We start from the raw sequence: 41455 nt of genomic DNA, 5'->3' as shown, positions 1-41455 counted from the left end.
TCTTTGTTCGTTGTTGCTGCCGGGGCCGGTGTTCCTTCCCTCTCCGTGTCCCGTCTCTTGGCCGGGGGGCTCGCAGTTCTTTCCTTCTGCGGCGCCCCCCCCCCCCCCCCCCCCCACGGCCTGCGCATCGGGACCAGACCGAACCCGAACCCCGCCATGCGCGTCCGGGCGACGCCATCGATCATTGCCGGGGTAGCGGTCTCCGAAAACCCTCCGGGCGCCCCGCCAGGGGACGCCGATCGCGGGCCCGCGGACGTCCCGACCCAGCGGGAAATTTCGAAAACTTCCGGTACTTTCTGCCTACGGCATGCGGTCCGGCCTGCCGCGAGCCGTCCGGCCGGGGCAAAATGCGATGTACCGGAGTGGGCGACCCGGCCGCCGCCATCCGAACTTCCCAGAGGGAACCGTGCCGGCGGTGGAGGGACGCTCGTGAAAGTCGACGATCACCGCAGGGTCACGATCAGCGCGATCGCGCAGCAGGCCGGCGTCTCGGTGCCGACCGTGTCGCGGGTGCTCAACGGTCGTTCCGACGTCGCGCCGCACACCCGCGAGCGGGTGGAGGTGCTGCTGCGTGAGCACGGCTACCAGCGGCGGTTGACCCGTAACCGGACGTCGGCGAGCCTCATCGACCTCGTCTTCAACGACCTGGACAGCCCCTGGGCCGTCGAGATCATCCGGGGTGTCGAGGGGGTGGCGCACGCCACCGGGATCGGCACCGTGGTCTCGGCGATCCACGGCCAGTCCGCCTCGATCCGGCAGTGGCTGGAGAACCTGCACAACCGGGCGACCGACGGCGTGATCTTCGTGACCTCCGACGTCCCACTGACGCTGCACGCCGAGTTGCAGCGGCTCGACATCCCCCTGGCGGCCATCGACCCGACCGGCGGTCCGGCCATCGACGTACCGACCATCGGCGCCACCAACTGGGCCGGCGGGCTCAGTGCGACCGAGCACCTGCTGTCCCTCGGACACCGCAGGATCGGTCTCATCGCCGGGCCCAAGCGGCTGCTGTGCAGTCGCGCCCGGCTCGACGGCTACGGCGCGGCCCTGGCCGCCGCGGGTCTGGACCTCGACCCCGACCTGATCCAGCAGGGCGACTTCTATCACTCGTCCGGGTACGCCGGAACCGAGGCGCTGCTGAGTCTCGATCGGCCACCGACCGCCATCTTCGCCTCCAGCGACCAGATGGCGTTCGGCGTCTACGAGGCGGTGCGGCAACGCAACCTGCGCGTACCCGACGACATCTCCGTCGTCGGCTTCGACGACCTGCCAGAGAGCCGCTGGGCCTCGCCGCCACTGACCACCGTCCGGCAGCCCCTCGCCGACATGGGCCTGCTGGCCGCCCGTACCGTCCTGCGGCTGGCGCGGGGTGAGGAGATCGAGACCCGCCGGGTCGAACTCGCCACCGAACTCATCGTCCGCGACAGCACCGCCGCCCCCGGGTAGCCCTCCCAGCCTGTCCGAGAACCCGAAGCACGCGAACTGCCTGAAACAGGCGCCCTCTAAAAGTCCGCTGAGATTCGTCGCCCATTGTGGGAGGCAAGCAGGTTCACCATCTTCGATTTGGAGAGGGGATCCTGATGCCAGACCTGGACAAGTGGAGGCGGCAGCATGTCATCACCCCGGAAAATCGCTTCGCTGCTGGTGGCCGGTATCACGGCCGTCGTCGTCGGACTCACCTCGGCAGCTCCGGCTCAGGCCGGCACCGCCAATGACCTGCTGGGGGTGTACCGCAACGCGGGGACCGGGCTGTGTCTCGACTGGTCGGGGTCGGTCGGTCAGGGCACCACGTTCGTCGTCACGGCGACGTGTACCGGCTCGAAGACCCAGCAGTGGACGTACTCGGAGACCGATCACCTGATCCGGAACACCGGTACCGACTACTGCGCCATTACCAGCAACACGAACGCGGTCTTCATCGCCACCTGCGCCGACAGGTGGGGCGAGCACTGGGGATACACCAGCGACGGACGGTTCCACCAGCTCGACTGGACGGTCGGTTGCATGCAGGACGACAAGTCCTGGAGCTACGTCTCCTGGACCGGCGTCTGCCGGAACACCGACATCGAGGTCTGGCGGCACCCGATCGCCTGACGTACCCGGGTCTCCGGGCGTCCCGACCGGCTCACCCGTCGGGGACGTTCTGGGCGTACCGGGTCAACCAACCGCGCCGGATTCGACGCCCGCGCCGGATCGCCCGACGCTCTCGGGCGCCACGTCAACGGTGGGAACGGCGGTGCCGGGCGGGCTGAGGCCGGCGAGCAACGTCGCCGCGACGACCCGGGGGGCGAGGTCGGCGTCGAGCCGGCCGGCGGCGTTGTCCTCGGCTGCGGCGTGCATCAGGCTGAACGCGGTCGTGACGAGCCAGTTCCCGGGTAGGTCGGTACGGAAGACGCCGGCGCGTTGCCCGCGCTCGATGAGGGTACGGACGCGGAGCAGGACCCGGTCGTGGACGGCGCGGACCCGTTCGGCGGACAACTCGCGTTGGGCTGCGTCGAGCACGGACCGGAACTCGTGGACGATCTGCCACGAGGCGGCAACGAGCCGGATCAGTGCCTGCCGTGGGTCACCGGTCGTGTCGGTCGCGTCGAGGGCGGCGTCCGCCTGCTCGACGGTGCGCGTCAGGACCGAGTCGATGAGTTCGGCGCGGGTGCTGAAATGGCCGTAGAGCGTGACCCGACCCACGCCGGCGGTCTGGGCGATCTCGGCGACGCTGGCGTCGGGGTTCCGCACCAGGCACAGCACGGCCGCGTCCAGAATCGCCGCGATGTTGCGACGGGCGTCCGCTCGCCGTTCCGCGGGTGGCGTCGCCGGACGCCGTGCGGGACCCGGTCGGTCACCGGCGCCGCGCGGTGTGGCTGGCATGCCTGCTCCTCTGTCGCATGAGCCCGCCGACCAGACCCGTGGCCGTGGGCGGACCGCTGGCCGGGTTGCCCGGCGCCTGGCGCGGATCCTGGCGGAACACGGCGGGTTTGTTCCGGTCACGATAACCCACACTAACTTGAACATGGATGTTTGACTTAGTGTAGCCTTGAACTCGAACATGGTTGTTCGAGTTGGTTGCCGGTCGATCGCACCCGGCTGGGTGCCGGCCGCACCACCCGGGTCGGTCTGATCGAGCGGACGAGGAGGCCAGCGATGAGTTTTCACAGCTCCCCGGAGAGCGTCGCCAGGGTGATGACACCCGGCACCCTTCGCGAAGGCGATATCGAGGACAACACCCGGCGGGTACGGCGGATGGTGCGGGCAACGGCGCTGGTCGGGGGCCCACTGTTCCTGGCCACCGTCATACTGCACCCGGCACGCGACGGCCACAGCATCGCGGCCGGCGCCGGCTGGTACGCCTTCACACACACCATGGAGGCCATCAGCCTGCTGGTGCAGGCGACCTGCCTGGCCGGCGTCCTGGCCCTCGGCGTGCGTAGGTTCGCGCCGCGTGGACTGCCGGCGCTGTACACCGCGCTGGTCGGCACCATGCTGTGGTTCGGGCTCATCGTGTTCGACGGGGGCCACAACCCGGTGACCGCCCGGTACGCGCCCGACCTGGTACACACGTCCGCCGACCTCGACATCGAGGGCGGGGTCATCGTGCTGACCGCGAACGTTCTGTTCCCGCTCGGATACGTGCTGCTTGCCGTCCTGCTGAGCCGCTACGGACAGCGTTGGACGGGCCTGCTGCTGGCCTGCGGCGGTGTGGTGTATTCGATCGGCGGCACCGTGGCGTTGTTCGGCCTCGGGTCACATTCGATGATCACGTCGGTCATCGAGATCGCCGGTGCCGCACCGTACGCCCTCGGATATGTCCGACTCGGCCGCGCCTTCTCCGCCGCGACGGCGTGGTGAGAGCCAGTGGCTGCCCTGAATGGTCATCACGACCGACCCCGCCCCGGAAACCGGAGTTGAGATGTTCGTTCGCCACGTTGGTCACGTGTCAAGGAAGGCGGCCACCGGCCGGGTCGCCGACGTCTACGCCCAGTCGACCGCCGACTTCGGTCAGGCCGCCTTCATGATGTTGACCGCGGCGCCGGACCTGCACGCCGCGGCCTGGGCGGTCCTGCGCGAGTCAGAGTTGGTGGGGCAGGCGCCCCGGATGGACAAGGAAATCGTCGCGGTCGCCGTGTCGCGGGCCAACGGTTGCCGGTTCTGCGTGGACGCGCACACGATCATGATCCACGCCCTGGGCGAGCATCAACTCGCTGAGGACCTGCTGCACGGTCGCCCGCCGGCCGACCCGGAACACGCGAGGCTCGTCGCCTGGGCGAGTGCCACCCGCACCCCGGGGGCCACGGAGTTGCGGACACCCCCGTTTCCGACCGAACTCGCCACCGAGTACCTGGGTACGGCCCTGGCGACCCACTTCACGAACCGGATGTTCTCGACCCTCACCGACGAGAAGCTGTTACCGGGCAACCTGCAACGATCCCAGTCCGTCCGCCGGGTCGGTGCGATGGCGTACGCCCGCTCCGCCCGCCGCCGGCTCACCGCCGGCGAAAGCCTGCGCCTGTTGGCGGATATCCCGCTGGGGCCGGTTCCCGGCTGGGCCGTCGACACGCCGGTCGGGATCGCCTTCGCCGCCCTGCGCGGTGCGGCGGCGTCTGGCGGTGCGCTGTTGAGCGCGGCGGGTCGGGACCTGTTGCGGACGGCGGTCGCGGACTGGGCCGGCACCACTTCGCCGCCGGCCGACCGGTGGGAACGACGGCTGGCGAGCCTTCCCGAACTCGATCGTCCCGCGGCCAGGCTCGCGTTGCTCGTGGCGATGGCCCCGCACGGGATCACCGACGCGGATGTGGCCGCCTGGCGAGCGCCGGTCGACGCCACCGACGCCGACCTGGTGCGCCTGTTCAGCTTCGGCGCCGTCGCCGCGGTGGACCGGCTGGCGGACTCGATCACCGGTCGGGAGCCGGTCGCACCCGGAGACGTCCGGGCCGGTCAGGACCCGACCGGCGTGGTGTGACCTGCGCCACCAGATGCGCCCCGGCCAGGCCAAGCGCTGCCCCGCGACGCCCCGGTCCGGCCTTCCTGAGCGTCGAATCAAGATATCGACAAGCCTCCCGGCAGTAGCGTGACAACCAGATAGGAACCTGTCGACTACTCAGAGTTGAGGCTGTGTGTCGGTACGGGAGATGACGGACGGGCCGGAGGGAGATACCGGGTCGACGGTGTCCACGGCGTCGTCCCGGTCGCGCGGCTGGCGGGCCGCCGTCCAACGGTCGTTGCTGGTCCTGTTGATGATCGTGATCGTGGCCGCCGTCGGGCTGGCGCTGCGCGGTCAGGACTGGTCGGTGCTCAGGTCGGCGACCACGGACCGGTCGCCGGCCTCGTTCGCGCTGCTGGTCGGAGTCGCGTTCCTGTTCAACGCCGTGTCCGTGGTGCTGACCATGGTGTCGTGGCGGGAGATGATGTCCGGCCTCGGCGACCGGTTGAACCTGATGACGGCGACTCGGATCTTCTTCGTCGGCCAGTTCACGAAGTTCGTCCCGGGCAAGGTGCTGGGGCTCGTCGTGGCCATCCGGATGGGCAAGGCGGCCGGAGTGTCGGCCGGTCGGATGGCCTACGCGTGGCTGCTGGCGCTGGTGGTGGTCATGCTCACCGGCGCGACGGTCGGGTTGGCCGCCGGGCCTGACGTCTTCGGCTCGTCGGCCGGTTGGCTGGTGCTCGCGGCGGTGCCGATCGTGGTCGTACTGGTCCGCCCGGGGCTGGTCGGCTGGGCGGCGGTCCTGGCGGCCCGGCTGCTGCGCCGGCCGGCGCCGGCCGATGGTGTCTCGGACCGGGGCGTCCGGCGGGCGGTGCTCGTGCAGCTGCTGGCCTGGCTGCTGGGTGGACTGCACCTCTGGGTGCTCGCGGTGACGATGGGTGCCCCGCCGGCCCGTTCGTTCCTGCTCTGCGTCGGAGCGTTCGGCCTCGGCGCGGTGACCGGAATGGTGGCCGTGTTCGCCCCCGAGGGGATCGGGGTGCGCGAGGTGGTCCTGCTGGCCGCGCTCGGGGTGACACTGCCGCTGCCGGTGGCCGGAGTGGTGGTCCTGGTGAGTCGGCTGGTGGTCACGGTCAGCGAGTTGGTCACCGCCGGAGTGGCGCTGCTGCTGGCCGAGATCCAGCGCCGGAAGCGCTCCGTGGGCCGGGCGCCGGTGCTGGCGGGAGTACGGGCCGGGCATACCGAATTGGGTAATGAGGGGGAGGCGTAGTTTTGTCAAGATCGGGGAGTGGGTGACTACTCTCACAAGTGGTGGTTCGTCTCCGGTGGCGCCAAGGTACGACCGTTTCTAACGCTTAACGGGTCCGAAGGCGTAGCGAAATCGTTACCAGTTGGTCCGCAGATGTTGGCGTTACCGAAGTCGACCGAACAAAGATGGATTTCACCCCGGCTCGTCCGTTTCACCCGGACGGCTCGGGCATTCCTGTCGGTAAACCGCGATCCGGCCGTCGGCCGGGTCCCGTTGTGGTTCCGGAGCGTGGGAACCAGGTTGACCATGCCCCGGACGAGCAAGTTCCACGGAGGCATGTCGCATCGACGAACATCTTCCAACCTTTCGGTTGGTAAAACCGAAAAACCGAGCCTGACCAGGGATTTCGTTGTTCGGGATGGCCATCGGAACGTCGGCTGGAACGTACGGCGCTCTTGACAGTGTCGAAACCGGATGTTTACGTGCGCGCTTGTGAACGCCATTGCTGGTAACCGTATGGTTCGGTCGGCGGTACCAGTTCTTGACCAAACGTGTGTGTCATTCGCGTTGGTGGACGGGATCCGGGTTCACGGCTCAGGTAAGGGCTACCGTCGAGTATGGATCATGAATAATGTGACGGAAATTTCCCAGCAGACGGTGGTACTCAACTGCACCGACAGGCATACTGAATCGCGAAGATCGATGGACGTGACAGCGGGGGGTGTCCATGGGTAAGTCCGAGCCGGCGTTGGTCTCGGTAATTGTGCCCTGTCTCAACACTGCTAAGACCATCGGACTGTGCATCGAGGCGGTGCTGGCGCAGACCTATCCCTCGATCGAGATGATCGTGGTGGATGACGGCAGCACCGATGGCACGGCCAGCATCGCGCGCGGCTACGACTGCACCGTCCTGGAACTGCCGTCGAACGTGGGGACCGGCCCGGCCCGTAACCGTGGCATCGAGGCCAGTCGTGGGGACGTGCTGTTCTTCCTTGATTCCGACGTCGCGCTCGCCCCTGAGGCGGTGGCGAACGCGGTCCGGATCCTCGACGAGAACCCGAGCTACGGCGGCGTGTGGGGCGTCTACGCGGAGCGGCCGATGATCGATGACGGCGTGGTGGAGCAGGTCCAGGTGCTCCACGCCCGCTATCGGCAGCTCCGCAAGCTGGGCCCGGCCCGCACCGGGCACTTCGCCGGCGGCGCGATCCGTCGACGGGTCTACGACGAACTCGGCGGCTTCGACGAGACGCTGGGACCGATCAACGAGGACACCGAGTACAGCGTCCGGATCGCCCGGCACTTCCCGATGATCCGGACCAACGAGGTCGTCGGTTACCACGACGACGACGACCGGGTGTCGTCGGTGATGCGGAAGTGCTTCAAGCGGGCCGTCCGGCTGGTGCCGCTGCTGCTGAACAACCGCGGTTCCCGGTTCGAACGGGAGGCGACCTATCAGCCGCAGGAGGTCGCCGCGGTCTTCCTGGCCACCGCGACGATCCCACTCGGGATCATCTCGCCCTACCTGCTGGCCGTACCACTGGCCTTCCTGGCCCTGTTCATCCTCGCGGATCTCGGCCGGTTGGGTTTCATCCGCAGGGCCGCCGGCTGGCGACTGGTGTTTCCGGCCATGGCGCTCAACTACACCTACAGCTTGACCATCTCGATCGCCGCCCTCAGCGGTGGCCTGTGCTATCTCGTCGATCCGCGGTTCCGTCGGCGCTGGTCGGGGGCGATTGCCGATTGATCGTCTCGGCGGGGTCGTCTCACGGGGGGGAGGTTACAGGTGAGAATTCGACTACTGGGTCCAATAGAGGTGGAGGTCGACGGGCGCTCGTTGGACGTGGGCCCGCGGCAGCGACGCATGGTGCTGGCCGCCCTGGCGGTGGACGCCGGTCTGCCGGTGTCGAGCGACACCCTGGCCGATCGGGTCTGGGGACTGGCCGCACCGGAGGCTTCGCGCAGCTCGCTCTACGCCCATGTGGCCCGGCTGCGCCGGGCCCTCGGGGAGGCACGCGACGAGGAGGGCTCGGTCAGCCTCAGCCGCCACGAGGACGGATACACCCTCAACATCGATCGGCGACTGGTCGACCTGCACCGGTTCCAGGAGCTGGTGGAGGCGAGCCGGGCGGCGCCGCCGTCCAGTGACGAGCGGATCGAGCTGCTGCGCGAGGCGATGAACCTGTGGCGAGGTGCGCCCCTGGCCACCTCGACCAGCGACTGGGCGCTGCGGATCCGCCGGAGCGCCGAATACCAGTTCATCGGGTTGGCCGGATCCTGGGGCGCCGAGGAACTGCGGCGCGGAAACGCCGAGGGGGTCGCCGACCGGTTGGCCCAGCTCGTGGGGGCCTATCCGCTCGCGGAACCACTGGTCACGCTGCTGATGCGGGCCCTGTGCGCGATGGGCCGGGTCTCGGAGGCGTTGCAGTGTTACGCCGACGCACGCGCCCAGATCGTCGAGCAGCTCGGTGCCGAGCCGGGACCGGAGCTGCGGCGTACCCATCTGGCGGTGCTGCGGGGTGAGCTGGACAGCGACCACCGCCCGGACGGCGCCGCCGGCGTCGCCACGGCCAGCGTCGCCACTCGGGCCCGGGACGTGCCCCGGCAGCTTCCGGCTGACCTGTCCCGGTTCGTGGGTCGACGGCGCGAGCTGGCCCGGGTGCTGGAGTCGTTCACCACCTCCGGCGCGTCCACACCGGTGGTGAACATCTACGGCGCCGCGGGCGTCGGCAAGTCGACGCTGGCCGTACACGCGGCGCACCGGCTGGTCGACCGGTACCCGGACGGTCAGATCTATCTCGACCTGCGCGGCTCCGGCTCGGGGGCGTCGCCGCTGAGCCCGGCCGACGGGTTGGCCCGGCTGCTGCGCACGGTGGGGCTCGCCGCACCGTACAAGCCGGTGCAGGTCGACGAGGCCGCCGCGCTGTTCCGGTCGCTGGTGGCCGGCCGGCGGCTGTTGCTGGTCCTCGACAACGCGGCCGAGGCAGCCCAGGTGTATCCGTTGCTGCCGAGCGGCACCGGTTGCGGGACCGTGGTGACCAGCCTCCAGCCGCTGTCCGGGCTGGGTAACGCCGGGCAGGTCTGGGTGGGCGCCCTCTCCGTGTCCGAGGCCGTCAAGCTGCTCGGCCAGTGGGTCGGCGAGACCCGGATCGCCGCCGAGCCGGAGGCGGCGGCGGCGATAGCCAGGTGGTGCGAATGCCTGCCGCTGGCATTGCGGATCGCTGGCGCCCGGTTGGTCGCCCGGCCCGGCTGGCCGCTGGCCGAGCTGCGTGACCGGCTCGCCGACGAGCGTCGCCGGCTGGACAACCTGGAGTTGGACGGCATCGGGCTGCGGGCCAGCATCGATGTCTCGTACCAGCGGCTGTCGCGCAGCCCCGATCTGGTCGAACGCGCCACGGCGGAGGCGTTCAAGCTGCTGGGCGCATCGGACGAGCCGGAGCTCGACCGCTCGGCCGCGGCCCGGGTGCTGACCCGGTCCGAGGCGGACGCGGAACGGATGCTGGAGCGGCTGGTGGACGCCCAACTGCTGGAGACCTCGTCGCCGGGCAGTTACCGGATGGGCGAGTTGGTGCGGCTCTACGCCCGGGAGCGACTCGCCGGGCGATACGAGGGGGAGCCTATGGGGAGCCTTCGGGGACCAGTCGGAACACCATGATCTCCCGGTGCGGTGCCCGACCGGCGTAGGTGTCGTACGCGGGCCAGAGGTCGCACATCAGCCGCCAGAGACGGTCCCGGTCGGCCCCCGTGGTCAGCTCGGCCCGGACCGGGATCTCCCGGCCGTCGATGCTCACCACGGCGGCCGGCTGGGCGAGCAGGTTCAGTGCCCAGGCCGGCTGCGCCGCCTGGCCCCAGTTGGATCCGGCCACGACGAAATCGCTGCCGTCGGTGACGTACAGCAGTGGGTTCGACCGCGGCTGCCCGGAACGCCGACCGGTGGTCGTGATCAGCATGGACGGCAGCAGCCTGAAGGCCACCACCCGACCGGTGGTGGCCCGGCTCAACGCCCGGTCGACCGGAACCGTGAGCCGGAGCATGGTGGCGAACCAGGACCGGTGACCGAGCCGCCGCAGCAGCGGGTAGAAGATCGACAAGGGATGGCTGTCCTTCCTGACGGCCGGGCGCGGCGGCTATCCGCGCAGCGCCGGGGGGAGTACGGCCAGCAGCCGCCGCCAGCCCGGGGCGGCGGCGAACCGGGTGAGCCGTTCGCCCACGACGTGGGCGGTGCGGTGGTCGACGAACCAGGGCGGCCGCGGAGCCGCCGACAGCTGCCCGGTCACCAGCGAACGCGGGGCCGGCCGGAACGGACCACGGGTGACGGTCCGCTCGGCCTGCGGCAGCAGCAGGGCATTGTGTACGCCCCCGATTCCACTGCCGACGTTTTCCAGATCGTGTCCCGGAAAGGCGCCCCAGTGGCCGCGCGGCATGACGAAGTTGAAACCCACCCACGTGTTTACCGCGATGTTTCCGTATCGCAACCGGGCGATTGCCTCGTCCAGTCTGTCGCCCAGCACGGACGCCACCCGGGGATGGATGAGAATGTTCACCCCAAGCGTGCCGTAGAGCCGCTCGTTGCAGAACTCCACCGCCCGATCGAGGAATTCACCGGGCGAGTCGCCGGGCAGGTTGGTGGTGGCGTAGACCGGCCCGAAATACTCGGTGCGGAACGCCGGATCGTCGCTGTCCGGCGGCAGGTCGGTGGCGAGCACCCGGGCCGATCCACCGGTCTCGAACCGCTCGGCTCCGGGGTGGTCGACGAGGAACCGCTCCACCCGGTCGGCCGTACCCGGATAGTAGGACGGGCGGGGCGGCGCCGAGCGCAGCGCCCGGCGCAGGCCGTCGACCAGGATCGGCGTGCTCGCCCACCGCTGCGGCAGCACCAGGATCTGCCCGGCGATGCAGTTGTGGCCGTTGTTGTGCAGCTTCTGGGTGGCCAGGTGAGCGGCGTGGAAGGTCAGGTCCGCCGCGCTCCACGGGCCGGGTACGACGATCGTCGGGCCGACCCCGCCCAGCTCGCTGGTGATCGGCTTGTCCAGCAGCGCGACACCGGCGGCCTTGCGGCGTTCGCCGTCCGCCCCCGGCCCGTAGACGATGGCGTCGTGCGTCGCGTTGCTGCCGGTGACGTGGATGGCGGACACCCGGGGGTGGCGGGTGAGGGCGGCACCGACGTCAGCGCCGCCCGACACGAGCAGCAGCAGGTCACGGCGGATCAACGGGGCGAACGCGTCGGCGAGGACCGGCCCGAGATAGTCGTTGACCGGGTTGAGTTTGAGCACCACCACCGCGTTCTCCGCGACCACCTGGTACAGCACGTCCAGCGCGGGGATCGAGGTGATGTTCCCGGCCCCCAGCACCAGCGCCACCCCGCCGGACCGGGCCCCCGGGCGCAGTCCGAGGCCGCTGTCCGCTCGGGCGCTGGCCAGGCTCACCCCCGGCCGCAGCCACACCTCGCCCTGGTACCCGCTCAACAGCAACCGGTCGTAGCTGTTGAACGGCAGGATGCGTACGGCGAGCCGGTCACCGGGCGCGGTGCGGGTGGGCAGCCCGTCGAGCGGACTGCGCCCCGTGGCCAGCCGGTCCGCCGTCCACAGCACCGCGTCCAGATAGGCCAGCACCGGGTACGGGCCGGTGATCCACTCCTCGCCGGCCAGAGGTGACCCGGGGGCGAGTCCCTTGCCCCGGCAGGCCGCGGTCACCCAGCGCGCCGCGACCCGGGCGACCTGTTCGCGTGTCTCGGCGAGCACGGCGCGCTTGTCCGCGAGTGGTGTCCCCGCCCACCGGGTGGCGCCCTCGGTGAGCGCGTCGAGATTGACGTCGTCGGTGTCGCTGGTCCCCATCGATACCCTCCCCCGTGCGGATATTCGGTGACCTGCGTACCCTTGCCGTCCCGACGGGATCCACAGGTAACGTGAGGAATTATCTGCCGTACGGATTCAAAGTGCATCGCCCGCGTGAGGGGTTGTCCGATCGGCTGTCCCAACGATAGAGTTTGGTCAATTCGCATCTCAACGGGGGATTGCTGATGAGTTTCCTGGCCGTAGGGCCGTGACGCCCGAACCTGGGCCACCGACCACCGCGAAGCCGACCACTCCGAAGCCGACCGCGCCGGGACCCGACGGGCGCGTCCTGTTCGGCAGGACGAGCGACTTCTCCCGTGACTCCCTCCGGATGGCCACGGAACTCCAGCGACAGTACGGCCCGATCGCGCGGATCCGCCTCGGACCGTTCCTCGCCCATCAGGTGACCGGACCGGATCTGGTCAAGCAGCTGTTGCAGGATCAAACCGACCGGTTCCGGCGAGGCCGCTTCTACCGGCGGTTCAACCTGTTCTTCGGCCGGGGCATGCTCACCACCGACGGGGCCGAGTGGCAGCGCCGGCGCCGGATCAGCCAGCCCTTCTTCCAGCGCGGCCGGATCGACGCCGCCGCGCCGGTCATCACCGAATGCGTGGCGGACCTGCTGGCCCGGTGGGAACGCCCGGCCGCCACCGGCGAACCGGTCGACATCGTGCCCGACGCGATGTGGTTGGCCATGGGGGTGCTCGGCCGGACCCTGTTCGGTGTGGACCTGCGGGAACACGCCGACGAACTGCTGCCGGCGGTGGAGTTCGCGGTGAAGGAGATGATCCTCACCGGCCGGCGCGAGCAGCTGCTGCCCAGCTGGTTGCCCACCCGGTACCAACGCGAGCTGCGCCGGCACCAGGCCACCATCAACCGGGTGATGGACGGCGTCATCGACGCCCGACGGCGGGAACCCGGCGGTACGGACCTGGTCTCCGCGCTGCTCGCGGCCCGCGACGAGCAGACCGGCGAGCCGTGGAGCCAGCGGGCCATCCGGGCCGAACTCAAGACCCTGTTCCTCGCCGGCCACGAGACCACCGGCTGCGGCCTGGCCTGGACGCTGTACGCACTGGCGCAGCACCCCGAGGTGCGCCGCCGGCTCGCCGCCGAACTGGCCGAGGTGCTGGCGGGCCGGGATCCGGTCGTCGCCGATCTCGACCGGCTGCCGTACCTGCGGCAGGTGGTCGACGAGTCACTGCGGATGTACCCGCCGATCTGGCTCTTCCCCCGGGACGCGGTGACCGACGTCGAACTCGGCGGCTACCCGGTGCCGGCCGGCAGCTCGGTGCTGATCTCCACCTACGCCGCGCACCACAATCCGGAGCACTGGACCGACCCGGAGGCGTTCGATCCGGAGCGCTTCTGCCCCGCCGGTCCCGGTCCGGCGCGGTACACCTACTTCCCGTTCGGCGGTGGCCCGCGCCGGTGCGTCGGCGCACCGCTCGCCCTGCTGGAGATCCAGCTGGCGGTGGCGATGATCACGACGCGATACCGGCTCAGCGTGGTGCCGAGCCGCAGCGTCGTACCCGCGCCGCTGGTCTCGTTGCGCCCGGCCAACGGAATCCAGGTCACCCTCACCAGGATCGGCAGGTCCGGCTAGTCGAGCGTTGGAGGCGTTGATGTCCGAACCGAACGGTGACCGCTCCCGTCTTGTCTCCTGGGCGGATCCGGCGATCCTGGCGCACGCGGCCCGGGAGATGAGCGGGCTGGAGATAATCCGGGCGGTGGCGGCCGGTGACATCCCGCCTCCGCCGGTCGGACCGCTGGTCGGGCTGACCATCACCGAGGCCGACGAGGGTCGGGTGGTGGCGACGTTGGAACCGGCGGAATACCAGTACAACCCGCTGGGCAGCGTCCACGGCGGCGTGCTGGTGACGGCGCTCGACTCGGTGATGAGCTGCGCGGTGCACACCACGCTGCCGGTCGGGGTGTCCTACTCCACGGTCGAGGTCAACGCCCACTTCGTCCGCGCCGTCCGTTCGGCCACCGGTCCGGTGCGCTGCGAGGGCACCGTCGTCCACGCCGGGCGGCGGGTGGCCACGGCGGAGGGCCGGATCCTGGACGCGGCCGGCGCGATCTACGCGCACGCCACCGCCACCTGCCTGGTCATCACGCCGAGCGGAGGGGCCGGATGAGCGAGCTGGTCGCCGACCCGCCGACCCTGGCCGCCCTGCACCAGCCGGAGTTCCTGGCCGATCCGTACCCGCTGTTCCACCGGGTCCGCGAGCTGGACCCGATCCGCTGGGATCCGGAGGTGAGCCGGCGGGGCGCCTGGGTGGTCACCGGCTACGAGGAACTGGTCGGCCTGACCCGCGATCCCCGACTGTCGGCCGCCCGTCCGCACTGGGATCCGGCGGCCCTGCCACCGGACACCGACCCCGACCGGGTCGCTACCCAACACGCCCTGCACGGGCAGATGTTCGCCGTCGACCCGCCCACCCACACCCGGGTACGCCGGCACTGCGCGCACGCGTTCCTGCCCCAGGCCGTCGCCCCGATGCGGCCCCGCGTCGAGGCGACGGCCGCCCGGCTGCTGGACGGGCTGCTGGCCACCGCCGACAACGGCGTTGTCGAGATCATCGGCGGGTACGCCTTCGCGCTGCCGGCCGCGCTGATGTCGCAGCTGTTGGGCATCCCGCTGGCCGACCGTGGCCGGTACTTCCGCTGGATGCTCAGCTGGGGCCTGCTGGTCGACGAGGGGCCGAGCCTCGCCGGCCGGGTCGACCGGTACCTCGACCAGGTCGGCGAGTACGTCGAATACTTCCGCGACCTGATCCGGCGCCGCCGCGCCGAGCCCCGCGACGACCTGTTGCAGCAGTTGATCGACGCCGAGGCGGCCGGCGGGTACGCCTCGACCGAGGAGCTGATCGGCAACCTCATCTTCCTGTTCAACGCGGGACAGATGACGACGGCGCACCAGATCGGCAACGCCCTGCTGCACCTGCTCCGCGACCCCGCCGCCTACCAGCGACTGCGTGCCGACCCGGAGCTGGTCGGCCGGGCCACGCCGGAACTGCTTCGCTACGACTGCTCGGTGCAGCTCACCCGCCGGTGGGTGACCGAGTCGCACGTCCGGGACGGCCGGGAGTTCACCGCCGGTGACGAGGTGCTGATGTGGCTGGGCGCGGCGAACCGAGATCCGGCCCGGTTCCCGGACCCGGACCGGCTCGACCTGGACCGTCAGGGAGTACGTCACCTGGCGTTCAGCCACGGCGCCCACTACTGCCTCGGCGGCGGGATGGCCGAGGTGGTCACCGAGGTCGCCGTACGACTCTTCACGCAGCGGATCGCCGATCCGCAGCCGCACCTGACCGAGCTGGAACGCTCGACCACACCGACGTTCCGCGGGCCCCACAAACTCCCGGTCACGCTCGGCGCGGTCGGGACCAGGAAGGAGCAGCGTCATGAGTGAGGTGATCGCGGCGCCACCACTGCCCGACTTCCTCGGCTTCACCAGCGTGCCCAACGAGATCCGGGCCGACCGGTTGCCGGTCACCGGCACCCTGCCCGACTGGCTGGCCGGGACGCTGATCCGCAACGGGCCGGGGAAGTTCGAGATCGGTGACTACCGGATGCGGTCCTGGTTCAACGGTCTGGCCATGCTGCACGCCTTCACCTTCGGCGGCGGCGAGGTGTCCTACACCAACCGCTACCTGCGCAGCGAGACGTACCAGCGGGCCGAGCGGGACAAGCAGTTCTTCGGCAAGCAGTTCGGCCCGGACCCCTGCGGGGAACTGTTCGGCCAGTACTTCGCGGAGTTCTCACCCAACGTCACGGACAACAACGGCGTCAACGTGGCCCGGCTCACCGACCGGTTCGTCGCGCTCACCGAGTCGCCGATCGCCATGCAGTTCGACCCGCGCACGCTGGCGACCCTCGGGCCGGCGCCCTTCAGCAACCCGGTGGACGTGGAGATCGCCACCCCGCACCCGCACCGCGACGTGCCGGGCGCGGCGCTGCTCAACTACGGCACCACGATGGGTGAGCAGAGCGCGTACCAGGTCTTCTACATCCCGGACGGCACGCTGGAGCAGCGGGTGCTGTGCCGGGTACCCACCGCGCAGCCGTGCTACATGCACAGCTTCGGGATGTCCGAGCACTACGTGGTGCTCGCCGAGTTCCCCGTGCTGCTCGACCCGATCGAGTTCCTCGACGAGCACAAGTCGGTGTTGGAGTGTGCCCGCTGGACACCCGAGCGCGGCACCCGGTTCGTCGTCATCGACAAGCGCGAGGGAGCCGTCGTCCGCACCTTCGAGACCGAGGCGTGCTTCGCCTTCCACCACATCAACATGCACGAGCGCGGTTCCGAACTGATCCTGGACCTGACCGCCACCCGGACGCCGTTCGAGACGGTGCTCGGCATGCCCGCCACCGCCGAGCAGCTCAACCTGAAGCGGTACGGGTACACCCTGCGCCGGTACCGGCTGCCGCTGTCCGGCCGGACGTCGGCGGTGGACCACGAGGTGCTCTCCGAGGTGCCGCTGGAGATGCCCCGGATCAACTACCAGCACCACAACACCCGGGACTACCGGTACGTCTACGGCCTGAGCCAGACTCCGGGCAGCCGGGCGATGAACCAGTTGGCCAAGATCGACATAACCGACGGCAGCCTGCGGTCCTGGCACGAGCGGGGCTGCTTCCCCGGCGAGGCGGTCTTCGTACCCGCCCCGGACGCCACCGCGGAGGACGACGGGGTGGCGCTGTCGGCGGTGCTCGACGTGCGAACCGGCACCTCGTTCCTGCTCGTGCTGGACGGCGCTTCCTTCACCGAGCTGGCCCGGGCCAGCGTGCCGCAACACATCCCGAGTGACTTCCACGGCCAGTTCTACGGAGACCTGAGGTAGCCGGCCGAGCGGATCTCAAGCCGAGCGGATCAGAGCGGAGTGAGGATGAGCACCAGCACCGTCTTCCTGTTTCCCGGGCAGGGTTCATACCTGCCCGACGCGCTACCCGGCCTGGCCGCGCGATTCCGCGAGGTCGAGCCGGTGTTGGCCGAGATCGACAGCACCCTGGTCGCGAACGGCGGCCTGGCGCTCTCGCCGGTCCTGCTCGGTGTCGAGCCGCCATCGTTGGACCGGCTGCTGGAGACCGATCCGGACACCCTCCAGGTGGCGATCTACGCGACCGCCGTGGCCACGTTCCAGGTGCTGTGGGGCGCGGGGGTACGTCCGGCCCGCATGATCGGCCACAGCCTTGGTGAGGTCGCGGCGCTGGTGGCCGCGGGAGTCTTCACGGTCGCCGAGGGTGCGGAGATCGTCGTGGCCCGCAACGCGGCCCTGCGCGCGGCGGGGCCCGACGGTGGGATGACCGCCGTCAGCCTGGGAGCGGACCGGGCACAGTCCCTGGTGGACCTGATCGCCGACCCCGAGCTGGTGGTCGCCACCGAGAACGCGCCACGCCAGACGGCGCTGTCCGGGCCGGCGGCGGCCCTGGCCCGGGCCGAGTCGATCACCGGCCTGCTCGGGGTGTCGAGTGCGCGGCTGCGCTCACCGTACCCGTTTCACAACCCGATGCTGGCCGGCGCGGTGGACGGACTGCACCAGCGAATTCGGCTGCTGCGACCGCGCCCGCCCCGGGTTCCGGTCTGGTCGCCGATCGCCGGCCGCTGTTACACCGAGGATGACGACATCACCGGCATGATCGCCGAGCACCTCACCCGGCGGGTCCGCTTCCTCGACGCGGTCCGGACGGCGTACGCGCTCGGTTTGGACACCTTCGTGGAGTGCGGGGCGCGGGACACGCTCAGCAAGCTGGTCCGGGCGGCCGTCCCGGCGGTCGCCACGGTGGTGACCGTCGACGGACGCGGTCCGGCCGAGGCCCGGATGGTCGACGCGCTGCACCAGCTCGCCGCGCCGGACGCGACGCCCCAGACCGCCGTCGGGAGCGCGGCGCCCCGGCCCGCCGTGGGGGAACCGCTGCGTCAGCCCACCGTCGCGGGCACGATGTCCCAGCCCGCTGCGCCGACCCAGCCCGCTGCGCCGGTCGGTGAGCCGGTGCAGCCCGCGTTGGGACGGTCCTGGACGGGTCAGGTCAACGGCAATGGTCATGCCCCGGCCGGGCCGACGGCTCCGACCGCGGCCCGGCCCGCCGCACCGGCACCGGAACGGGCCGCAGCGGCGGCCGACCGGGACCGGGTGCTGCGCGAACTGGCCGAGCTGTACGCCGACGCGCTCGACTATCCCGTCGAGGTGCTCACCGAGGACGCCGACCTGGAGGCCGAGCTGGGCGTCGACTCGCTCAAGCAGACCGAGCTGCTGACCAGGGTGGCGGCCCGCTACGAGCTGCCCACGGTCGAGGAGACGCTGCGGGCCGGTGGCTACCCGAACCTCGGCCGCATCGCCGACTACGTGGTGAACCCGTCATCGCGGCCCACCGAACCGGCGGGCCACCGGGGCTGAGCACCGAAAAAGGGGGCTGTCCCTGGTGAGAAACCAGGGACAGCCCCTTTTCGGCGCCGGACGCCGGCTGCGCTGCCGGCTACCGGCGGCGAGTCATCCCTTGACCGACAGCTGGATCTGCTGGACCTTGTGGTCCGACAGGCCGTCCGGGTCGAGGAACTTGTACTGGTGAACGGTGACGTCCGAGGTGGTGCGCAGCCAGTCGATCCGCCAGTAGGGGCGCTTCCCCACCTCCCACGTCGCCGGGTACAGCGACGACAGCGCCCGGGTGTGGTCGACCAGGCGATCCGGCAACATCCGCAGCTGGCCCATCGACGCAGACGTGTTCAGGTCACCGGCGAGGACGATTGGTTGGGAGTTGTCCTTGACGTCGGCGCGGATCGCCTCAAGGCTTGCCCGCCGCATCGCGAAGTTGAAGCGGTCGACCTGGAACACGCTCTGCCCCGGTTCGCCCTTCATCATCAGCAACCGGCGCGGCGGCTGGAACAGGTGGGTGTCGTAGAAGGAGACGACCCGGTCTCCCACCCGGATGTCCGTACGCAGCACCTGCGAGGTGTAGAAGAGGGGATGGCCGTTGAACGCCGGGGGCAACGCCTTCAGGTCGTCGGGCAGCCACGGGGTGGAGTAGAGCGGGTGGTGCCCGACCACCGGCAACCGGGACAGCGTGACGTTCCGGCCTTCGAGCACGATCTCGTACCCCGGGAAGTTCTGGCGCAGTTCCGCCATCTGATCGATGACCAGGGCCTGCGCGAAGACGTCCGGCAGGGTGAAATCGGCGTGCGCGTACTCGTGCAGGAGGTAGACGTCGGCGTCCATCCCGCGCAGGAACCGGTAGAAGTCGGCGGTGGTGCGACCGCTTTCCCGGACGTCCTGGTCCCAGTACTCGGTGTTCCAGGTGACCAGCTTTATCGCCCCGGACGTGGCCGGCGGCGGGCTGTAGAAGATCGTGCCGAAGTTGATTCCACTCAGCCCGAACCCGAGCCCCAGCGCCAGGGCGAGCACCGGCGCCAGCACGAGTCGCCAGCGCACCTGCCGGGCCAGCAGGGCCACCGCGACCAGCACCACGGGCACCGCCGCGAAGACGATCGGCGGCAGCAGGTCGAACGGGCCCCACCAGTAGGCCCTGCCGCTGATCAGCAGGTGTGCCACGACGAACAGCAGCCACCCCACGCAGAGCAGCACGGCCAGCCGGGTCCACCAGCTCCACCGGCCCGGCCGGTCCCGGCGACGCCGGAGACGGTCGCGCAGGCCACCGCCCCGATCCGGCGGCTCGGGCGTACTCTCCGGCTCGGTCACGACCTCGGGTCCGTGTACGCCAGCCGCCACCGCCACACCCCCACGTCTGGATTTTCTAGGTCTGCAAAAGGCTACGGGAAAGGACCTTGTCGCCACCTTGGTGTCGATCCTTGGATGCGGGTCGGCGACCAATAGGCATTTATGCTTCTCCTCATGAAGACGCCTCAGCGAAAGATCGGATCGGGCTTCGGCGCCGAGAGCACCACCACCGACGTCCTGAACGGGATCGACCTGACCGGCAAGCTCGCGATCGTCACAGGTGGCTATTCGGGTCTCGGGCTGGCGACAACGCGGGCCCTCGCCGGCGCCGGTGCCAGCGTCGTCGTGCCGGCCCGCCAGCCCGCGGCGGCCCGCGAGGCGCTGAAGGACATCGACGGCGTCCAGGTCGACGAGCTCGACCTGGCCGATCTGGAGAGCGTGAGCGGGTTCGCCAAGCGGTTCCTGGCCGAGAACCGGCCGGTCGACCTGGTGCTCACCAACGCCGGGATCATGGCCTGCCCGGAGACCCGGGTCGGGCCGGGCCTGGAAGCACAGTTCGCGATCAACCACCTGGGGCACTACGCGCTGGTCAACGAGCTGTGGCCGGCCATCGCCGGCAACGGCGGGGCCCGGGTCGTCGTGCTGGCCAGTGGCCTCAGCGACGACTCGAAAATCCAGTGGGACGACCTGCAGTTCGAGCAGGGTTATGACAAGTGGCTGGCTTACGTCCAGTCGAAGAAGTCCAACGCGCTCTTCGCCACCTGGCTCGACGTGCTCGGTCAGGACGCCGGGGTCCGCGCCTTCTCGGTGAACCCCGGATACATCCTCACGCCGCTGCAACGCCATCTGACCAAGGAGGAGATGATGGCGGCGGGCTGGATCGACGAGGACGGCAACGCGGCGATGCCGATCTTCAAGACGCATGAGCAGGGCGCGGCGACCCAGGTGTGGGCGGCGACCTCACCGGCGCTGAACGGCCTGGGCGGCGTCTACTGCGCCGACTGCGACATCGCCGAGGAGCCGGAGTTCTCCGACGCGGAGGCCGAGCGGCTGTGGACCGTCTCGGCCGAACTGACCGGGATCAACGCCTTCGGCTAGGGATCAACGCCTTCGGCCGGGGGGTCCGACGCCTTCGGCCGGGACCCCACACCTCATGAGCCCCGGACCTCCGCGTACCTGACGCGGGGGTCCGGGGCTCACAACAATCCGAGGAGTCGCTAGAAGAACGCCTTGGCCAGCGCGAGTGCCCCCTGCCGCCACGGGTCGTCGCTGGTCCGCCAGGTCGACTTGCCGCCGGACCGGCCGACCTGCCCGGGGCTGGTCTCGCGATGCTCGCGCCACCACTGGTACGCGGCGAGGATGGCCTCGCGGTTGGAGTAGCGCGGCTGGAAACCGAGCCGGTCGCGGGCGTGCTCGATGCTGACGTACGAGTCGGCGATGAGCTTGTAGGCGAGCCGCCGGTAGATCGGGGACAGGTGCAGCGTCGACAGCACGTTGAGCACCGCAGCCGCCGGCCGGGCCGGGATCCCCACCACCCGCTTGCCGTGTCCGGCGGCGTCCAGCACGGCCTGGAAATCGTCCCGGAGACTGCCGAACTCGGCGGCGGCGATGTTGTACGTGTCGTTGGCGACGTTGTCGGGTGCCCTGAGCGTGGCCAGCACGGCCTCCACCACGTCCTCCGTGGCGCACATCTGGGTCAGCGCCCGACCGCCACCGAGCAGCGGGAAGTTGCGGCCCTCCTCGGCCCACTCGAACAGCATCGCGAACAGCCCCATCCGGCCGGGGCCGAGGAAGGTCTTCGGCCGCAGGATGGGGATGGACATGCCCTCCGAGCGCAGCTGCTCGCACCGCTGCTCCACCTCGACCTTGCAGGCGCCGTACGGGTCGACCGGCTGCCGAGGGTAGGTCTCCGGGGTGGGAACCACGGTGGGCAGGCCGTAGACCGAGGTCGTCGAGATGTAGACGACCCGGGGCACGGTGGCCTTCCTGGAGGCGTCGAGCACGGACCGGCTGCCGTCGACGATCACCGAGCGGATCGTGGCGGCGGGATAGCTCGGCAGCGCGGAGGCGCTGTGCACGACCGCGTCGGCGCCGTCGACCAGGGACAGCATCTGCTCCGGGTCCCGGATGTCGCCGACCGTGTGCCGCACGCCGGGCGGGGCGGTCGGCCAGGGCCGGATGTCGATCGTCAGAACCTGGTCACCCCGCTCGGCGAGCGTGCCGGCCAGCGCCTTGCCCAGCACGCCCGCGCCACCGGTGACCACCACCCGTCGAGTCACGCGGTCATCTCCGTCCCGTAGAGCCGGCGGACCCAACCGGGGAACAGCACTCCCTGCGCCATGCCGAGTCCGGCGGCCACCGCCGAGGTCAGCATCACCATCAGGTGCAGCACGGTGAACCGGAGCCCGAAGTAGACCCCACGGGTCCGGAAGGCGTAGGCGTACGTGCGGCGGTCCATCAGGATGCCGATGACGATCAGCGCCGCCGTGCCGATCAGCGTCCACGCGCCGAACAGCGGCAGCAGCGCCAGGCTGAGCACGGCCGCGAGGACGAACCCGCTGCCGACCGCGCGCAGTCCGGTGGCGGCACCGCCGGGCAGCCGGTTCAGCCGCATCCAGTTGGGCGCGCCGAGCCGGGTCCGCTGGAAGACCTTGCGGAGCAGGACGCCGATCGTGGCGTCGTGGTCGTGCAGCCCACGGATCTTCCGGGTGGCCCGGACCTCGTACCGGGTGTTGAGCCGGAAGCCGTACTCCTGCTCCTCGGTCCACCGGAGCCGGTAGTTGAACGGCCCGATCTCGCGGAACACCTCGACCCGCATCGCGCACAGCGCCGAGTGCAGGCCGGGGATGGGTCCCTCGATCTCACCGAACCAGACGTACTGCTGGATGGCCCGGTAGTCCTTGACCAGCCCGGCCGGGAACAGCGGCTCGGCCCGGTACATGCCGCAGATGGCTCCGATCGTCGGGTCGGCCTCCAGCGCGGCGACCGCGTTGGCCACCGCGTCGGTGTCCAACGCGACATCGGAGTCCAGGAAGAACAGGATCTGCCCCTTGGCGTTCTCGGCACCCAGGTTGCGGGCGATGGAGACGCCGCTGTTCACCGGGGTTTCCAGCACCGTGACCCCGTACCGGTGGGCGATGGCCACCGAGTCGTCGGTGCTGTGGTCGTCGACCACGATGATCTCGATCGAGGGGTAGGTCTGGCGCTGGACCGCCTCGATGCACGCGGACAGTGTCCGGGCGTAGTTGTAGTTCGGAATGACCACCGAGACCAGTGGCTGCTCGTTCATGCGTTCTCTCCCATGGGTCACCGCTGCCGGCGCAGCGAGGTGAACAGCGCCTCGTACGCGTCCAGGCAAGCTGCCAGCGAAAACTGCTCGCGTGCTTCCTTCGCCTTGCCGTCCCGCCAGTCCTGGTCGGTGTCCGCCATCTCCAGGATGGCCTTCTCCAGCGCGATCGGATCGCGTGGCGGGATCACCCGGCCGAACCCGGTGGCGGTCACCGGATAGCGCCCGCCCGGAAGATCGGTGGTGACCGACGGGATGCCGGCCATCATGGCCTCCGCCTGCACGATGCCGAACGACTCGGCCACCGACGGCAGCGCGAACACGTCGATGGACGCGTAGAAGTCGTCCACCTCCTTGCCGCGCAACTCACCGAGCACCCTGATCCGGCTGTCCTCGGCGATCTCGGCCTGGATTTCGGCGAGGTTGCTGCCGCCGGCCACCGCGTGGTAGTTGCCCGCGATCAACAACCGGGCCTCCGGATCGGTGATCCGCCGGAAGGCCCGGATGAGGTACTGGATGCCCTTCTCCTCCACGACCCGGCCCAGGAAGCCGACGTGCAGGGCGCTGGTCTCGCGGTACCTGGGCTGGCCGTCGCGGCGGTCGAGGCACGGCGCGGCGATCGGCGTGAAGCGACGCTTCTGGATGTCGGGCCAGAGCTGCGAGGCGAGCGCCTGGTCCTTGCTGTAGGTGACCACGGCGTCGGAGCGCCGGATCGCGGCCCGCGAGGTGACGTCCGACAGGCGCATGAGGGCCCGGCTGAACCGGCTCGGCGGCAGGTACAGGTCGATGTGGACCATGCTCACCATCGGCGTACGACCGGCCCCCCGGGCCACCAGCGCGGCCTCGGCCATCGGCAGGTTGAGGAACATGACCGAGGAGTTGCGGGCCAGCCGGGTGGCGAGCACCGGGTAGCGCGGTGCGATGAACCCCCGGTTGATCCGCATCAGCACCGGTGCCCGGTACACGTCGACGCCCGAGATGGTCTCGCGGAGCGGCAGGTCGGCATCGTGCTGGGCCGCGACCACCGCGACCCGCCAGCCCCGTTCCACCATGCCCTCGGCGATGCAGCGGGCGGTGTGGGTCAGCCCGCTGATGTACGGCTCGTAATAGGTGAGCGCTACCGTCAGGTCATACTTGGTGTCCATCGGTCTATTCGCAATCCGTCGGCGGCAATGGCTTCTCCGGCACTTGTTTGTTCTCGCGAGGTTTCATTTCCGTTACGTGATGTGGGCTGCCAGCAGGAATCCGCCCGACACCACGGCCATCAGCATCGAGTTGATGACGAGCGCCGGATCCCGGAGCAGCATCCGGACCGGATTGTCCCCGCCATCCTGGACCAGGACCATCTGGAGATAGCGGAACACCCCGAACAGTGCCAGCGGTGCGGTGAGCACCGCCGCCGCGAGGGAGTAGCCACCCAGCGGCGCCTCGGTCCGGACGTACAGCAGGTAGAAACCCACCGACAGGACGGCGCAGAGCATCATCAACTGGTCGGTCAGCGGAACGGTGTAACCGCGCAGCGCCGGCCGGTGCGCGCCGTTGGTGGCGGTCAGCTCCTGCCGCCGCTTGCCCAGGATGAGCAGGAGGCACAGCAGGAACACGGAGGTCAGCAGCCAACCGGAGACCTTGGTGCCGACCACCACGTAGCCCTGCATCATCCGCAGGCCGAAGCCGAGCGCGACGACGAAGACGTCGACCAGTGGCACGTGCTTGAGGATCGTCGAGTAACCCGTGGTGAGCAGCAGGTACGCGCCGATCGGCCACGAGGACGACAACGGCTGGACGGTGAGCAGACCGGCCAGCAGTCCGACCTGGACGGTCAGCAGCAGCGCGACCTCCGGGATCGAGGTGCGGCCGGAGGCGATGGCGCGGTGTCGCTTGACCGGGTGGGTCCGGTCACGGTGGCGGTCGGCCAGGTCGTTCACGACGTACACGATCGTCGATGCGATGGTGAAGGCCACCACGGCCCACAGCATCCGCCACAGGCTCGCCACCCGCCAGACGTCGAGATCGAGCAGCGGCACCGAGACCGCCAGGAGGTTCTTGGGCCACTGCCCGGGGCGCAGCAGGGAGATCAGGTCCCGGCCGACGTTCCGGGCGAGCTCGGCCGGCCTCTCGTCGACGGGTGCTATCCCGTCAAGTGCTATCGCGGATTCGTCGACCCCTATCGGCTTCGGCATCGCGGTCACCCTCCGTCCCGGCTGCCGTGCGCCCCGCTACGAAGCGCACGCGACGGAGATTAGCCGGCCGACGACGGCCGCCACCTTGGCAATTTCTTGTTCGAATCTGGCTTCGGTCGCCCCGTACGACAACCCGGTCCAGATGCCTTCCACAGAGACGCATCTGGATTGATGATGGATCCCGGGTGGTCCTGAGTTGACCGTGGGGAAGCGTCCGGGACGGGGGTACGGGATGACCGTCAACCACGCAGGGACCGGTGAGTAGCGGCATGACCGGTGAATTCGACGGAAAGGTCGCCCTGGTTACCGGCGGCGCGCGAAATGTCGGCCGGGCGATCAGTCGACGACTGGCCGCCGCTGGCGCGCTGGTCGTGGTGAACTACTTCCGATCGCCGGACGAGGCCCGCCGGACCCGGGCCGAGATCGAGGCCGCCGGTGGCCGCGTCCACCTGATCCGCGCCTCCGTGGCCCGGCCCGACCAGGTGGACCGGATGTTCGACGAGATCCAGGCCGTCCATGGTGGCCTGGACATCCTGGTCAACAGCGCGGCCGACGGCGCGTTGGGCGGGCCCGGGGAGGTGACCGACCAGGCTCTGGACCGGGCCTGGGACACCGACCTGAAGGGCAGCCTGCACTGCGCCCAGCGGGCGGCGCCGATGATGATCGCGCGGGGCGGTGGCAGCATCGTCAACCTCTCCACCCTCGGCGGTGGGCAGTTCGTGATGGCGGGATACCTGGCCTGTGGGCCGGCGAAGGCGGCGCTCGAGGCGCTGACCCGGTATCTCGCGGCCGACCTGGCCCGGCACGGAATCCGGGTCAACACGGCCGCGGCGGGCATGCTGGAATCGCCGGTGGCGGGGCAGTTCCCGGACGCCGAGCGGATGCAACGGACGATCATCGGGGCCACCCCGATGGGCCGGCTCGGTCGACCCGAGGAACTGGCCGAGGTGGTGGCCTTCCTGGCCTCTCCGCGATCGAGCTGGATCACCGGTCAGGTGATCCTCGCCGACGGTGGATTGTCCACCGGCCAGGCGCTGCTCGCCCCACCACCGATCGCGTCGACACCCGAGGCCGCGCCACCAGCCCCGGCCCGGGTTTCGGCTCCCGTCGAGGACGACGTCGAGGACGAGGTCGCGGTCGTCGGCATGGGCCTGGCCGTGTCCGGGGCCAACGACCCCGAGGAGTTCTGGCGGGAGTTGCTGCACGGCGCCGAGCGGTTCGTCGAGATCCCGGCCGAACGCTGGGACAACGAGATGTTCTACGCCGAGGACCGGCACGCCGAGGACAAGACTTACTCCCGGCACTCGGCCTTCATCACCGACTTCGTCCCGCACCCGGCGCTGGCCGAGGAACTGGCCCGGAACGGACGGACCCGGCCGGCACCCGAGGCCACCACGATGTGGCTGCGGCACTCGCTGCTACAGGCGATGGACGGGGTGACGGTACGTCCGTCGGACCGGTACGGCTGCTACGTCGGCTACACCGCGGACGGCAGCCAGCACCTCGAGGAGGCGACGGTACGCGCGGGCGTGCTGGCCCAACTGGCCCCGATCCTGGCCCGGCTGGACCTGCCCGACGACGTCCGGGCCGCGGCGCTGGACCGCATCGCCACGGCCCTGACCCGGCGATACCCGCGCAGCGGCCCGGACCCGGTGCGGTTCTTCCCGCACCAGGTCGGACTGCACGCGATGCGCGGAATCCTGCCGCCCGAGGCCGAACTGCTGGTGGTCGACACCGCCTGCTCGTCCTCGCTCTACGCCGTGGACCTGGGCGTCAAGGAGATCCTGGCCGGCACCCGCGACATCGTCGCCTGCGGCGGGGCGTTCGCCAACGGCCCGCGCGGGTCGGTGCTGTTCGCCAAGCTCAGTGGCCTGTCCACCGGCGGTGTCGTACGCAGCCTGGACCGGGCCGCCGACGGGGTGCTGTTCGCCGACGGCGCGGCGACGGTGGTGCTCAAGCGGCTGAGCCGGGCGCGGGCCGACGGCGACCGGATCTGGGGCACCATCGCGGGCGTCGGCTCGTCCTCGGACGGGCGGGGCAAGGCCATCTACGCACCCAACGCGGCCGGTCAGCGACTGGCCATCCAGCGTGCCCTGAACCAGTCGGGTACCACCGGGACGGACCGGCCGGGCTGGGTGATCGCGCACGCGACCGGCACCCCCGCCGGGGACCTCGCCGAGCTGAGCACCCTGCGGGAGGCGATGGCCGGGGCCGGGCCGGTCCACGTCACCTCGAACAAGTCCGTGGTCGGCCACACCGGATGGACCGCCGGGGTGGTCTCCCTGGTACACGCCCTGCTGGGCATGGACCGCGAGCTGATCCCGCCCCAGCACCGGTTCACCGCGCCGTCGCCGGGGTTCGCCGCGGCCGGCACCGGTGACCTGGTCATTCCGACCACCCCGGTGCCCTGGCCGGGGAACCCGGGCCGGCGGCGGACCGCGGCCGTCAGCGGCTTCGGGTTCGGCGGCACCAACGCCACACTGATCGTCCGGGAACCACCGCCGGCGTCGGCGCCGGTACGTCCGTCGCCCGCCCCGACCGCGCCCGCGCAGCCGATCGTGATCGTCGCCCGGGCCGCACACCTGCCCGGCCTGCGCGACGTCACCGAACTGGACGACTGGCTGCGCCGGGGCGGGCCGGCGCCGTTCGCGCCGAGCTTCGGCGCCACGTACCCGATGCCACCCTTCGAGCGGGTCCGCCTGCCCGGTCGCACGGCGCAGGCGATCGACAGGTGCCAGCTCATGGTGCTGGAGTGCGCCCACCAGATGCGCGACGAGTTGGGCGCGTTCTGGGCCGAGCACCGCGAGACCACCGGCGTGGTCCTCGGACACCAGGGCCCGACCGGGAACGGAATGCGGTACGCCGGCCGGTGTTACCTCGACGACGTCACGCACGCGCTGAGCACCGATCCGGCCCTTTCCGGCGCGGAGTGGCTGGACACCGCGCTGCGGGAGTACGCCGACGCGGTACGCCGGCGGGTGCCACCCTCCACCGAGGACACCTTCCCCGGAATGATGCCGAACGTGATCCCGGCGCGGGTCGCCAACTCCTTCGACCTGCACGGTCTCAACATGGTGGTGGACACCGGGCTCACCTCGGCGCTGAGCGCCGTCGGAGTGGCGAGCCACTACCTGCGGACCGGGGAACTGAAGATGGCCCTGGTGGGCGGGGTCAACGGCAACAGCACCCACGAGGTGGGGCAGCTGCTGGACGGCGCACTGGGCGGCACCGCGCGACCGGCCGAGGGCGCGATACTGTTCGCGCTGGTGACCGAGGAGACGGCGCGGTCGGCCGGCCTGCGGATCCTGGCCCACCTGGACCCCCCGACCCTGACGCCCGACCCCGACGAGCCGGCGGGCCAGCGGTTCGACTGCGGCGCCGACCGGGCCGGTCGCGACCACTGCTTCCTCGGGGCGGAGGGCGCGATCGGCATCATGGCCGCGTTGGCCGGTCCGGCGGCGGGGGGCACGGTCGTCTGCCACAGCGAGGAACCGGGCCGGGACGTGGTGCTTCGGGTCCGGCGCCCGGAACCGGCCCCCGAGGTCCCGGCCGACTGCTACGACACCGGCCGGTACGCCGCCGGTGCCGAGCTGCTGCCGCTGGGCACCGCCCGCCACGCGGTGCGCTGGGCGGCCGATCCGGGGGTCCCGGTCCGCGCGACGGTCCCGTTCTGGACCGGTACGTCGGCAGCCGGTGGGCCCGGCTCGGTCGCCGTGCTGACCGACCGGCCGGACCTGCTGGCGGCGGCCGGCGTACCCGGGAATGTCCTGGTCCTGTCGACGGCGCCGGCGGCCGGTCCCGGACACCTGCCGGAGGTGACCCCGGAGGCCGTGCGGGCGGTGCTGGACCGGTCGGACCCGGAACATCGGATCGCGCACGTGCGGCTGCTGACCGACCTGACCGGGGTGGACGACTCCGGCAGCACCCCGCCAACCGCCCTGATCGCCCTGCACGACCTGCTGTACCTGGTGGTGCAGCAGCGGCTGAGCCGGCGTGCCGGAGCGGGCGGCGACGGGACGGACGGCGCCGGGGCGGACGGCGGTGAAACGGGCGGTGCCGGGGCGACCAGTTGCCTGGGCCTGTTCCTGAACGCGCTGCCCGGCGGCGTGGCGCATCCCTACACCGGTCTGTTCAGCGGCCTGTTCAAGGTGATCCACCTGGAGACGCCGGACTGCACCACCATCGCGGTGTTGACCGACACGACCGACGTGCCGACCGGGCTGGCCGAGGTGGAACGGGAGTGGGCGCTGGCGGGCGACCTGCCGGTGACCCAGTACGCGGGCGGGGTGCGCCAACGGGTCACCGTGTTGGCCGAGCCCGGTGAGCTGGTGCCGCCCGGGGCGGCGCGACTCGGGCCGGACTCGGTGGTGGTCGCGGTGGGTGGCGGCCGGGGCATCACCGCGGAACTGCTGGTGGGACTGGCCCGCCACTTCCGACCCCGGATCTTCGTGCTCGGCAGCAATCCCATCGACGCGCATCCCCGGGAATATCTGGAACTGGACGACGACGAGTTCACCCGGGGACGGCGCGGCTACATCCGCCAGCGGCTGGCGCAGCAACCCGGGCTCACCCCGGCCACCGCCGGCCGGGAGTACGACCGGATCGCCGACGCCCGGGTGACCCGGCGCAACCTCGCCCGCCTGGCCGAACACGTCGGAGCCGACCGGGTCAGCTACCTGAGCTGCGATGTCACCGACCCCACGCGGGTGACCACGGCGACCGCGGAGATCCTGGGCGTCGCCAGCCGGATCGACCTGCTGATCAACGCGGCCGGGCTGAGCCGGTCCGCCCCCATCGCCAGCAAGGACTTCGCCGAGTTCCGGTTGATCCGGGACCGCAAGCTGCGCGCCTACCAGAACCTGAGGGCGGCGCTGCGGGAGCAGCCACCCCGGATCTGGTGCAACATGGGCTCGCTGCTGGGACTGACCGGCCAGGTGGGCGAGGCCGACTACGCGGCGGGCAACGACTTCCTGGGCGCCGCCGCCACGTACCACTCCCGGATTCGCGGCGAGCACGAGCTGACCATCGGGTGGACCTTGTGGGGCGAGGTCGGCCTCGGTGCGAACGACCTCACGAAGGCGTACTTCGACCGGGCCGGCACGTACTCCAACATCACCAGCGGGGAGGGTCTGCACCACTTCCTCCGGGAGTTGAACGTCAGCGAACCTGAGCCGTACACCGTCCACCTCGGTGCCGCCGAGTCGGCGGCCATCGACCGGATGCTGCCCCGGCTGCTCGACCACCTCCGGGCACCGGACGGGTTCTATCTCGGCCGGACCCGCCACCGGGACGCCGACACGGTGCTGCTGGAGCGCGTGGTCGACCTGGAGACCGACGGCTACCTGCGCCACCACCGGGTCAACGGAACACCGACCCTGCCCGGCACGTTCGTCACGGAGATCGCCTTCGAGGCGGCCCGCGTGCTGCTGCCGGACCTGCTGCCGTACGCCTTCGAGGAGGTGGTGTTCCGGCACTTCCTGAAGGTTCACGAGCGACGGCGACCGCCCACCATCCGGATCCGGGCCCGGGTCGTCGAGCGCCGACCCGAACTCGGGCAGGCGCGCGTCGCGGTGACCGTGAGCGGTGACGTGGTGGCGCCGGACGGGACGGTGCTGGTCCGGGACCGGCCACACTTCGACATCCAGGTGCTGATGGCCGGGCGGCTGCCCGCGGCACCTCGCTGGCCCGAGTGGTATCCGGCGCAGGAGTCGCCGACACCCGACCCGTACCACCAGGTCGGCTCCCCGGTGCTGCTGTCGGACCTGTTCGCCAGCACCACCGACACCCGGCTGCATCCGTTGGGCCGGCGCTCCACGTACCACCTGGCGTTGCCCGGTGACCACCCGGCGTTCTCCCGGTTCCACCTGCCGGTGCTGCTGCTCGACGGGCTGGCCCGGACCGGTGTGCTGGCCCCCACCGCCGGACTGATCCCGCTGGCGGTGCCGCTGGGAATCCGGCGGATCGACCTCTACGAGCACCTCAACGACGCTGAGGTGGCCGACCGGTACGGCCGGGTCGAGCTGTACGCGATGCTGCCCGACGCCGAACCCGACGGCCGGCCCGGTGCCGGCAACCGGTTCGCGGCGGTGCGCCCGGACGGCCGCCTGCTGGTCCAGTTCAGCGACCTCGACTGGAAGGTGATGGGTTACCTGGACCAGGAGACCGGGAGTTTCGTTACCGCACCACGCCCACTGGCTCTGCGTTGACCGGACAGGTCCCGGTACGCGCCGTCCAGCGCGTGGTCTGGACCCCGCTGGAAACCGCGCCGGTGGCGGCCGACCGGGCCCGGCTGGTCGGCCGGTCGATCGCGATCGTCGGCGGCGCCGAGCGGACGGCCGCCGCCCTCGGCGCGGCGCTCCGATCGGCCGGGGCGGTCCCGCACCGGCTCGCGCCCCCGGTGGGTGACCCGCCCTCGGGCGAGGTGACGGAGACGACGGCCCGGTTCGTCGCCACGGCCGGCCGGCTCGACGCGATCGTCGATCTCAACCTGGAGCAGCCGATCGACGCGCCCGGGGGTGACAACTGGGTGCCCGCGCTCCGGCAGACCTTCGCCCTGTTGCAGGCGTGCCATCCGGACTGGAGCGCCGAGACCTCGGCCGATCGGCTCGGCTACCTCGCGGTCACCCGGCTGGGCGGGCAACTGGGCTTCGCCCCCGCCACGATGGACCAACCGCTCGGTGGCATCTGGGCGGGGCTGGCCAAGGGCCTGCCCCGGGAGATCCCGAACTGCAACGTGCGGATCGTGGATCTGGCCCCCGAACACCGGGACGACACCGCCGACCTGGTCGTGGCCGAGTTGTACGGGTGGGGGTTGTTCGAGATCGGCTACCGGGCCGGTCACCGCTACACGCTGGTGCCCCGCCGGGAACCGGTCGGCCCGCCGACGATGACGCTCGGCCCCGAGGACACCGTCGTGCTGACCGGCGGTGGTCGGGGGATCGGCTTCGACCTGGCCCGCACGCTCGCCGCCGACCTCGGCTGCCGGGTGGTGGTCAGCGGTCGGGCCGAGGCACCGGACGGGACCGACCCGCTGGTGACCATGCCCGATCACGACTTCCGGCGGTACCGGGACGAGCGGCTGCGGGCGGCGGCGGCCGAACGCCGGCTCCCGGCCGAGCGGGAGCGGCTGGCGGGTCTGGAGCGGGCCCGCGAGCTGTGGACGCATCTGCGCCAGGCCCGGTGCGACGGCCTGCGTATCGAATACTCTCGCTGCGATGTCCGGGACCCGGACCAGGTGGCGCGGCTGGTGGAACGGGCCGGTGCCGGGCCGTACGGGGTGGTGCACAACGCCGGCGCCGACACCCCGATCCGGTTGCCGGCCAAGTCCCTGGACGCGGTGACCGAGGTGGTCCGGATCAAGGTTCAGGGCTTCCTCAACCTGGTCCGTGCCGTGGCCGGCCGGTCGGCGCCGCGGTTCTTCTGCTCGGTGGGTTCGTTGACCGGCCGGCTCGGCGGGATGACCGGTGAGTTGGACTACGGCGCCGCCAACGAGGGGCTGAGCCGGCTGGGCCTGTGGGCCGCGCAGCCGACCGGGCAACCGGGCCGGCCGGTCCGGCTGCCGGTGCGTACCGTCTGCTGGCCGACCTGGGACCGGCTCGGCATGATCAGCAATTTCGCGGCGACCCTGCGCTACATGTCCGCGATGGACGTGGCCGACGCCCGCCGCCGGTGGGTCCGGGAGATCCTCGCGGGCGGGGACGGCGAGGTCACCTTCCTCGGGGAGATCGGTCCGGACATGCAGCCGTCGATCCTGCGGGGTTACCCGGTGCCACCGGGGCTGCCGGGTGTCGACCGGCTGGTCGCCAGCCGCTATTTTCTCGGCGAACCGGTGGTCTTCCACCCCGGACGGCAGATCCGGGTGACGCACTCGGTGGAGCCCGCCACCCTGCCCTGCTGTGACGACTTCCGGCTGGCCGGTCAGCCGGCGCTGCCGGTCAGCCTGTGCCTGTGCCGCCTGCTGGCCAGCGCGGAGTGGGTGCTGCCGGAGCGGCCGGCCGGGCTGCGGCTCGCGGCGGTCCGGGACGTGTCGGTACGGCTGGCGGAACTGGTCGCCGGACCGGACCGGCGGACGATCGACCTGACCGGCTCGGCGCAGGGGCGCCGCGACGGGGATGCCTGGGTGGTCCGCGCGACGCTGCTCCGGCGGGACGCCGAGGCGGCCCGGATGGAACTGGTCTATCGGCCGGAGATGCCGCCGCACCGGCCGGAGGTGCCGCTGGCAGCCGCCCGGGTCGGCCCCGATCCCGACCGGTCCTACCCGTCCGACCGGTTCGACCCGCCCGACCGGTCCTACCCGTCCGACCGGTTCGACCCGCCCGACCCGCCCGATCCGTCCGGCATCGGTGTCCGCGGTCCAGGCTGGCCCGGTCTCACCGGCGCCGGGCCGGCCGGCGCCACCTCACCCGCCGCCGGCCCGCACTGGTACGGACAGTCGTTCCGGATCGCCCGCTGGCGGCCCCGGCCCGGTGGGTGGTGGGCACCGGCTCCGGCCGAGCACGTCGAGGACCTGCTGGCGGTGACGCCGGCCCCGTGTCCACCGATCGGACTGACCACGGTGGAGAACCTCATCCGGGCCGGCTATCTGGACCAGCTCGCGGCGGGCGGCCCGGTCGAACCCGCCGAGCTGCGCATCGACCTCATCCTTCTCGACGGCACCGCGGCGGCCGGTCACGCCGACGGCACCGCGGTGGCCGGTCATCCCGACGGCACCGCGGCGGCTGGTCACGCCGACGGCACCGCGGTGGCCGGTCATCCCGACGGCACCGCGGTGGCTGGTCACCCGGACGGCACCGCGGTGGCCGGTCACCCCGACGGCACCGCGACGACTGGCCGGCCCGACAGCGCGGCAGCGGCTGGCCTCAACGGTGCCGCGTCGGCCGACCGGCCTGATGCCGCACCGGCTGGCGGCCTCGACGGCATCGCGACGGATGGTTGGCTCGACGGCGCTGTCGGTCGCGGAGAGTGGGCCGCGTACGACCCGGGCGGCCAGCTCCGGCTCCGGCTCTCCGGGATGCGGTTCGACCGATGAGCTTCCGGGCGTCCCGGCCCGGCATGGGGCCTGTTAGCCTGGCTCACGCTCTTCGATGCGCAGGCGGACGGCCCGGTCGCGGGCCGTCCGATCGGTCCGGACGCGCCGGTCCGGACGCGCCGGTCCGGACGCGCCGGTCCGGATGCGACGGGCCGGGGTGTGGCGGGTCGGGATCCCGGGGCGCCGCGACGTCGCCGGGTCGAACCGGCGGCACCGGCCCGGCCACCACCGATCGTCTTCGAACTACGGGGGGAGCACTGTGCGGGGTCGGTCAGTTGGCGCACTCGTCGCGTTGTCGATGTGCGCATTCGGCTACGTCACCACGGAAACACTGCCGATCGGCCTGCTGCTGCCGATCTCTGCGGACCTGGACGTGTCGCAGTCCCGGGTCGGGCTGCTGGTCACCTGGTACGGCCTCGTCGTCGTACTCGCGACGATCCCGCTCACCCTGCTCACCCGGCGGATTCCCCGGCGCTTCCTGCTCGGGGGCCTGGTCGGGGTGTTCGTGGTGTCGACCGCCGCCGCGGCCGCCGCGCCCGGATACGGCGTACTGCTGATCGCCCGGTTGGCCACGGCGCTGAGTCAGGCACTCTTCTGGGCGCTCGCCCTGCCCACGGCGAGTTCCCTGTTTCCGGAGCGGGTGCGGGGTCGGGTGATCAGCGTGGTGATGGCGGGCACCTCGCTCGCCGCGGTGCTGGGGGTGCCGGCCGGCACCTGGCTGGGGCAGGAACTCGGGTGGCGGGTGCCGTTCCTCATCCTGGCCGTTGTCGGGCTCGGTGCGGCGGTGGCGATTGTCACGCTGGTGCCGACCGTGGCTCCCGACGAGGCGCCGTCGGCCCACGGCAGCACCCCCGATGTCCGTCGGTACCGGTTGCTGATCGTGCTGACCGTCCTCTCTGTCACCGGCGCGTTCGCCTCGTTCACGTACGTCACCCCCTTTCTGGTCACGATCGGCGGGTTCGCCGTCGCCGCGACCGGCGCGTTGCTGCTCGCCCGTGGGGTGGCCGGGATCGCTGGTGTCTTCGCCGGGGGCGTGCTGGTGGACCGCAGTCCGTGGACCGCCACGGCGGTGCCGGTGCTGGCGCAGGTCGTCGCGCTGCTCGGGCTCTACGCGCTCGGCACCCTTCCGGTGGCGGCCGTCGTGCTGGTGGCGCTGGCCGGTGCGGCGTACTCGGCCCAGACGACCGTGCTGGGCGGCCGGATCCTGCAGGTGGCGCCGGGCCGGACCGATCTCGCCGTGGCGGGCCTGTCCACCGCGATGAACATCGGGATCACCGCGGGCGCGCTGGTCGGCGGAGTGCTGCTGCCCTGGTACGGAGTCCGCAGCACCGCCCTGGCCGGTGGCCTGCTCAGCCTGGCCGCGCTCGTCGTCGTGTGGATCGAGCCACGCTTGCCCGAACGACCAGCGACAATTCCGACGGGTAACCGTGCTGACGCATTTTCGTAACTATTTTGCTTGATGACAGCCGATCGACCACGGAGTATGTTCTGTCTCGGCGAGGCGGGACGCTCGACCGGAACACCGGGTCGGGGCCTTCAGGGGGGCGCCAACCGACCACTATGTGCGCCCCGGCTCGTCGGTCCGTCAGACGGGCGACCACGGGGGTGGATGAATGCGGGCTACAGCCGAACCGGTTTCGAGGCGGGTCATAGCCGTCTCCGGCTCCGACGCGCCCGCGCTGACCTTGTCGACCTGAATCACGTACGCCGGAAAGCCTCGCGGCGTCCGGCGCCGACGCCCGGCGCCGACAGCGAGGCCGGGAACGACGCTCGACGCTGGCTCCGGGGGTGGGGGCCGGCGTCGATTTTCGGGACTGACAGCCAATCTGTGGGGTTGACCGCACAGCAGGCTCGAACAACGTAAGCGGGGGGACATGACGGGGCAACGACCTCAGTTCGTGGTGGACGCGCTCGACCTGACAGGTGACATCGACGCCGACGCCGTCCTGCGGTGCTTCCAGCACCCGGACGGCAGCCCGGACCCGTTGCGCTGCGCGGTGCTGCTCGCCGGCGGGCGGCGGGCGGCCGAGGAACTTCTCCGGACGGCGCTACGGGACCGCTTGGCCGAGGGGGATTCGCCGGACGCGCTCGCCCGGAACGTGGTGGACCGGATCCTCGCCTGGCAGCCGCGGCTGACCGGGGCCGAGGCGGTGGCCGGGCTGCTCGCCGCCGCCGGCGTCGCCAGGGTCTTCATCTACGCGGGCACCTCGGAGTTGGCACTCGCCGACGCGATCAGCCGGGTCGACGGCCTCCGGCTCAGCAACGGGCGGGGTGACAAGGAGTCCGCGTTCATGGCCGCCGGCGCCTCGCTGACCGAGCCGAACCGGGGCGTGGCCGTGCTGCACGGCGCACGTGGCCTGACCAACGCGATGGGCGCGGTCGCCGACGCCCGGCGCAGCGAGGTGGGCACGCTCTACCTCGTCGGGATGCCGTCCACCGGCTCGGCCCGGTTCCTTCCGCCGCACGGCGAGGCCCGACTGCTGGAGGGGTTGGACGGCCTCGTCGACTGGCAGGAACAGGCCGGCTCCGTTCCGGCTGATCCGGAGGGCCGCGAGCGGGCGGCGGGTCGCTTCGTCGACCAGGTCCGCCGGGCGCTCGCCTTCACCGCCCGGCCGCCGTACCGGCCGGCGGTCTTCGGCGTCCCGCAGGACGTCGCCGAGCAACGCTGGCTGCCGCTGGCCGCGCTGGCCTCCCCGGCCACGGCGGAACCACTGCCCGACATGGACGACGCCGACCTGGAAGCCGCCGTCGAGGAACTGCTGCGGGCCGAACGCCCGCTGCTCCTGGTCGACGACTACGCGCTGCGTTATCCCGACGCGCGGGCCGCGCTCGACCGGATCAGCGCCGACCTCGGCGCCCCGGTGCTCCAGGTGCGCTACCGCCGCGGCCCCATGCTCTTCGAACGACTCCGGCAGGACGAGGTGGGCAACTTCGTCGGTTGGTTCGATCCGTTCAACCCCGCGCACCGCGACCTGCTCGACCAGTGCGACCTGATGGTCACGGTCGAGGACCGCAACATCTACGAGCGGGTGGTGGGCACGCTGCCGGAGTGCCGGAAGATCGCCGTCAACACCGACCCGACCAAGGTACTGAAGAACGAGTACCTCGGCGAGAAGGACGTCCTGGTGGTCGGCGATCCCGCCCAGGCACTCGGGGAGCTTTCGCGGCGGCTGCACGCCCGGGGAGCGGCCAGCCGGGCCCGGTGGGTCGGCACGGACGCCCGGTTGTCGGCCACCGCCGATGTCGAGCCGGTCGCCGAGCACATCCGGGACGGCCGCCGGGCGGTGGTCCGTGCGCTGGCCGAGGTGTTGGCCGGGTGGGACCGGCCGGCACTGGTCGACGACAGCCAGATGTTCGGCGGACTGATCGCGGAGCACTACGACGAGCTGCCACCGGGGCTGAGGATCTTCGGCGGCCACGGTGCCTTCGTCGGCAGTGGACTGTCGTACGCGACGGGCCTCGCCGCCGCCAACGACGGAATACGGGTGATGTGCACCCTGGGCGATCAGGCGTTCACCAACTCCTTCCAGGGACTCGTCGCCGCCGTGCAGGACCGGGCCCGGGTGCTCTACGTCGTGTGCAACAACGGCGAGTCGGTGTCGCTGAAGAAGCAGGGGTCCGCCTCGTACGGCGAGCTGGAACGGGCGTACCTGTCGAACGTGCCCGGCCTGCGGTACCACGCCATCGCCCGGGCGCTCGGGCTGTCGGCCGAGGAGGTCACCGTTCCCCTCGGTGGCTCCGCCGCCGACGTCGACGCCGGCATCCGGCGGTTCTCCGCCGCCCTGGCCAGGGCGGCCGCCGCCGACGGACCCAGCCTGGTGGAGCTGGTGCTGCCGTCGGCGCCCGAGGTGTGGGCGGGCATCTGGCTCACCCAGGGCTTCGAACGGGCGCAGAGCGGCGGCGACGGGGCGCAGGCCGGCGGCGAACGGGCGCAGGCCGGTGACGCCAGCGAGATCCGAGTCTCAGCGAGAGAGGAAGCGCCATGCTAGGTGTGCGACCCGAAGATCCCGAGGTGCTGGCGAAGGCCGTCGCCGACACCCTGGTCGCCAGGGTGGACCCGGGTGCCCCGCGGTCCTGCCTGTTCCTCTGGGAAGTGGCCCGCCCCTGGCTGGAGGAGGTCGCCAGCCGCGTCAGGGCCAGCAGCGACGACGAGGTCCGGTCGCTCGGTGAGCGGCTGCTGGAGGATCCCGCCGACTCGGAGCGCTACTACGCGTTCCGTACCGCGCTGGCGGCCCGGCACGGCGACCCCGCGCTGACCGAGCTGTTCGAGAAGGGCTGGGAGGCGGAGAGCGTCAACCGGCTCGGCTACTACCTCGGCCCCCGCCACGCCGACGACGGCGGGCCGCAGGTGACCGCCGACGAGCTGCTGGACCTGGGTCCGGTGAACGCGCCCGCGGCCGGCCCGGAGGCGGACGTGCTCATCGTCATCCCGTTCCAGGACCGCAACGACGGCAAGGTACGGCTGCGGAACCTGCTGGCCTGCCTGCTCACCCTGGGCGACCAGTCCTACCCCCGGGACCGCTACCGGGTGGTGGTCGTCGAGTCCGACGACGAGCCGCGTTACCGGGAGCTGATCGAGCCGCTGGTCGACGAGTACGTCTTCGCGCCGAAGACGGGCATCTTCAACAAGTCCTGGGCGGTGAACGTGGGTGTGATGAACGCCGCGGGCCCGACCGAGGTGGTGTGCATCCTGGACGGCGACGTGCTGGCCGACCGCGATTTCATCAACCGCAACGCCGCCCGGTTCCGGCGCCCCGGCGCCGCCGGCCACCTGCCCTACCGGGACATGTTCTGCCTGAGCCAGGAGTCCACGTCCGACGCCATCCGGCAGCGCCTGGTGGGCGGCGCGGACGGGGCCGACCCGGAGACGCTGCGCGGCTTCCTGCTGCGCCGCCCGCCGGGCGCCTGCGTCTGGGCCCGGATCGACGTCTTCCGCCGGATCGGCGGCATGGACGAGCGGTACGAGGGATGGGGCGGCGAGGACAACGACTTCGCCTACCGGATGGACATCAACGGCGCTTTCGACACCCACCAGGACTGGCTCCTGCACCTGGCCCACCCGCCGTCGTCGGTGCTGAACGAGGACGGCTCCCTGCCCAACGCGGCCATCCCCGGGCTGAGCTGGCGTCCCACGGAGCCGATCGGGCGGATCGACAAGTTCTCGCCGACCGCAGCCGCGGGGCCGGCCACCTGACCGGTGCGGGTCACGGCTGTCCGCGCGGGGTGGGGATGTTCGGCGCGGCACGGTTCGTCCACGGGGGGAACGGGGAGATTTGACCAACGCTGATGGTGCGGGTGGCGGGCCACGGGTGGTCGTCCTGGGCGGCGGCCGGGGACTGACCGCGACGGTGCGGGCGGCCCGTGGCTACGCGGGGCACGTCACCGCCGTGGTGACGACCGCCGACGACAGCGGATCGACCGGAAAGCTGCGCGACACCATGGCGATTCCGGCGCCGGGGGACCTGCGACGCTGCCTGGTCGCGCTGGCCGGGTTGGCCGACACGCCACTCGGCCGCGCCTTCGAGCACCGGTTCGCCGGCACCGACATCGAGGGACACGCGCTGGGCAACCTGCTGCTGGCCGGACTGACCGAGGTCACCGGCGGCTTCCTCGGGGCGATCGAGGAGACCAGCCGGTTGCTCGGGATCGACCCGGCCACCGCGCGGGCCTGGCCGGCCACGGTCGACCAGGTCGACCTGCGGGCCGTCACCGTCGACGGCGTCGAGGTCAGCGGGCAGTACGCGGTGTCCAAGACGAAGGACATCGAACGGGTCTGGCTGTCCCCGTCGGAGGTCCGCGCCCCGGACGGGGTGGTGGCGGCGATCCGGGCCGCCGACCAGATCGTGCTGGGGCCCGGGTCCCTCTACACCTCCATCCTGGCCACCGCGCTGGTGACGGAGATCCACGCCGCGCTGGCCGCCGCCACGGCCCCGGTGGTCTACGTCTGCAACCTGGAACCCGAGGACGCCGAAACCCTGGGGTACGACGTGGCCGACCACGTCGCGGCCCTGACCGCGCACGGCGTCGTACCCGATGTCGTACTGGTCAACCGCGACGGCATCCTGCCCATGGGAGACGTCCGGAGCGCCGTCGTCGAGGCGGCACTGGCGCCACCCGACGGCGACGTCCACGACAGCGACAAGTTAGCCGCGGCACTGACCGGCCTGCTGACCTGAGCGGCCGGCAGCAAATCACGATCGGAGGTACGCGCGTGGCGCTGTTCACCCTGGCCTGCGCATTTCACGATACCGACCGGCTGCTTGAGCGGACCCTGCCGCTCGCACTGCGGTCGCTCACCCAACCCACCCGGCACGAGTTCGAGGTCATCCTGGTGGCCGACCGGTCCACCGACGAGGCGGCCGCCAAGCTGCTGCCGAGGCTGGCCGAGTACGGCGTGGACGAGTTCCGGTTCCGCCGGACGAACCGGTTGTCCTTCCCCGGTCTCGGCTCGAACAACTTCCACGCCAACAACTTCACGACCACCCGGCCCTATCTGGTCACGTTCACCGACGACTCGTTCATCTGGAAGAGCGACGACACGTTCGACGTGCTGGACGCGATGGTCGGGATCTTCGAGCGGCACCCCGAGGTGACCCTGATCAACAAGGTCGACGACCACGAGGAGTGGGACTCGCCCCTGATCGACCTCGGCCCCGAGATCGAGAGCGGGGTGCGTTCGGTGAACCGGGCCATCGACCAGCTCATCGCGTACGACACCCGCCGGTTCGAGCCGGTCGCCCGGCAGTTCGGCGCGTGGGACCTGGAAACCTTCAGCGGGGACATGGGTTTCCGGTACCACTGGGAGAGCCTGGCCAGCCACGTCGGGCGGACGGCGGGCCGCAAGATCGCCCACCCGGAGACGTGGCCGCTCCGGGTCCGGCACTGCGACCTGCGGCTCGACCCGGGAAGCATCCACGGCACCCAGGACGAGGACGTGAAGCTGAAGACCTTCGACAACCTGCTGCGGAGCGAGGGACTGAGCAAGCACGCCTGATCGGCAGGGTTTCTATCGGCAGCACTCCTGATCGACGGACCAGTTGAGGAGCATCTACGTGTCGGAAAACATCACCCGGGACGCGGCGTTGACCCGCTTTCGCCGGGCAGTGATCACCGGGGGAGGCGGCTTCGTCGGCTCGTACGTCACCGAGCGGCTGCTCGACTCGGGCGTCGAGGTCTACAGCGTCGACAACTTCTCGACCGGGCACCCCAGCTACATCGAGCACCTGCGGGACCGGCCCGGCTTCACGCTGCTGGAGGCGGATGTCACCGAGGAGTTCGAGGCGCCGGACGGGA

General features: G+C 71.1%; 29 protein-coding genes (1 of these 29 only partly in view). 21 read left to right on the top strand and 8 right to left on the bottom strand.

Features of this window, described 5'->3' with window-relative positions; translation table 11 throughout:
- Positions 1-429: 429 nt before the first annotated feature.
- Together ACXN5W_RS13965 and ACXN5W_RS13960 are read left to right on the top strand one after the other, a co-directional pair.
- A complete protein-coding gene (locus ACXN5W_RS13965) occupies positions 430-1446 on the top strand; it encodes a LacI family DNA-binding transcriptional regulator (RefSeq protein WP_473158679.1) in 1017 nt (338 codons plus the stop codon).
- A 165-nt stretch (positions 1447-1611) separates the two neighbouring features.
- Positions 1612-2094 carry a ricin-type beta-trefoil lectin domain protein gene (locus ACXN5W_RS13960; protein ID WP_473158678.1) on the top strand — a complete coding sequence of 161 codons (483 nt, stop codon included), beginning with the start codon at positions 1612-1614 and terminating at the stop codon, positions 2092-2094.
- A gap of 63 nt (positions 2095-2157) precedes the next feature.
- Here ACXN5W_RS13960 and ACXN5W_RS13955 read toward each other — a convergent pair whose 3' ends face one another.
- Positions 2158-2865, bottom strand: a complete 708-nt coding sequence (locus ACXN5W_RS13955) for a TetR/AcrR family transcriptional regulator (protein ID WP_473158677.1) — start codon at positions 2863-2865, stop codon at positions 2158-2160.
- A gap of 273 nt (positions 2866-3138) precedes the next feature.
- On the opposite strand from ACXN5W_RS13955, the gene ACXN5W_RS13950 reads away from it, so the two are divergent.
- The 5 genes from ACXN5W_RS13950 (at position 3139) to ACXN5W_RS13930 (ending at position 9813) form a co-directional block, all read left to right on the top strand.
- Positions 3139-3843 carry a hypothetical protein gene (locus ACXN5W_RS13950; protein ID WP_473158676.1) on the top strand — a complete coding sequence of 235 codons (705 nt, stop codon included), beginning with the start codon at positions 3139-3141 and terminating at the stop codon, positions 3841-3843.
- An 85-nt stretch (positions 3844-3928) separates the two neighbouring features.
- The gene (locus ACXN5W_RS13945; protein WP_473158675.1) at positions 3929-4954 is read left to right on the top strand and encodes a carboxymuconolactone decarboxylase family protein; all 1026 of its coding nucleotides are present in this window, start codon (positions 3929-3931) and stop codon (positions 4952-4954) included.
- Positions 4955-5159: 205 nt separating this feature from the next.
- A complete protein-coding gene (locus tag ACXN5W_RS13940; RefSeq protein WP_473158674.1) occupies positions 5160-6182 on the top strand; it encodes a lysylphosphatidylglycerol synthase domain-containing protein in 1023 nt (340 codons plus the stop codon).
- 706 nt (positions 6183-6888) lie between these two features.
- Positions 6889-7905 carry a glycosyltransferase family 2 protein gene (locus ACXN5W_RS13935; RefSeq protein ID WP_473158673.1) on the top strand — a complete coding sequence of 339 codons (1017 nt, stop codon included), beginning with the start codon at positions 6889-6891 and terminating at the stop codon, positions 7903-7905.
- Between the two features lie 39 nt (positions 7906-7944).
- Complete coding sequence (locus ACXN5W_RS13930; protein ID WP_473158672.1) at positions 7945-9813, top strand: AfsR/SARP family transcriptional regulator; 1869 nt, start codon at positions 7945-7947, stop codon at positions 9811-9813.
- Here ACXN5W_RS13930 and ACXN5W_RS13925 read toward each other — a convergent pair.
- Positions 9776-10249 (bottom strand): nitroreductase/quinone reductase family protein, encoded by a 474-nt coding sequence (locus ACXN5W_RS13925; RefSeq protein WP_473158671.1) that lies wholly within the window; start codon positions 10247-10249, stop codon positions 9776-9778. The two genes, ACXN5W_RS13930 and ACXN5W_RS13925, sit on opposite strands and share 38 nt — an antisense overlap.
- Before the next feature lie 36 nt (positions 10250-10285).
- Positions 10286-11992 carry an aldehyde dehydrogenase family protein gene (locus tag ACXN5W_RS13920; RefSeq protein WP_473158670.1) on the bottom strand — a complete coding sequence of 569 codons (1707 nt, stop codon included), beginning with the start codon at positions 11990-11992 and terminating at the stop codon, positions 10286-10288.
- A gap of 208 nt (positions 11993-12200) precedes the next feature.
- Between ACXN5W_RS13920 and ACXN5W_RS13915 the strand changes: the two genes are divergently transcribed.
- Genes ACXN5W_RS13915 through ACXN5W_RS13895 form a run of 5 tightly spaced genes read left to right on the top strand, consistent with a single transcriptional unit; the run spans position 12201 to position 18393 of the window.
- A complete protein-coding gene (locus tag ACXN5W_RS13915; protein ID WP_473158669.1) occupies positions 12201-13595 on the top strand; it encodes a cytochrome P450 in 1395 nt (464 codons plus the stop codon).
- 19 nt (positions 13596-13614) lie between these two features.
- Positions 13615-14130, top strand: a complete 516-nt coding sequence (locus ACXN5W_RS13910; protein WP_473158668.1) for a PaaI family thioesterase — start codon at positions 13615-13617, stop codon at positions 14128-14130.
- Complete coding sequence (locus ACXN5W_RS13905) at positions 14127-15407, top strand: cytochrome P450 (protein WP_473158667.1); 1281 nt, start codon at positions 14127-14129, stop codon at positions 15405-15407. Before ACXN5W_RS13910 ends, ACXN5W_RS13905 begins: the two co-directional genes overlap by 4 nt.
- Positions 15400-16839 carry a carotenoid oxygenase family protein gene (locus ACXN5W_RS13900; RefSeq protein ID WP_473158666.1) on the top strand — a complete coding sequence of 480 codons (1440 nt, stop codon included), beginning with the start codon at positions 15400-15402 and terminating at the stop codon, positions 16837-16839. The genes ACXN5W_RS13905 and ACXN5W_RS13900 overlap by 8 nt, the downstream gene beginning before the upstream one ends.
- A gap of 45 nt (positions 16840-16884) precedes the next feature.
- Positions 16885-18393, top strand: coding sequence for an acyltransferase domain-containing protein (locus ACXN5W_RS13895; RefSeq protein ID WP_473158665.1), 1509 nt, complete (start codon positions 16885-16887; stop codon positions 18391-18393).
- Between the two features lie 93 nt (positions 18394-18486).
- Here ACXN5W_RS13895 and ACXN5W_RS13890 read toward each other — a convergent pair whose 3' ends face one another.
- Complete coding sequence (locus tag ACXN5W_RS13890) at positions 18487-19689, bottom strand: endonuclease/exonuclease/phosphatase family protein (protein WP_473158664.1); 1203 nt, start codon at positions 19687-19689, stop codon at positions 18487-18489.
- 153 nt (positions 19690-19842) lie between these two features.
- Between ACXN5W_RS13890 and ACXN5W_RS13885 the strand changes: the two genes are divergently transcribed.
- Positions 19843-20766 (top strand): SDR family NAD(P)-dependent oxidoreductase, encoded by a 924-nt coding sequence (locus ACXN5W_RS13885; RefSeq protein WP_473158663.1) that lies wholly within the window; start codon positions 19843-19845, stop codon positions 20764-20766.
- A 119-nt stretch (positions 20767-20885) separates the two neighbouring features.
- Here the strand turns inward: ACXN5W_RS13885 and ACXN5W_RS13880 are convergent, their stop codons facing one another.
- From ACXN5W_RS13880 to ACXN5W_RS13865, 4 genes are all read right to left on the bottom strand, one after another.
- Positions 20886-21947, bottom strand: a complete 1062-nt coding sequence (locus tag ACXN5W_RS13880; RefSeq protein WP_473158662.1) for an NAD-dependent epimerase/dehydratase family protein — start codon at positions 21945-21947, stop codon at positions 20886-20888.
- The gene (locus tag ACXN5W_RS13875; protein ID WP_473158661.1) at positions 21944-22957 is read right to left on the bottom strand and encodes a glycosyltransferase; all 1014 of its coding nucleotides are present in this window, start codon (positions 22955-22957) and stop codon (positions 21944-21946) included. Before ACXN5W_RS13875 ends, ACXN5W_RS13880 begins: the two co-directional genes overlap by 4 nt.
- Positions 22958-22974: 17 nt before the next feature.
- On the bottom strand, positions 22975-24099 hold the full coding sequence (locus tag ACXN5W_RS13870) for a glycosyltransferase family 4 protein (RefSeq protein WP_473158660.1): 1125 nt from the start codon (positions 24097-24099) through the stop codon (positions 22975-22977).
- 72 nt (positions 24100-24171) lie between these two features.
- Complete coding sequence (locus ACXN5W_RS13865) at positions 24172-25134, bottom strand: UbiA prenyltransferase family protein (RefSeq protein WP_473158659.1); 963 nt, start codon at positions 25132-25134, stop codon at positions 24172-24174.
- Positions 25135-25403: 269 nt separating this feature from the next.
- Between ACXN5W_RS13865 and ACXN5W_RS13860 the strand changes: the two genes are divergently transcribed.
- The 8 genes from ACXN5W_RS13860 to ACXN5W_RS13825 form a co-directional block, all read left to right on the top strand.
- Complete coding sequence (locus ACXN5W_RS13860; protein ID WP_473158658.1) at positions 25404-31340, top strand: SDR family oxidoreductase; 5937 nt, start codon at positions 25404-25406, stop codon at positions 31338-31340.
- The gene (locus tag ACXN5W_RS13855; protein WP_473158657.1) at positions 31337-34162 is read left to right on the top strand and encodes a KR domain-containing protein; all 2826 of its coding nucleotides are present in this window, start codon (positions 31337-31339) and stop codon (positions 34160-34162) included. The genes ACXN5W_RS13860 and ACXN5W_RS13855 overlap by 4 nt, the downstream gene beginning before the upstream one ends.
- 298 nt (positions 34163-34460) lie before the next feature.
- Positions 34461-35609: an MFS transporter gene (locus ACXN5W_RS13850; protein WP_473158683.1), complete on the top strand. Its 1149-nt coding sequence runs from the start codon at positions 34461-34463 to the stop codon at positions 35607-35609.
- Positions 35610-36036: 427 nt separating this feature from the next.
- Complete coding sequence (locus tag ACXN5W_RS13845) at positions 36037-38151, top strand: thiamine pyrophosphate-binding protein (protein ID WP_473158656.1); 2115 nt, start codon at positions 36037-36039, stop codon at positions 38149-38151.
- On the top strand, positions 38145-39356 hold the full coding sequence (locus ACXN5W_RS13840; protein WP_473158655.1) for a glycosyltransferase family 2 protein: 1212 nt from the start codon (positions 38145-38147) through the stop codon (positions 39354-39356). The genes ACXN5W_RS13845 and ACXN5W_RS13840 overlap by 7 nt, the downstream gene beginning before the upstream one ends.
- Before the next feature lie 79 nt (positions 39357-39435).
- The gene (locus tag ACXN5W_RS13835) at positions 39436-40338 is read left to right on the top strand and encodes a gluconeogenesis factor YvcK family protein (RefSeq protein WP_473158654.1); all 903 of its coding nucleotides are present in this window, start codon (positions 39436-39438) and stop codon (positions 40336-40338) included.
- A 35-nt stretch (positions 40339-40373) separates the two neighbouring features.
- The gene (locus tag ACXN5W_RS13830) at positions 40374-41156 is read left to right on the top strand and encodes a glycosyltransferase family A protein (protein ID WP_473158653.1); all 783 of its coding nucleotides are present in this window, start codon (positions 40374-40376) and stop codon (positions 41154-41156) included.
- Positions 41157-41214: 58 nt separating this feature from the next.
- Positions 41215-41455 carry the beginning of an NAD-dependent epimerase/dehydratase family protein gene (locus tag ACXN5W_RS13825; protein WP_473158652.1) on the top strand. Its footprint extends 761 nt past the window's final position, so 241 of the gene's 1002 nt are visible here — the first part of the coding sequence; its start codon is at positions 41215-41217; its stop codon lies beyond the right edge, outside the window.

It is taken from the genome of Plantactinospora sp. A48, from assembly GCF_055793945.1.
The sequence above is the reverse complement of the archived record's forward strand: the minus strand, read 5'-3'. Positions and strand labels throughout refer to the sequence as shown.

Excerpts from the sequence above, each read along its gene's own strand:
- ACXN5W_RS13895 (WP_473158665.1), top strand. The coding sequence starts at position 16,885 with ATGAGCACCAGCACCGTCTTCCTGTTTCCCGGGCAGGGTTCATACCTG.
- ACXN5W_RS13865 (WP_473158659.1), bottom strand. The coding sequence starts at position 25,134 with ATGCCGAAGCCGATAGGGGTCGACGAATCCGCGATAGCACTTGACGGG.
- ACXN5W_RS13860 (WP_473158658.1), top strand. The coding sequence starts at position 25,404 with ATGACCGGTGAATTCGACGGAAAGGTCGCCCTGGTTACCGGCGGCGCG.
- ACXN5W_RS13960 (WP_473158678.1), top strand. The coding sequence starts at position 1,612 with ATGTCATCACCCCGGAAAATCGCTTCGCTGCTGGTGGCCGGTATCACG.
- ACXN5W_RS13900 (WP_473158666.1), top strand. The coding sequence starts at position 15,400 with ATGAGTGAGGTGATCGCGGCGCCACCACTGCCCGACTTCCTCGGCTTC.
- ACXN5W_RS13840 (WP_473158655.1), top strand. The coding sequence starts at position 38,145 with ATGCTAGGTGTGCGACCCGAAGATCCCGAGGTGCTGGCGAAGGCCGTC.
- ACXN5W_RS13950 (WP_473158676.1), top strand. The coding sequence starts at position 3,139 with ATGAGTTTTCACAGCTCCCCGGAGAGCGTCGCCAGGGTGATGACACCC.
- ACXN5W_RS13955 (WP_473158677.1), bottom strand. The coding sequence starts at position 2,865 with ATGCCAGCCACACCGCGCGGCGCCGGTGACCGACCGGGTCCCGCACGG.
- ACXN5W_RS13870 (WP_473158660.1), bottom strand. The coding sequence starts at position 24,099 with ATGGACACCAAGTATGACCTGACGGTAGCGCTCACCTATTACGAGCCG.
- ACXN5W_RS13905 (WP_473158667.1), top strand. The coding sequence starts at position 14,127 with ATGAGCGAGCTGGTCGCCGACCCGCCGACCCTGGCCGCCCTGCACCAG.
- ACXN5W_RS13920 (WP_473158670.1), bottom strand. The coding sequence starts at position 11,992 with ATGGGGACCAGCGACACCGACGACGTCAATCTCGACGCGCTCACCGAG.
- ACXN5W_RS13850 (WP_473158683.1), top strand. The coding sequence starts at position 34,461 with ATGTGCGCATTCGGCTACGTCACCACGGAAACACTGCCGATCGGCCTG.
- ACXN5W_RS13885 (WP_473158663.1), top strand. The coding sequence starts at position 19,843 with ATGAAGACGCCTCAGCGAAAGATCGGATCGGGCTTCGGCGCCGAGAGC.
- ACXN5W_RS13875 (WP_473158661.1), bottom strand. The coding sequence starts at position 22,957 with ATGAACGAGCAGCCACTGGTCTCGGTGGTCATTCCGAACTACAACTAC.
- ACXN5W_RS13935 (WP_473158673.1), top strand. The coding sequence starts at position 6,889 with ATGGGTAAGTCCGAGCCGGCGTTGGTCTCGGTAATTGTGCCCTGTCTC.
- ACXN5W_RS13910 (WP_473158668.1), top strand. The coding sequence starts at position 13,615 with ATGTCCGAACCGAACGGTGACCGCTCCCGTCTTGTCTCCTGGGCGGAT.
- ACXN5W_RS13845 (WP_473158656.1), top strand. The coding sequence starts at position 36,037 with ATGACGGGGCAACGACCTCAGTTCGTGGTGGACGCGCTCGACCTGACA.